The organism is Solibacillus sp. FSL W8-0372 (assembly GCF_037969735.1).
GTDB lineage: Bacteria > Bacillota > Bacilli > Bacillales_A > Planococcaceae > Solibacillus > Solibacillus faecavium.
In genome coordinates this window covers 212,501-270,171 of sequence record NZ_CP150204.1, presented here as the reverse complement: position 1 = coordinate 270,171, position 57,671 = coordinate 212,501, and the positions used below count along the sequence as shown (strand labels likewise).

Annotated in this window: 47 protein-coding genes, 14 tRNA genes, 2 rRNA genes and 2 riboswitches (2 of these 65 running past the window's edge); of the genes, 22 read left to right on the top strand and 41 right to left on the bottom strand. The window is 38.7% G+C overall.

Annotated elements, in window-relative coordinates; translation table 11 throughout:
- The 6 genes from MKY13_RS01355 to MKY13_RS01330 form a co-directional block, all read left to right on the top strand.
- Window positions 1-1,086: the 3' portion of an MFS transporter gene (locus MKY13_RS01355; protein WP_339214852.1), read on the top strand. Its footprint begins 78 nt before the window's first position; the window shows 1,086 of its 1,164 coding nt (coding positions 79-1,164); the start codon falls outside the window, past its left edge; it ends in the stop codon at window positions 1,084-1,086.
- 65 nt (window positions 1,087-1,151) lie between these two features.
- Window positions 1,152-2,348 (top strand): ornithine--oxo-acid transaminase, encoded by a 1,197-nt coding sequence (locus MKY13_RS01350; RefSeq protein ID WP_339214850.1) that lies wholly within the window; start codon window positions 1,152-1,154, stop codon window positions 2,346-2,348.
- A gap of 282 nt (window positions 2,349-2,630) precedes the next feature.
- Window positions 2,631-3,191, top strand: coding sequence for a DUF1273 domain-containing protein (locus MKY13_RS01345; RefSeq protein WP_339214848.1), 561 nt, complete (start codon window positions 2,631-2,633; stop codon window positions 3,189-3,191).
- 108 nt (window positions 3,192-3,299) lie between these two features.
- On the top strand, window positions 3,300-3,611 hold the full coding sequence (locus MKY13_RS01340; protein ID WP_339214846.1) for a hypothetical protein: 312 nt from the start codon (window positions 3,300-3,302) through the stop codon (window positions 3,609-3,611).
- Between the two features lie 371 nt (window positions 3,612-3,982).
- Complete coding sequence (gene fumC, locus MKY13_RS01335; RefSeq protein WP_339214844.1) at window positions 3,983-5,374, top strand: class II fumarate hydratase; 1,392 nt, start codon at window positions 3,983-3,985, stop codon at window positions 5,372-5,374.
- Between the two features lie 87 nt (window positions 5,375-5,461).
- Complete coding sequence (locus MKY13_RS01330; protein WP_191701300.1) at window positions 5,462-5,686, top strand: hypothetical protein; 225 nt, start codon at window positions 5,462-5,464, stop codon at window positions 5,684-5,686.
- 47 nt (window positions 5,687-5,733) lie between these two features.
- Here MKY13_RS01330 and MKY13_RS01325 read toward each other — a convergent pair whose 3' ends face one another.
- The 9 genes from MKY13_RS01325 to MKY13_RS01285 form a co-directional block, all read right to left on the bottom strand.
- Complete coding sequence (locus MKY13_RS01325; RefSeq protein WP_339214841.1) at window positions 5,734-6,489, bottom strand: prepilin peptidase; 756 nt, start codon at window positions 6,487-6,489, stop codon at window positions 5,734-5,736.
- A 91-nt stretch (window positions 6,490-6,580) separates the two neighbouring features.
- On the bottom strand, window positions 6,581-7,324 hold the full coding sequence (locus MKY13_RS01320; RefSeq protein WP_339214839.1) for a potassium transporter: 744 nt from the start codon (window positions 7,322-7,324) through the stop codon (window positions 6,581-6,583).
- Window positions 7,324-7,914, bottom strand: a complete 591-nt coding sequence (locus MKY13_RS01315) for a PilN domain-containing protein (protein ID WP_339214837.1) — start codon at window positions 7,912-7,914, stop codon at window positions 7,324-7,326. The genes MKY13_RS01320 and MKY13_RS01315 overlap by 1 nt, the downstream gene beginning before the upstream one ends.
- Window positions 7,911-8,888: a pilus assembly protein PilM gene (pilM, locus tag MKY13_RS01310; protein ID WP_339214835.1), complete on the bottom strand. Its 978-nt coding sequence runs from the start codon at window positions 8,886-8,888 to the stop codon at window positions 7,911-7,913. The genes MKY13_RS01315 and pilM overlap by 4 nt, the downstream gene beginning before the upstream one ends.
- A gap of 130 nt (window positions 8,889-9,018) precedes the next feature.
- Window positions 9,019-9,504 (bottom strand): prepilin-type N-terminal cleavage/methylation domain-containing protein, encoded by a 486-nt coding sequence (locus MKY13_RS01305; RefSeq protein ID WP_339214833.1) that lies wholly within the window; start codon window positions 9,502-9,504, stop codon window positions 9,019-9,021.
- 98 nt (window positions 9,505-9,602) lie between these two features.
- Window positions 9,603-10,811 carry a type II secretion system F family protein gene (locus MKY13_RS01300; protein WP_339214832.1) on the bottom strand — a complete coding sequence of 403 codons (1,209 nt, stop codon included), beginning with the start codon at window positions 10,809-10,811 and terminating at the stop codon, window positions 9,603-9,605.
- Entirely contained in the window at window positions 10,808-11,851 is a 1,044-nt protein-coding gene (locus tag MKY13_RS01295) for a type IV pilus twitching motility protein PilT (RefSeq protein WP_339214830.1), read from the bottom strand. Before MKY13_RS01295 ends, MKY13_RS01300 begins: the two co-directional genes overlap by 4 nt.
- 14 nt (window positions 11,852-11,865) lie before the next feature.
- On the bottom strand, window positions 11,866-13,530 hold the full coding sequence (locus tag MKY13_RS01290; RefSeq protein ID WP_339214828.1) for an ATPase, T2SS/T4P/T4SS family: 1,665 nt from the start codon (window positions 13,528-13,530) through the stop codon (window positions 11,866-11,868).
- Window positions 13,531-13,547: 17 nt separating this feature from the next.
- On the bottom strand, window positions 13,548-14,906 hold the full coding sequence (locus tag MKY13_RS01285; RefSeq protein ID WP_339214826.1) for a VanW family protein: 1,359 nt from the start codon (window positions 14,904-14,906) through the stop codon (window positions 13,548-13,550).
- Between the two features lie 384 nt (window positions 14,907-15,290).
- Between MKY13_RS01285 and MKY13_RS01280 the strand changes: the two genes are divergently transcribed.
- The 3 genes from MKY13_RS01280 to MKY13_RS01270 are packed head-to-tail and all read left to right on the top strand — an operon-like array spanning window position 15,291 to window position 18,555.
- Entirely contained in the window at window positions 15,291-15,704 is a 414-nt protein-coding gene (locus MKY13_RS01280) for a prepilin-type N-terminal cleavage/methylation domain-containing protein (RefSeq protein ID WP_339214824.1), read from the top strand.
- On the top strand, window positions 15,688-16,272 hold the full coding sequence (locus MKY13_RS01275) for a prepilin-type N-terminal cleavage/methylation domain-containing protein (protein WP_339214823.1): 585 nt from the start codon (window positions 15,688-15,690) through the stop codon (window positions 16,270-16,272). Before MKY13_RS01280 ends, MKY13_RS01275 begins: the two co-directional genes overlap by 17 nt.
- A gap of 12 nt (window positions 16,273-16,284) precedes the next feature.
- Entirely contained in the window at window positions 16,285-18,555 is a 2,271-nt protein-coding gene (locus tag MKY13_RS01270; RefSeq protein WP_339214821.1) for a hypothetical protein, read from the top strand.
- Between the two features lie 275 nt (window positions 18,556-18,830).
- Here the strand turns inward: MKY13_RS01270 and MKY13_RS01265 are convergent, their stop codons facing one another.
- The 4 genes from MKY13_RS01265 to MKY13_RS01250 all read right to left on the bottom strand — a co-directional run bounded on the left by MKY13_RS01265 (window position 18,831) and on the right by MKY13_RS01250 (window position 23,597).
- Window positions 18,831-20,126, bottom strand: a complete 1,296-nt coding sequence (locus MKY13_RS01265) for a nucleobase:cation symporter-2 family protein (protein WP_339214818.1) — start codon at window positions 20,124-20,126, stop codon at window positions 18,831-18,833.
- Between the two features lie 74 nt (window positions 20,127-20,200).
- Window positions 20,201-20,773 carry a xanthine phosphoribosyltransferase gene (locus MKY13_RS01260; RefSeq protein WP_191701313.1) on the bottom strand — a complete coding sequence of 191 codons (573 nt, stop codon included), beginning with the start codon at window positions 20,771-20,773 and terminating at the stop codon, window positions 20,201-20,203.
- A 134-nt stretch (window positions 20,774-20,907) separates the two neighbouring features.
- A riboswitch (purine riboswitch) is annotated at window positions 20,908-21,009 on the bottom strand.
- A 122-nt stretch (window positions 21,010-21,131) separates the two neighbouring features.
- Window positions 21,132-21,863: an RNA 2'-phosphotransferase gene (locus tag MKY13_RS01255; protein ID WP_339214816.1), complete on the bottom strand. Its 732-nt coding sequence runs from the start codon at window positions 21,861-21,863 to the stop codon at window positions 21,132-21,134.
- Window positions 21,864-22,139: 276 nt separating this feature from the next.
- Window positions 22,140-23,597, bottom strand: a complete 1,458-nt coding sequence (locus MKY13_RS01250; protein WP_339214814.1) for an amino acid permease — start codon at window positions 23,595-23,597, stop codon at window positions 22,140-22,142.
- Window positions 23,598-23,691: 94 nt separating this feature from the next.
- A riboswitch (Lysine riboswitch) is annotated at window positions 23,692-23,872 on the bottom strand.
- Window positions 23,873-24,019: 147 nt separating this feature from the next.
- Between MKY13_RS01250 and MKY13_RS01245 the strand changes: the two genes are divergently transcribed.
- Entirely contained in the window at window positions 24,020-25,219 is a 1,200-nt protein-coding gene (locus tag MKY13_RS01245) for an MFS transporter (protein WP_339214812.1), read from the top strand.
- 62 nt (window positions 25,220-25,281) lie between these two features.
- Window positions 25,282-25,836, top strand: coding sequence for a restriction endonuclease (locus tag MKY13_RS01240; protein ID WP_339214810.1), 555 nt, complete (start codon window positions 25,282-25,284; stop codon window positions 25,834-25,836).
- Window positions 25,837-25,897: 61 nt separating this feature from the next.
- Here MKY13_RS01240 and MKY13_RS01235 read toward each other — a convergent pair whose 3' ends face one another.
- From MKY13_RS01235 to MKY13_RS01225, 3 genes are all read right to left on the bottom strand, one after another.
- On the bottom strand, window positions 25,898-26,953 hold the full coding sequence (locus MKY13_RS01235; RefSeq protein WP_339214808.1) for a nitric oxide synthase oxygenase: 1,056 nt from the start codon (window positions 26,951-26,953) through the stop codon (window positions 25,898-25,900).
- A gap of 155 nt (window positions 26,954-27,108) precedes the next feature.
- Window positions 27,109-28,308: an RtcB family protein gene (locus tag MKY13_RS01230; protein ID WP_339214806.1), complete on the bottom strand. Its 1,200-nt coding sequence runs from the start codon at window positions 28,306-28,308 to the stop codon at window positions 27,109-27,111.
- Window positions 28,305-28,568: a hypothetical protein gene (locus MKY13_RS01225; RefSeq protein WP_339214804.1), complete on the bottom strand. Its 264-nt coding sequence runs from the start codon at window positions 28,566-28,568 to the stop codon at window positions 28,305-28,307. Before MKY13_RS01225 ends, MKY13_RS01230 begins: the two co-directional genes overlap by 4 nt.
- A gap of 313 nt (window positions 28,569-28,881) precedes the next feature.
- On the opposite strand from MKY13_RS01225, the gene MKY13_RS01220 reads away from it, so the two are divergent.
- From MKY13_RS01220 to MKY13_RS01185, 8 genes are all read left to right on the top strand, one after another.
- Window positions 28,882-29,139: a LysR family transcriptional regulator gene (locus tag MKY13_RS01220; RefSeq protein WP_339214802.1), complete on the top strand. Its 258-nt coding sequence runs from the start codon at window positions 28,882-28,884 to the stop codon at window positions 29,137-29,139.
- A 184-nt stretch (window positions 29,140-29,323) separates the two neighbouring features.
- Window positions 29,324-30,649: an LLM class flavin-dependent oxidoreductase gene (locus tag MKY13_RS01215; RefSeq protein WP_339214801.1), complete on the top strand. Its 1,326-nt coding sequence runs from the start codon at window positions 29,324-29,326 to the stop codon at window positions 30,647-30,649.
- A gap of 18 nt (window positions 30,650-30,667) precedes the next feature.
- Entirely contained in the window at window positions 30,668-31,420 is a 753-nt protein-coding gene (locus MKY13_RS01210; protein ID WP_339214799.1) for an amino acid ABC transporter ATP-binding protein, read from the top strand.
- A 12-nt stretch (window positions 31,421-31,432) separates the two neighbouring features.
- On the top strand, window positions 31,433-32,434 hold the full coding sequence (locus MKY13_RS01205; protein WP_339214797.1) for an LLM class flavin-dependent oxidoreductase: 1,002 nt from the start codon (window positions 31,433-31,435) through the stop codon (window positions 32,432-32,434).
- Window positions 32,435-32,450: 16 nt separating this feature from the next.
- Window positions 32,451-32,714, top strand: coding sequence for a glutaredoxin family protein (locus tag MKY13_RS01200; protein ID WP_339214795.1), 264 nt, complete (start codon window positions 32,451-32,453; stop codon window positions 32,712-32,714).
- A complete protein-coding gene (locus MKY13_RS01195; RefSeq protein ID WP_339214793.1) occupies window positions 32,714-33,523 on the top strand; it encodes a transporter substrate-binding domain-containing protein in 810 nt (269 codons plus the stop codon). Before MKY13_RS01200 ends, MKY13_RS01195 begins: the two co-directional genes overlap by 1 nt.
- Before the next feature lie 17 nt (window positions 33,524-33,540).
- The gene (locus MKY13_RS01190) at window positions 33,541-34,239 is read left to right on the top strand and encodes an amino acid ABC transporter permease (protein WP_339214791.1); all 699 of its coding nucleotides are present in this window, start codon (window positions 33,541-33,543) and stop codon (window positions 34,237-34,239) included.
- A 10-nt stretch (window positions 34,240-34,249) separates the two neighbouring features.
- Window positions 34,250-34,954: an amino acid ABC transporter permease gene (locus MKY13_RS01185; RefSeq protein ID WP_339214789.1), complete on the top strand. Its 705-nt coding sequence runs from the start codon at window positions 34,250-34,252 to the stop codon at window positions 34,952-34,954.
- 220 nt (window positions 34,955-35,174) lie between these two features.
- Here the strand turns inward: MKY13_RS01185 and MKY13_RS01180 are convergent, their stop codons facing one another.
- Genes MKY13_RS01180 through MKY13_RS01165 form a run of 4 tightly spaced genes read right to left on the bottom strand, consistent with a single transcriptional unit; the run spans window position 35,175 to window position 40,442 of the window.
- Window positions 35,175-36,143, bottom strand: coding sequence for an agmatinase family protein (locus MKY13_RS01180; RefSeq protein ID WP_339214787.1), 969 nt, complete (start codon window positions 36,141-36,143; stop codon window positions 35,175-35,177).
- Window positions 36,140-37,369, bottom strand: a complete 1,230-nt coding sequence (hutI, locus tag MKY13_RS01175) for an imidazolonepropionase (protein WP_339216822.1) — start codon at window positions 37,367-37,369, stop codon at window positions 36,140-36,142. The genes MKY13_RS01180 and hutI overlap by 4 nt, the downstream gene beginning before the upstream one ends.
- Window positions 37,370-37,414: 45 nt before the next feature.
- Window positions 37,415-39,076: a urocanate hydratase gene (gene hutU, locus MKY13_RS01170; protein WP_339214785.1), complete on the bottom strand. Its 1,662-nt coding sequence runs from the start codon at window positions 39,074-39,076 to the stop codon at window positions 37,415-37,417.
- A 31-nt stretch (window positions 39,077-39,107) separates the two neighbouring features.
- Window positions 39,108-40,442, bottom strand: a complete 1,335-nt coding sequence (locus tag MKY13_RS01165; protein WP_339214783.1) for a YjiH family protein — start codon at window positions 40,440-40,442, stop codon at window positions 39,108-39,110.
- A gap of 157 nt (window positions 40,443-40,599) precedes the next feature.
- Between MKY13_RS01165 and MKY13_RS01160 the strand changes: the two genes are divergently transcribed.
- Window positions 40,600-42,075, top strand: a complete 1,476-nt coding sequence (locus MKY13_RS01160; protein WP_339214781.1) for a response regulator transcription factor — start codon at window positions 40,600-40,602, stop codon at window positions 42,073-42,075.
- Window positions 42,076-42,342: 267 nt separating this feature from the next.
- Here the strand turns inward: MKY13_RS01160 and MKY13_RS01155 are convergent, their stop codons facing one another.
- Window positions 42,343-44,190: an SLC13 family permease gene (locus MKY13_RS01155; RefSeq protein WP_191701335.1), complete on the bottom strand. Its 1,848-nt coding sequence runs from the start codon at window positions 44,188-44,190 to the stop codon at window positions 42,343-42,345.
- Between the two features lie 332 nt (window positions 44,191-44,522).
- Here MKY13_RS01155 and MKY13_RS01150 point away from each other — a divergent pair, with 332 nt between their 5' ends.
- The gene (locus MKY13_RS01150; protein WP_191701325.1) at window positions 44,523-46,010 is read left to right on the top strand and encodes a catalase; all 1,488 of its coding nucleotides are present in this window, start codon (window positions 44,523-44,525) and stop codon (window positions 46,008-46,010) included.
- Window positions 46,011-46,090: 80 nt separating this feature from the next.
- Here MKY13_RS01150 and MKY13_RS01145 read toward each other — a convergent pair whose 3' ends face one another.
- The 3 genes from MKY13_RS01145 to MKY13_RS01135 all read right to left on the bottom strand — a co-directional run bounded on the left by MKY13_RS01145 (window position 46,091) and on the right by MKY13_RS01135 (window position 52,108).
- Window positions 46,091-46,312 (bottom strand): hypothetical protein, encoded by a 222-nt coding sequence (locus tag MKY13_RS01145; RefSeq protein WP_191701326.1) that lies wholly within the window; start codon window positions 46,310-46,312, stop codon window positions 46,091-46,093.
- Between the two features lie 28 nt (window positions 46,313-46,340).
- The gene (locus MKY13_RS01140; RefSeq protein WP_191701327.1) at window positions 46,341-47,270 is read right to left on the bottom strand and encodes an AEC family transporter; all 930 of its coding nucleotides are present in this window, start codon (window positions 47,268-47,270) and stop codon (window positions 46,341-46,343) included.
- A gap of 134 nt (window positions 47,271-47,404) precedes the next feature.
- Window positions 47,405-52,108, bottom strand: a complete 4,704-nt coding sequence (locus tag MKY13_RS01135; RefSeq protein ID WP_339214777.1) for an S-layer homology domain-containing protein — start codon at window positions 52,106-52,108, stop codon at window positions 47,405-47,407.
- 242 nt (window positions 52,109-52,350) lie between these two features.
- On the opposite strand from MKY13_RS01135, the gene MKY13_RS01130 reads away from it, so the two are divergent.
- Complete coding sequence (locus tag MKY13_RS01130; RefSeq protein WP_339214775.1) at window positions 52,351-53,418, top strand: S-layer homology domain-containing protein; 1,068 nt, start codon at window positions 52,351-52,353, stop codon at window positions 53,416-53,418.
- A 44-nt stretch (window positions 53,419-53,462) separates the two neighbouring features.
- Here MKY13_RS01130 and MKY13_RS01125 read toward each other — a convergent pair whose 3' ends face one another.
- From MKY13_RS01125 to MKY13_RS01045, 17 genes are all read right to left on the bottom strand, one after another.
- Window positions 53,463-54,449, bottom strand: a complete 987-nt coding sequence (locus tag MKY13_RS01125; RefSeq protein WP_339214773.1) for an MBL fold metallo-hydrolase — start codon at window positions 54,447-54,449, stop codon at window positions 53,463-53,465.
- A gap of 388 nt (window positions 54,450-54,837) precedes the next feature.
- Window positions 54,838-54,909, bottom strand: a tRNA-Glu gene (locus tag MKY13_RS01120).
- Window positions 54,910-54,911: 2 nt separating this feature from the next.
- Window positions 54,912-54,987: transfer RNA gene (locus MKY13_RS01115), tRNA-Asn, on the bottom strand.
- A gap of 9 nt (window positions 54,988-54,996) precedes the next feature.
- Window positions 54,997-55,073: transfer RNA gene (locus tag MKY13_RS01110), tRNA-Ile, on the bottom strand.
- Window positions 55,074-55,079: 6 nt separating this feature from the next.
- Window positions 55,080-55,155: transfer RNA gene (locus tag MKY13_RS01105), tRNA-Phe, on the bottom strand.
- Window positions 55,156-55,166: 11 nt separating this feature from the next.
- Window positions 55,167-55,242, bottom strand: a tRNA-Asp gene (locus tag MKY13_RS01100).
- Between the two features lie 28 nt (window positions 55,243-55,270).
- Window positions 55,271-55,363: transfer RNA gene (locus MKY13_RS01095), tRNA-Ser, on the bottom strand.
- Window positions 55,364-55,385: 22 nt separating this feature from the next.
- Window positions 55,386-55,461 (bottom strand) — tRNA-Ala (locus MKY13_RS01090).
- Between the two features lie 7 nt (window positions 55,462-55,468).
- Window positions 55,469-55,545, bottom strand: a tRNA-Pro gene (locus tag MKY13_RS01085).
- Between the two features lie 23 nt (window positions 55,546-55,568).
- A tRNA-Arg gene (locus MKY13_RS01080) sits at window positions 55,569-55,645 on the bottom strand.
- A gap of 29 nt (window positions 55,646-55,674) precedes the next feature.
- Window positions 55,675-55,763 (bottom strand) — tRNA-Leu (locus tag MKY13_RS01075).
- Window positions 55,764-55,768: 5 nt separating this feature from the next.
- Window positions 55,769-55,843, bottom strand: a tRNA-Gly gene (locus tag MKY13_RS01070).
- 52 nt (window positions 55,844-55,895) lie between these two features.
- A tRNA-Lys gene (locus MKY13_RS01065) sits at window positions 55,896-55,971 on the bottom strand.
- Between the two features lie 6 nt (window positions 55,972-55,977).
- Window positions 55,978-56,053: transfer RNA gene (locus MKY13_RS01060), tRNA-Thr, on the bottom strand.
- 9 nt (window positions 56,054-56,062) lie between these two features.
- Window positions 56,063-56,138, bottom strand: a tRNA-Val gene (locus MKY13_RS01055).
- Window positions 56,139-56,149: 11 nt separating this feature from the next.
- Window positions 56,150-56,265 (bottom strand): 5S ribosomal RNA (rrf, locus tag MKY13_RS01050).
- Between the two features lie 82 nt (window positions 56,266-56,347).
- Window positions 56,348-57,671: ribosomal RNA gene (locus MKY13_RS01045) — 23S ribosomal RNA — on the bottom strand; it runs 1,605 nt beyond the window's last position.

Sequence of the window (57,671 nt, the reverse complement as noted above, 5' to 3'; positions counted from 1 at the left end):
CCAGTACTTCCAACATTAATGAATGAATTGCAAATAAGCGGAACCGTTGTCGGATATTTAACTGCAGCATTTGCTATTGCACAACTTATTGTTTCACCCCTCGCTGGTAAAGCGGTTGATAAATACGGACGTAAAATAATGATCGTCCTAGGTCTATTTATTTTCGGTATTTCGGAATTTTTATTCGGGTTAGGTAAAACAATCGAAGTATTATTTATATCCCGTGTATTAGGCGGTATTAGTGCGGCATTTATTATGCCTGCTGTTACAGCTTTTATCGCAGATATTACTACGATGGAAACTCGCCCGAAAGCACTTGGCTATATGAGTGCAGCGATTAGTACAGGATTTATTATCGGCCCTGGTATTGGCGGATTTTTAGCGGATTTCGGTACACGTGTGCCGTTCTACTTTGCGGGAGCGCTCGGTACAACTGCGGCCATTCTGTCGATTATTTTACTGCGCGAACCAGAGCGCAATGAAGAAAATAATGAAAATGTGCCAAATCAAACATCTGGATTTAAACGTGTTTTGGAGCCGATGTACTTAATTGCCTTTATATTAATTTTTGTCGCATCATTTGGACTTGCGGCATTTGAATCGTTCTTTAGCCTGTTCGTTGATCACAAATTTGGCTTTACCCCTACAGATATCGCCATCATCATTACAGGTGGCGCAATTGTTGGAGCGGTGGCACAAGTAGCTTTGTTTGACCGTTTAGCCCAAAAATGGGGCGAAATTAAACTCATTCGCTATAGCTTAATTTTATCGGGCGTTTTAGTATTTTTAATGACGGTTGTCAGCTCATACTTTGCGATTTTACTTGTTACTTGTATCGTATTTGTCGGATTTGATTTATTCCGCCCTGCTGTAACAAGCTATTTATCAAAAATTGCTGGCAATGAGCAAGGTTTCGTTGGTGGGATGAACTCGATGTTTACGAGTTTGGCGAATATTTTCGGCCCTATTTTAGGCGGCATGTTATTTGATATTGATGTTAACTATCCATATTACTTTGCAACGGTTGTCATCTTCTTCGGTATTCTGTTAACATTAATTTGGAAGAAACCTGCATCGTATATGTAGATTTTTCGTCTTATGTAATTGATTTCTCTGTTATAAAAGTAAATTTGCTTAAGGAGGATTTCATCATGACAACAAAATCAGAACAACTTATTTCAACTACTGAAAAATTCGGAGCACACAATTATCACCCGCTGCCAATCGTCATCGAAAAAGCAGAAGGCGCTTGGGTGACAGACCCTGAAGGCAATCGCTACCTAGATATGCTTTCGGCGTATTCAGCGTTAAACCAAGGACATCGCCACCCTAAAATTATTCAAGCCTTAAAGGATCAGGCAGATGCGGTAACACTAACTTCCCGTGCTTTCCATAGTGCGACATTAGGGGAATGGTACGAGAAAGTGTGCAAGCTCACAGATAAGAATATGGTACTCCCTATGAATACTGGTGCTGAGGCGGTTGAAACAGCGATTAAAATGGCTCGTCGTTGGGGTTATGAAGTAAAAGAGATCCCTGTAAATCAAGCCAAAATTATTGGTTGTGACGGCAATTTCCACGGCCGTACGATGGGTGCTGTATCGTTATCATCTGAAGCGGAATATAAACGCGGTTTCGGTCCTATGCTAGAAGGTTTTACTTTAGTTCCATACGGCGATATTGAAGCTTTAGAAGCTGCCATTACTCCCGATACAGTAGCATTTATTATAGAACCGATACAAGGTGAAGCTGGCATTATCATCCCGACAGAAGGCTATTTAAAAGCTGCCTATGAATTATGCAAAGCAAACAATGTTCTGTTTATTGCAGATGAAATTCAAACTGGCTTATCACGTACAGGAAAACTTTTTGCCTGCGAATGGGAAAACGTTATTCCAGATGTATATATTTTAGGTAAAGCGCTGGGCGGCGGTGTTTATCCGATTTCTGCAGTCGTTGCTAATGATGATATTCTTGGCGTATTCAATCCAGGCTCGCACGGCTCGACATTCGGTGGAAATCCATTAGCATGTGCGGTTTCCATAGCTGCAATTGATGTTCTGTTGGATGAAAAATTGACAGAGCGTTCACTTGAGTTGGGCAATTACTTTAAAAAGCAACTACAGACGATCGACAATGCTGTGATAAAGGAAGTGCGCGGTCGTGGACTTTTCATTGGCTTGGAGCTTCATGAATCGGCTCGTCCGTATTGCGAAAAGCTTGCAGAACGTAAAGTACTATGCAAAGAAACTCATGACACAGTGATCCGCTTTGCCCCACCTTTAATTATTTCAAAAGAGGATTTAGACTGGGCCATCGAGCAAATTAAAGCAGTTTTTAGTGAATAAATAAATTTTAAGAGGCTGGGACATAAGTAGAAATTTCTTTGTATAAGGAAAATACTCTTATTAAGAAATGATGAATATTATATGAATTGATTGTAGTGAAGGGGCGACTCCTGAGGGAACAGCACGACGCCTGAGACTACAGGCTCAGGCCGTGCCCCCGGAAAGCGTCCCCGTAACGGAAATCAATTCTGGCAGAAGCAGAAAAATATCTATTTTTTCTTTGAAAAAATAGATATTTTTCGTTTTGTCCCAGGCTCCATTTTTTATCTTAAGGAGCGATTTATGATGAAATCCATTTATATTACCGGCTACCGTCCGCATGAGCTTGGTATTTTTAACGATAAGCATCCAGGTGTCCCTATTATTAAATCAGCACTGCAAAACCAATTACGTATCCTTATAGAGGATGGATTGGAGTGGGTTGTGATTAGTGGACAGCCAGGTGTTGAAACATGGGCGGCAGAAGTTGTACTAGAGCTAAAAAATGAATATTCCACACTCAAATACTCCATTATAACGCCCTTCTTAGAACAAGAGAAAAACTGGAATGAGCATAAACAAGCGGCCTATATGAATATAGTAAATAATGCCGACTTCGTAACAAGTGTGACGAAGCGTCCATACGAAGCACCATGGCAGTTTATTGAAAAAGATAAATTCATCATTGCTAATACGGATGCGACATTGCTAGTTTATGATGAGGAAAACGAAGGCTCCCCTAAATATGTGCTCCGACTCATTGAAAAGTATAAGGAACAGCATGATGAATATGAATTGTTCATGATCAATGCGTACGATTTACAAATGGTAGCAGAGGAAATGCAGCAAGGAGATAATTGGTAAAGATTCTGTTAATTTTTCCAATTAAGTAAATATTCAGATTATAAATCACCTTTTTGCGGTATAATATATTAAATGAACTTATATATCGAATAACAAGGAGGCCACATTATGAATCAATTATCGATGATTAACGAAACAACACCAGTAAATATTCCGCACCATACGTATAAGCGCGAATGTCGCTATACGAGAGGTATTAATATTCCCCTTGCAGATATAGAGAAGATATTAAGTGAATTAGATAATGAGGCACACATCTATTTTGAATTCCATAATATTGCGAAAGAAATTAAGCAAGGGACGTTATTGAACGGCTATGCGGGCCTCGCAAGTACTATATCAGACTATTATAAGCGTGAAAAAAATATGGAAATTCCAGAATTAACGAACGGTCGGGATTTTTATGTAAAAATTGTTTAACTATTTATAAGGAGCTGACTTATAAGTGTATAACACAAATAGCGACGTCTAAAGCATCGATGCAGGTTGATGCCTTGGACGTTGTTTTACATATTTTATTTGAATTAAATAATTTTTCTAAAAATTAACGATGCAATCTATTGACTTTCTAATTGATAAAGATTATCATTATCATTGTAAGGCAGACAAATTAGTTGTAGCATATTTTCGATACTGTTCCCCCCAGTTCAGATTCGAAACTCATTAATCACTTTACTCATATTTTGAAAAGATCTTTATCTTTTCTCCTGAAAGAATGGCAAATCCCCTCACACGATTTGCCATTTTTTCATCTAAATTTGGGTATACATATATTAAAGGAGATGATTTAATTGGAATTCCGTATTGAAAAAGACACTTTAGGTGAAATCCGTGTACCGGCAGATAAAATTTGGGGTGCACAAACACAGCGTAGTAAAGAAAACTTCCAAATTGGGACTGAGAGAATGCCCATCGAAGTTATCCGCGCGATGACGATCTTAAAGAAGGCAGCCGCACTCGCAAATAATAAATTAGGCAAGCTGTCTGATGTAAAAACAAAAGCAATTGTCGAAGCAGCAGACGAAATTCTGACAGGTAAATGGGATGACCACTTCCCTCTTGTTGTTTGGCAGACAGGTAGCGGTACACAGACGAACATGAATGTAAACGAAACAATCGCCTACCTAGCAAACGAAAAGTTAGCTGCAAGTGGTTCTGAAGAAAAAATTCATCCGAACGATGATGTAAATAAATCGCAAAGTTCAAATGATACATTCCCTACTGCACTGCATATTGCTGCAGTTGAAATTGTTGAAAGTTATTTAATGCCGAGACTTAAACTTCTACAGGCAACTTTAAAAGAAAAAGCAATCGCATTCAACGACATTATTAAAATTGGCCGTACCCACTTACAGGATGCCACACCTTTAACACTTGGGCAGGAAATCGGTGGCTGGCACCATATGCTGATAAAATGTGAAAAAATGATTATGGTTAATACACAATTTATGAAGGAGTTGGCAATTGGAGGCACAGCGGTAGGAACAGGGATAAATGCTCACCCGGAATTTGGGGCACATGCTGCAGCTCAAATCAGCAAGTTAACAGGTATTCATTTTACATCCGCTGAAAACAAATTCCATGCACTGACAAGCCATGATGAAATCGTAACAGCTCACGGTGCGCTAAAAGCATTGGCTGCAGATTTAATGAAAATCGCAAATGATGTTCGCTGGCTGGCAAGTGGTCCACGTTCTGGTATCGGTGAAATTACGATTCCGGAAAACGAACCAGGTTCTTCGATCATGCCAGGTAAAGTAAACCCAACGCAAAGTGAAGCGATGACAATGGTCGTGACTCAAGTTGTCGGTAATGATGCAACAATTGCCTTTGCCGCATCACAAGGTAATTTTGAGCTGAATGTATTTAAACCGGTTATTATTTATAACTTCCTACAGTCAGCGCGCTTATTGGCAGATTCAATGAAATCATTTAACGATAACTGTGCAATTGGCATCGAGCCGAACATGGAAGTATTGGAATCAAACTTGAAAAATTCTTTAATGCTTGTCACGGCATTAAACCCGTATATCGGTTATGAAAATGCAGCTAAAATTGCGAAAACGGCTCATAAAGAAGGTACAACCTTAAAAGAAGCCGCGATTGCGACGGGTCTTTTAACTGAGGAAGAATTTGACCGTTATGTTGATCCAAAAACGATGATTTACCCAAATGCTGAATAATTTTTAAATATCCAACTCAACCTTCCAACATGTCTAGTCAATTACTCTTTACAGGTAATAAACTAATGTTGAGGAGGTTGATTTTTATTGAAAAAATTCGAGTTTATAAAGGATGGTTATGAAATAGTCATCAATATTCTCGTGAATATACAGAACGAAAATACTAAATATGTTGAAGCAGATGCCTATTATAAAGACTTTGGCAAATACCGCATATTAGTTTTAGCAGATTCCGTGGAAAAAGCAGTAGAAGTGGCAACATATGAACTACTGACGAATCACCCATTTGAGAAAGTTATTATAGATTATTAAGTCATAATTAAAGGGATGCTTCGTATCAGAGCACCCCTTCTTTTAATTTATAGCAGCAAATTTAAATACATATCAATAATTTGCTCTCCGTAAAAATACACAATGATTGCGGCAAGTGCAATGGATGGTCCAAATGGAACCGGTGTTTTACGCCCTTTACCCTGCACTTTTAAAATAATAAGCCCTACAATCGATCCAATAACGGACGCTAAAAATAACGTTAACAGCGTATTATAAGTTCCTAGCACAAGACCGATTAGTAAAAATAGCTTAATATCTCCGCCACCCATACCGCCTTTTGAGATGATGGCGATTAATAATAACAGCGAAAAACCAAGCACCGCCCCAACAATACTATCCCACCACGGATCCAGCGGGGAAAGGATTCTTCCTACAATTAATAAAGGCAGGAAAAAAAGTAAAATTTTATCCGGAATGAGCATGTACGCAATATCGGAAACATTAATAATAACCAATAAGGAAATGAATAGGAGCGCTACTGCGAGCTCCCATGTAATACCAAGTTGCCATGTAGCAAATGCGAATAATAGACCTGTTATTAGCTCCGTAAATGCATAAATTGGTGATACTTTTACCCCACAAGTTCTACATTTCCCTCGCAAAAATAAATAGGAAAAAACAGGTATGAGTTCAAAAGCGCGTAAACGTCGATTACAATTCACACAATGAGATGGCGGTGTTACAATCGATTCCTTTTTCGGTACACGTAAACCGACTACATTATAAAAAGAACCGAACACTAGCCCGAATATTCCTGCGAAAATTGTATACATTATTTCCATGTTCAACGCTCCTTACTAGTCCTTGCTATATATTAAATGGTTGATTTCCATTCCGGGTCGGAAGCTTTCCGCGGGCATTGTATTAAACACCTTACTCATAGTAGAATGTTGTGATTTGTATATTGGCTGTTACGATTTCTGATGCTTCTTCTGTAAATTGTTCTTCTTCACCTGGAAGGGCAAAGTCAATAATATCGATTCGCATCACACGGTCTTTCATTTCTATTTCTTTTATAAACTGTAGCAAGCTTACATCATTTGGTGACGACACATTAATATTAAATGTAACTAACTTTAATGAAGGCGGTAATGATTCCACAGCTATGGTTGAAACCGGTAATTCTTCTGGTACATCTGTTTCTTCCGTTGAATCATTAGCTTCCATTTCAGTAGACTCTGTTTGTTCCACTGGTTCCGATCCATCTTCTGTTGCTTGCCCTTCTTCTGTTTCAGAGCTAGCCATTGGATCCTGTAAGCCTGAGCTCGATACGAGAGCATCATAGTTGTTAAAGTCGATACTTTGAATACGTGAGCCTGTTAAGTATTCAATTTCCTCAATTGAAAGAATCAGCGCATCGATTTCTCGGTTAGCCGGCACTTTTTTTCTTAATGTAAATTCATTTGTACTAGTTTGAGCTAGCTGTGAATGGTGAGTTGCAATCGTTTGTTCTAATGTAGAAATTTCCGTTTTTATATTCGTCATTTCATTTTGGAGCGCCTGTTCTTCATCCTGCTTGGGCTTAACGACATAGTAGTAAACGGCAAATAACAGCGCCATCGCTAAAGCAATCACTAATAAAAGCGTCCCATTTTTACTGCTTGAGAAGGAATTCACTACTCGTCACCTCCTGCAGCTACATATAATTGATCGATTAATAACATAATCTCTACGCTATACCGTGGTACTTCACTAAATTGTTGCTCTGCACTTAATTCTTCTCCAACAGGATTAACATCAAAATTTTGAATTGTGCCTAGTTGAACATCATTGAAATAAGGGCTTTTTTCAAGATTACTCACATATGTTGATATTGCATTTAATGTTTCAAAATCTACCGTAACTTGTACCCCTATTTCAGAAAATACATAAGAACGCAAATATGTATTTAAAGGTAATAAATTTCGTGTTTCTGTAATAACCGGAGAAACTGGAAATGATACTCTTTTCACAAAAGCGACTGATTCTTCTAATGATCCCTGGTTCATCGTTTCAAATGAGGCAACTTCCGCACTCAATTGATCGCGCGTTAAAATTAATGAATCCCGCTCTGGTATGGAGCTGGCAATTTCACTTTTCGCACTGAAAAATGTCCAAGCCATAAGTCCAAGCGTTACCAATGATAAAATTCCGACTAAATAGAATGCAAAATTTAAACTAGCCTCGCCCCTTTCTATTTTGGGCATGAGGTTAATATCTGGAATCATTCGTTAACCTCCTTTAGAGCAAGGCCCAACAAGGTCGCATGCTTTGCTTTGCAATTGGGAAATTGAGCTTCAATAACAGCATCATCTACAATGCTTATCGGTGTCGGTAAATTGTCTCGTAATAGTGCTTCGATAAGATGTAATAATGGGTGATCCCCCATCACAATAATTTCATCGACAACTTTTTCCCCTTTGTGGAGCGAGAATTTAAAGAAGTTCATCATGCGGTCAATTTCCATTACTTGGTCTGTTGTTGCTCTACGGAAATCATCCAAGTCTCCTGTATAACGAAACTCAACCTCTCCCGCATCAAAAGCTTCGTGCTGCCATTTATCCCAATCAGCATCAATTGTTTGGAAGCGTAAAAACTCAACTTCTCCATTTGAATAAATGCAAATCGACAGCTCGTTAATCGACCAATCCGTCACTAAGTATGTACGATTCGTTTCAATAAATTCAATTTCCTCGAGCAAGCGTAAATTACATAAAGCCCGAATATCGGCTACTTGAGGATTTAAATGATTGTCTAATAAAAGACCAACCATCTTTCCAACTTCATCAGGAGGCGCAGCAAACAATACCGCTTTCCCATCGCCTTCCACTGAATCGTGAACATCAATAAGTGGTTCTTGGAACGGTAAATGAATAGAGTTCCCAAGCTCCATTTGCACGAATTCTTTTAACTTCTTGCCGCTTACATCAGCAGGGTGCTCGAATGTCTTTAATAATACAGAAGTGTCCGGTACAAGAAAGCGGACATTCTGTTTTTTTCCACCCCAGTCCGGGACATTTTCTTTTATCAAATCATATATCGCCATCTCGTCCATAATCGAGCCTTCTTGTACGGCATTCCTCGGTAATGGAGTTTCATAAATAACGGGTTGATCAAGTGATGCCCCTTTGGAGACAAGCGCCCGGATCACGTAGTCATTTACGAGGATAGATACATGCGATTTTCTTTTCATTTTGAACATATAGGGACCCTCCCCTTAATACTTTGCCTCTATTGCAGGGCAAGCTCAACTTCAAAGCTATTATACTAGCGAAATCATCACCCAATGGAACACCCAAACGCTGTTGGGTTGGGTGTTCTTTGGGGGGTGATTATGGTGTTGTTGTTGTTGTACCTACTGCATAGTTAGCATCTATAGTACTACCCTTTTTAGTATCTTTATTAATATTATCAATAGTTGATAGAGTAGAGCCTGTTGCCGTCCCAGAGAAGGTTACACTGAAAGCACCAATAACATTTGGCACAGTTGCAGTTAGTGCTCTCGGATTTGTAGGTGTTACCGTTGATTGAGCTACATTAGGGATTTTACCTGAAGAATCTAAGTATTTACCAGAAATTAATTCAGGAACCGTTACAGCAGTAGTTTTGCCTGGGTTATCAGTATAGTATAGATTTGCTGCGTTAATAACATTAATTGCATCTGCTTTCACCGCATTATAACGTGAATTTTCAATAATATTGCCAATCGCTGGAATAGCAATCGCTGCGACAATCCCTAAGATAACGATTACCGCTAAAAGCTCAACTAAAGATAAACCTTTTTCATTTTTAATACGTTTTTTTAATATGTTAAACATATTAAATCCTCCTTTAGATTCTATTATATATTTTGTTTATTTTTGCACTGACGCTTTGTCTCCGCTTAGATGCCCCCTTGCAAAACGTCTATTTCCTTTTACATATTTTCGTAAAGACTAAACATCGGTAAGAAAATTGCTGCTACGATAATACCAACTGCACCCGCTAATACGACAATCATTAAAGGTTCAATAAGAGACTTCAATGTATCTACCGTTCTCTCAACCTCCTCTTCATAAAAGTCTGCAATTTTCTCAAGCATATAATCAAGTGAGCCTGTGGACTCTCCAATTCTCGTCATGCTCGTCACCATCGGCGGGAATATCCAGCTTTTTTCAAAGGGTTCTGTTAATGTACTTCCTTTTTCAAGGCTTGCTCGTGCATCTAATACTACTTTTCCTACAACCGGATTACCGGAAACTTTTTGGGAAATTGTTAATGCCTGTAAAATAGGTACCGCACTACTAAATAATGAAGATAAATTACGTGTTAATCTAGCTATTGCTGTTTTTTGTAAGAGTGGTCCGAATATTGGCATCTTTAGTAGCATATAATGTACAGTGTAATGAAATTGCTCATTTTTCCTGTATAGGTGTTGGAAGACAACCACACCTATGACAACAGCACCAATTGGTAACCACCAATATTGTCTTAACCATTCTCCTAACGCTACTGTTAATACAGTTAGCATAGGAAGCTCTGCATCCATCGACTCAAACGATTCGACAAATGTAGGTACAATAAAAATCAACATGAAAAATACGACAACAACGATTAATACTAATAACATTGCAGGGTAAGTTAATGTAGACTGTACTTTTTTAATTAACCGAAACGACTTTTCATATGAATTTGCTAATCGTTCTAATGTGTCATCGATATTCCCCGTCGCTTCACCTGATTTCATCATATTGACGAATAGCTCAGGAAAAACTTTTGGATGCTTTTGAACTGCATCCGAAAAAGGGATACCTGCACGTACATCTTCTTCGACCTTCTCCAAAGCTTTTTTCAAAGGCTTACTTGTCGCTTGCTTTGCCAAAATGTTCGTTGCCTCAACAAGTGAAACACCTGCACGGATTAATGTCGCAAACTGACGGCAGTAAATTACAAAATCCTGCGTTTTAATTTTTCCGCTTCCAAGGTTAATATCCATGTGCAATAAACTTTTCGACTCTTCTATTTCACGAGGATTAATCCCCTTTTCTCGAAGCTTCGTAATTGCTATTGCCTTATTTGCCGCGTCAATCGTTCCTTTTTGTGTGACTCCCATCTTTGTTCGCCCTACATATTTAAATACGGTCAACTGTAATCACCTACATTCAAGTAAGGACGTACTTCTTCCAACGAAACTTTACCGGAAGAAACCAGTGCCTGTATTGATGTTTCCAATGTATGCATTCCTAGTGCTCGGCTTGTTTGCATGACACTTGGTATTTGATGTATTTTTTCATTTCGGATTAAGTTCGTTACAGCCGGAACACTGACTAAAATTTCAGTTGCTGCAACACGTCCTTCTTTATCTTTACGAATGAACAACCGCTGAGAAATAATACCCTGTAATACATTCGCTAATTGGATACGAATTTGCCCTTGCTGATGTGGTGGGAAAACATCGATAATTCGGTCAATTGTTGTCGGTGCACTTGATGTATGGAGCGTGCCGAACACTAAATGCCCTGTTTCCGCTGCAGTAATTGCTGTGGAAATTGTCTCTAAATCTCGCATCTCACCGACTAGGATAATATCCGGATCTTGGCGAAGTGATGCACGCAATCCGTTTGCAAAAGAACCTGTATCAACACCGATTTCACGTTGATTAACGATCGATTTTTTATGCGAATGTAAATACTCAATTGGATCTTCAAGTGTAATAATGTGCTTAGATTTTGTTTCATTAATATAATCAATCATCGCCGCTAATGTAGTAGACTTCCCTGAACCTGTTGGACCTGTTACTAAAATAAGTCCTTGGGGTTTTTCCGCTAAGTCATACAATACTTTTGGCATATTTAATGACTCGATTGTTGGGATTTTACTCGAAATTAAACGGGCGGCAATCGCTCCTGCGTTTCGTTGGTGAAACGTATTTACACGGAAACGACACGAACCTTCCAAAGAATAGTTAAAGTCTGTTTCGCCCTTCTCCTCAAATTCTGCCACTTTATAGTCTGGCAATATATCTCGTACCATTTCTGTAACCATTTCTTCAGTAACGATATTATCACCATATTGCTTCAATTGACCATTTACACGGTATACAGGAGGGATACCAATTGTTACATGTAAATCAGATGCTTTTTCGTCATATGCATGCTGCAATAAGTCTTGAATTTTCAGTGCCATCTTGCATCCCCTCCTTACTCAATCGTTGCAACACGTAATACTTCTTCAGTAGTCGTGACACCATTTATAACTTTCAACAGACCATCTTGCAATAATGTATAGTAGCCTGCTGTTTTCATATAATCTCCAATTTCATATCCGCTTGCACGATTTAAAATTAAATCCTTTAGCTCCCGATCAATCGGTAATAACTCATGAATGGCAAGTCGTCCACGGTAACCGGTATTTCCGCAAGCCGAACAGCCGCGACCTTTTCGCACCTTTTCAATGCTGAATCCATTATTTGCGAAGATTTCTTTTTCCCTACTCGTAGGCTCAACTTCGGTACTACAATCTCGACAAATTTGACGTACAAGCCGCTGCGCTAAAATTCCCACAAGAGAAGATGAAATCAAGAATGGCTCGATGCCCATATCCTGCAATCGGGAAACCGATTCGATTGCACTATTTGTATGCAATGTACTTAATACAAGGTGACCTGTCAGTGAGGCACGAATCGAAATCTGTGCTGTTTCTAAGTCTCGAATTTCCCCAATCATAATGATGTCCGGGTCTTGACGTAGAATCGAACGTAAACCAGCTGCAAATGTTAACCCGACTTCTTCCTTCACCTGAATTTGATTTACACCGTTTAGCTGATACTCGACCGGATCTTCAACTGTAATGATATTAACTTCCTCATCATTTAGATTCGAAAGTGCTGCATATAATGTAGATGATTTACCCGAACCGGTTGGACCTGTTATTAGTACAATTCCATTTGGTTGTTCAATCATCTTTTTAAACAATGCTTCATTTTTTTCAGTAAAACCTAAGTGTGCAATATCTGTTGCAGCATTGCTTACATCCAAAATACGCATAACGATTTTTTCGCCGTATACAGTCGGCAATGTAGAAAGTCGAATATCAATACTTTTAAACTCGATATTAACTTTAATTCGGCCATCTTGTGGAATACGGTTTTCCGTAATATTCAATCCACCTATAATTTTTACACGAGCCGTCATCATATTTTGCATATGTTTTGGGAGTGATCGTTCCGTCCTTAACACACCATCGACACGGTAGCGCACTTTAAATTCCGTTTCCTGTGGATCAAAGTGAATATCCGATGCACGTTGAGCTACTCCATTGGCAATAATCTGATTGACTAAACGAACAATCGGCGAATCTTCATCAGTAATCTCTTGCTGGACCTCAGTTGTATTTGCTGCCATTTCGGATAATGCTGCGTCCATCGAAGCCTGCAAATCATAGTATTTTGTGATTGTTCGGTATAAATCGTCTTTTGCTGCAATACTCGTTTCGATTTGACAGCCTGTCGCCATCCGAACTTCTTCAATCGCAAAATAATCCATTGGGTCAGACATCGCTATTAATAGCTTATTTCTATCGCGACGTACTGGCATAATATTGGCACGTTTTGCTAGCTCTCTCGGTACAAGCTGTAATAGTTCTGGATCTATCGCATACTTATTCAATGTAATATGAGGAATTCCTAACTGGAACTCTAGTACCTCAATTAACTGTTGTTCGGTAAGAACATTTTCCTTAATTAGAAAGTCTCCCAGCTTTTCATCACGGCTTTTATTTTGTAACGCGTAATTCAGCTGATGATCATTAATTACCCCAGCTTCTACCAATAAGTCCCCTAAACGTTTTCTCGCATTTGCCTTCATGCTGATTTCCTCCTGTTCTACGGAGTTATTAAATTTCCACCTTTATCGTAATAGCTGCCTGGTGGTAGATTATCTTCTGACCCATCTTGATTTTGTGATTCACTACTTGATTCATTGAAATTTGTGTTTTGTGGATTATTAATAGGTGGATTTCCTCCACTACCAACTTCATCCGGGAAGCCGTCACCATCTAAATCGATTGAATCATTTGGCTCGTTATTCACATCAACCGCTGAACCTTGTAATTCTGGTTGCTGAAACGATTTAACAATGACACGGTTTACCGGTGGATAATAATCACGGCTCACAAGTTGCTGCTCCCCAAATACTGTTCGATAAACCGAAACACGCAATCCCCCTACACCTTCTTGCAATTGCTCTGTTTGTCCAATTGCCAAGTCCTCCGAGTAGCGCGTAATCGTACGTGGTTGAATTTCCTCATCATTCGACACGGATACAGAAACCTCAGTTTCTTTAGCAGGTGTATATACTTCTGTCTGCAGCTTCCCTTCATCCATTGAAAGCTTTAAGACAACTGGTTTGGTTGATGTATTAATAAACTTTAAATCCTCATTAGCAAAAGCATCCACTTTAGCTTCTAAACCAGGTTTTAAATATGTAGGAATTTCATTTTGTGAATGACGTTCCAGGATTTCTCCATTAATATTGAGAGCCGCGTTATAAATAGTTGATGCGATAAAATTAATTGCCTCTCGGTTCGCTAAATTAATAGTTTCCCCTACCTTTTCTAGCATTGAAAATTGTATTTGCGAATCAATTACCGTGTCGTTCAATGCATCGACAAGTTCATTAATACCCATTGCAGATTCTGGCACAGTTTCGACTGAAAGCGATATCCTATCTGTTTCAAGTATTGATAAATCATTTACAACAGCTTCAACTTCGTCTGTTTTTAAATAAGAAGCATTCAATTCTACTCTTTCATAAGTAGAATCTGTATCCCATGTCGATATATTGCTAATTTCATTTTTAACAATTTCACTTGGAAGGATATTTAATGGTAGGTGAACAGTAGTCTCATCTGCCCAAATTGCATACCATGGTTTGCGGTAATTATCCTCAAAGCTATTAACTGTACTTTCAATATCAAATTGGAACGTGGAAGAGCTAACTTCAATGGAAGTCCCTCCATCTGAAACAATTAAATTTTGGGTATACCAATCATTTACCGCAATCTTTAATGCACCTTTTAATTCCTCACCCTTCAAACCATCCACATTCATTCCACCAATAGTAGAACCTCCTGAATTATCAGTTGTGGGTGTATTAGAACTTGCTATAAAATGTGGAACCCAAAAAGCTAGCAGTGTTGCTATTAACATTAAAAGTGCAATTGACCTAAAGACTATTTTCATATATTCACCCCACTAAATTCCTTTTATATCATACTTCTATAAATTTGAATTATTTCTAAACTATTAATTATTCTCTCTATAATAAATAAAATTTAGGTTATACTAAGTCCAAGTAACTAATTACCCGGCTAATTGTAACCGAAAATATTTAAGTTTTACCATATTTAAACTTTATGTTATTATCTATCATAATACACAATAGATTACTTTTTGACTATATAATTTATAATATTACAAAAAAATTTTTATTTTTAATCTATATTACCCACCAACATTCGATAAAATCGGGGATATTTCGCTATATTTCTACATTTTTCGTGAAACACATTCTATTTTTGGTGGTAATATGTAATATAATGGAAAAATTTATAAGGAGGGATTAATTTGAATGTCCTACAAAAAGAAAACGGTTTTTCTTTAATAGAGGTAGTAGCATCTATTGTAATTATTACTATAATTCTTCTTACTTTTTCTCAGTTATTCATTCAATCAAATAAAACAGCTGCATATAACAATGAAAAACTCGTATTAATTAATCTTGCAGACGGACAGCTTGAACGAATACAAGCCCTTTCTTTCAGCAACATTACTGAATTAAGAGGATATATTTCATCAACGAACAACATACCTATTCAGCTCAATAATAAGGAATATATGGTAAAAATTGAAGAAACAAATTATAAAGTTAACGGTAACCAAAAACAAAGTTTTAGTGATTATAATTTAGTTCATCTCTCAGTATCTGTATCAATAAATAATTCGAAAAGTGTGGCGGAAGGTTATGTCAAAATTAAGTAATAATAAAGGTATGACACTAGTAGAACTACTAGTCGTCTTAGTTCTTTCATCAGTTATTATAATTGCTACAACTAGTTTAATAATTTCTGCTTCAAAAAATAATAATCGAATAATTCAAGAAACTAAAATTAGAGATGAAGCGGATTACTTAATGAGCTTAATCATGAGAGAGTTTTATACAATTAAAAAAAGCAATATCGTAGAGGATATGGAAAAAGATCCACTTAAATCCTATATAAAATACACAGTAGATTATGATAACAAATTTGAAGGGACTCCTAACACATGTGATCCAGCAGGTATAACCCCCCGTAAGTGTATAGTATTGTCAGGTTTTATAAGGGAGGGTAACCAAGTTTTAATGTACATTAAAGGGAAATCAGTCAATACAATGGATCCTTCTCTAAAAATCACAGAGAACTCTGCTATTAATATACCAACAGTATCTGGAACACTAAAAAATAGTTCTCCCTCATATCAAATCAAGCTAGAACTAGAAAATACCAGAAAAGAAACAGCTAACAATAAAATATCCTTTGAAAACGAAATTACAATTATTAATAATTAGGAGGAAAAAACGATGCAAATTAATAATGAAAAAGGTTATACATTATTGTTTACTTTTGCTGCTATTATTATATTTTCTATTCTAGGTCTATCACTATTCCTTTTAACATCTAATGGCCTTTCTCGAAATGAGGTCAGACAAAATACATCTCAGTCTTATGATTTAGCAGAAAAAGGAGTTAATTACTTCAGCGAAATGCTTAATGCAGAATTAGATAGAAAAACAGAAGAAATAAAGAAAATCACTAACTCAAATACAAAGATAAATACAGTAAAAAATCAGTTTAATACTTTTGCCAATACTTATGCTTGTAAAGGTTTAAATTCAATTGATTCACCTAGCACAAATTATCCAGTTGATAAATTCAAAATAATTACAAGTGATCTTGGTACAACAAAAATATGTATCTCAAAAATCGAAGCAGGTCCTTCTAATGAATATTCACGTTTAATAACTTTTAAGAGCATAGGTATAGTAAAAGGAATGACAAAAGAAACCGTTTTAAATGCACAATCAGAAGTAGGTTACAGTTATGTACCTGAATCTTTAAATTATGCCGTATCAACGAATGATGGCGGAAATTTATATATGTTTGGTGGTATACAAGTTGAAGGAAATATTAAAGCCTCTAAAGATATTTATGTTTCCAATAAAGCATTTTGGTCCAGTACGAATAACCCTAAATGGGTTCAGTCGGTCTTACCTCGTGTAAAATCTGTTGATAATTTTACACAACCTAAAGTATTTTCCCGAAATATTTACCGTATTTCTGATACGTCTTCAAATCCGTTAACGCCTAGTTCTGCAATCACTAAGGATAATCCATCTATACCAAAAACTAAAATTATAGATAATAACATTCATACAGCTTTCCATAATCTTACTGATGAGCCAACACCTTTTTTAGCTGGACCTAAAGAAGATGGTTCTATTATAAATGTTTCGAACATTGTTAGTACAATTTCTAGCGTCCCAAATAATGGTAAATATAAAAATATACAAATAAAAAAACATAATGGTGATTTTATTGGTGCAACAAAGACCAATAAAGATTCCTTCACAAGTAAACATACAACGCCCTCCAATAATGCAACCTATGTTTCAGGGAAAATGAGCGTTGGTCGGTATGCTTTAAGTGGAAATTATAGCAATGATACGAGTAAATATTATGACTTTGAATTAAACGGAAACTATTATGTAGAAAAGGACTTGGTTATTAGTGGAGCTAAACTTAAAGGAAATGCAGTTATTTATGTTAAAGGCTCAGTTGATATTGAATTCAGCACAATAAATGCCGGTAAAAATGAAAAGAATAATACTATTTTCATTTTTGCAGAAAAACCAATTGAAATTCATAATATATCTGTAAATTCTTCACCTGGCATTGAGAGTAATCCTGAATCAACAGGAGATGGAAGTGTTATTAATGGCTTTTTCTATACAAATAGCAACTTTTTAATGTATGGAGTTGGTTCGAATACACGTATAACAGGTGGAATATCTGCTAAACATACCACATTTACAGCTTTACGCGGACATGGTGTGGATGAGTTAAGGAAAAATCGTTCCGATAATACACCGCCAACTGATTCTTCGTGTATAGGGAATCAATGCTCATGTGAAAAAAATAGTGAAGAAGATCGAGAAGGGTCTTATCTAAATCAATTTGAGATGCTAGATAAAACTGCATTAAATGAAAAATTAGACGAGTTAAAATTAGAAAGAAGTGGTAGGTCGCCAACTTATGATGAAACTAATTTAAATAATTTAATTTCACTTCTTAATAACCCCTATGGTGGTAAGTCTAGAAGTGCTTCTAACACCGATATCCAAAAAAATAGGTGGGTGAAAAAATATTTTATACTCTTCTTTCCCTATTGGGAACTCGAGACTATTAACATTGGCCATGTAACAAGAAAAGATACTATAAAGGAAATCTCATTTAATACAAGTTCGCTTTTAAAAACTGTATCACAAATTAGAAATGCTAATTCATCTAATAAAGATTTAAATATTTATTTAAGTCTGATTCAAATCATTTACGGTAACGGAGTTGAAGATTCTAAAGACCAATGCCTAACAGACCGTGAACAAAATGATAAGGGTAACCCAAACAACAATCAAAATAGTTCTAACGTTGGTGGCTATAATTACACTTCTAGGCTAACCATTATATACGATAATGAATTAATTAAGCGGTATACCGAGACAAACGCAATAGAAGTAGATAATGCAGAAATAACTGTAATTCCAACCAATATAAAAGATTTAACAATTCAGTAGTTCAATATTAGATAATCAAACGCCTAATTACTCAGTGTGACTAGGCGTTTTACAATAAGATTTGAATATGCCGTCCTGAAAATAAAAATAATGGAGCTCATATACGAAGCTATATCTTTGATTAACAAGGTAGCTAGAGAATATTTTTTATGTAAAGCTACTAACTTATAATTTCTACGCAAAAAAATCACCCACCTTAACTAAATAAATAGTCAAAGTAGGCGACAACGTTCTAATTCTAATGAGAATGTGGGGTACTCATCAAAACCATTTATTTAATTTACTTCCCCTACATGCATCGGATCCCGACGCTTCGGCCCAATCATATTAAACAACACATTCAAGAAGATCGCCGTAACCGACCCCGCAACAATCCCGTTCGATGTCAAGATCGACATCCAAGAAGGCAAGTTCTCAAAAATTCCTGGTACTGTAGCAACACCAATCCCTAAACCAACTCCAAGTGCTGCGACCATTGCGTTTTCCATTGACTTTTGGATTTCCGGTGCAAGCATTTTCACACCTTGTGTAATTACCATACCGAACATCGCCAACATCGCGGCACCAAGTACTGGTGTCGGGATGATTGTTGTTAATGCCGCAAGTTTTGGAAGGAAACCAAGTGCTACAAGCATACCGCCTGTAATGTAAATGACTTTGCGGTCGCGTACGCCTGACATTTGGATTAGTCCTACGTTTTGTGAGAATGTTGTGTACGGGAAGGCATTGAAAATACCACCGATAATCGATGCTAGGCCTTCTGCACGGTACCCTTTTGATAAATCTTTTGAAGTTAAATCTTTTTTAGTAATATCACTTAAAGCATAGTACACACCTGTTGATTCTACTAATGACACCATTGCTACTAATGTCATTGTTAAAATAGCAGAAGCATTGAATGTCGGTGTTGCTAAGTAAAATGGCTGCATAATGTGTAACCAAGAAGCATCGGCAACTGGTGCGAAATCGACTTTGCCCATGAAAATACCGATAATTGTTCCTGACACCATTCCTAGTAAAATCGCAATGGCACGAACGAAACCAACTGTGAATCTATAAATCACTAAAATGATTAGTAACGTAATAAATGCTAAGGCTACGTTTGAACCTGAGGCAAAGTCAGCTGCCCCTTGTCCGCCACCCATATTATTAATCGCTACCGGGATTAAGCTGATTCCGATAATCGTTACAACTGAACCTGTTACAACTGGCGGGAAAAACGGAATTAATTTACCGAAAAGACCACCGATTAATACGATGATAATACCTGAGGCGATAATCGCTCCGTATACATCCCCTAAGCCGCCGCCTGAACCAATTGCGATAATTGGACTTACTGCTGTAAATGTACATCCAAGTACAACGGGTAATCCAATTCCGATAACCTTCCCTTTCCAAACTTGCAGAAGTGTTGCCACACCGCACATGAAAATATCGATTGCTACTAAATATGTCATTTGTGCCGGACTGAAACCTAATGCCCCACCGATAATTAACGGTACTAAAATTGCTCCTGCATACATAGCCAGCAGATGCTGAATACCAAGCATCGTTGCTTTTGTGTTATTCATAAAAAGTTTTCCTCCAATTATAGATGCACTCTTAATATGTTAATTACATGATTTGAACTGTAGTATTTTAATGCTTAATCGTAGAATTCTACTTTGCCATTTGCCAGCGACTTAATATTTGCTAAAGATTCAATGCGTAATCCTTGTTCACGTAATGCTTTACCACCCTGTTGGAAGCCTTTTTCGATTACAATACCTGCACCAATAATTGTTGCTCCTGCTTGATTTACAATATCAATTAACCCTTTTAGCGCTTCGCCATTTGCTAAAAAATCGTCAATAATAACGACATTGTCATCAGCTGTTATGAACTTCTGTGATACCGAGATTTCGTTTGTCTCGTTTTTTGTAAAAGAATGTACTTTTGATGTGTACAAATTATCCGTTAACGTAAGTGATTTACGTTTACGAGCAAATACTACCGGAGCACCAAGCGTTAAACCTAAAAATGTCGCTGGAGCAATTCCTGATGATTCAATTGTTAGTACTTTCGTGATGATTTGATCAGAATAACGTTTGGCAAATTCATCACCAATTTCTTTCATTAAAAACGGGTCAATTTGGTGGTTTAGAAATGAATCTACTTTAAGTACTACGTCTGAAAGAACTTCGCCTTCTTTTTCAATTTTTTCTTTTAAAAGTTTCATATACAATTCCCCCTCTATTTTTGGATAAAAAAAATCGGCAGACCTGCTCCCTACAATGAGTGGAGCAAGACTTCCGAATACAGTTCAAAAGTAATAACAAATGAGGTGCACAAATAAAATATTGGACGGGTCATTCGTTAACATGCTTCACTCATAGTCGATTCATTTACGGTAAATCGGTAGAAACTTGCAAGCCTTATCCTTGCGATTATATGAGTAAAGTTATTAAGTTTAATATTGAATGTCCCAATTATAATCATGTAAATCTTATATTGCAATAATCTCATAAAAGTAAAACTATTCTTATTTTTCGGAAATTTGAACAAAAAAGCGATAATATCGAAGTGAATGTTCGGCTTTAGGCTTTTACCAATAAATTCTTAGCTAAATTTCCTTTAAATTGTTCGAAATTTTTCCCCTTAGACCCAAAATAGCTCATACTACGAGTGACAAAAACGAGGGCCTTCTTTCCGTTCCCATAAGTCACTTCAGCAATTGCACCCATTTCCTCCAGAACTTGCACCTTCATCTCATCTTCATTGAAAATAACAATATTGTCTGCATATAGCGTTTTAAATTGATTGAACGTAGCTGACCCTTGCAAAATAATGATTTCCGGCTGAAACTCTTCTATTACTTCTTTGAAAACTGTTTGCCCGCGTTCAAAATTAGCGGCATCTTCTTTTTTTGTACTTTTTGCATGATCCATAGATTCTATTTGATACGTATTTAAAGAAGTATAAATAAGCGATTCGTTATATTGCTTTTTTAGCCATGCCTCAAATTGTAAAGAACCTTTAAATTCACGAGGGGCTCCCTTTATTTCACTCAAATAAAGCTCTTTTAAAAGTTCTCTATTTAATAATGACTCTGCAAAAGTCTGCTCACTTCTATCTTCTACTTTAAAAAAGGGTACGGCATTTGTGCTGACTAGGAAAATTCGTGATTTGTAGGGATTTCCATTTGTTAAAAACGGACGAAATGCTACAGTTTTTCCATCTTCGCCCATTAACCATTGATGCATTTTCTTATATAAACCTGTTGAGATAGGCATTCCTAACACTTCCTTATAAGTATAGAGATTTTTCATTTCTTCTATAATACCATTCCTTCCTTTTAAAGTATAAAAGGAAGGCTAAAGGGCATTTCATAATTGAGAGCAAAGTTATTTTATTCACTACATTTGTGATAATAGACACTCAAATACATATATTCGCCCCCTTCATGGTTATTTTAGACACTTGGCTTTACTTAATAGACACTCTCCTTTAGATATTAGCCACTTTGCAAGACTTAATGTCCCAATTCAGTTTCACTCCACAAAAAAAACGCAATGAAAGCTGATGCTCACATTACGTTTTAATTACTATTTATTTGATAAGTCACAGTCCATTAAAGGGACAATTTTTGTTTTATGTTTTACTTTATAGAAAATCCATAATGAAGCAAATAACGGTAAGCCGATATATGAAACGACTACTCCGTACCAGTCAATTGTCCCGCCCATAAAGGCCATATAGTTTTGACCAAGTACGACAATCATACATAGGGCAAACGCAAATAGCGGACCGAATGGGAAGAATTTCGATACATACGGTAAATCGCTCAATGACTTCCCTTGTGCGACATATGCACGACGGAAGCGGTAATGACTGATTGCAATACCGAGCCAAGCGATAAAGCCGGACATCCCTGAAGCGTTTAATAACCAAATATATACGACACCATCGCCAAAGAATGAAGCTAAAAATGCGAGCGATCCTACTGCCAATGTAGCAAGAAGTGCATACATTGGAATGCCGCGCGTCGTTACTTTCATAAACAGTTTCGGTGCTTTTCCGTCTACTGCTAATTGATAAAGCATACGACTTGCTGCATAAAGACCTGAGTTCCCTGCAGAAAGCATTGCTGTTAAAATAATCGCATTCATAACAGATGCTGCAAATGCGACACCTAAGTTTTCAAATACTAATGTAAATGGGCTTGTTGCAATATCTTCTGATAAAAGGCGTGAATCTGTATACGGAATAAGTAGTCCGATTGCACCGATCGCGAAAATGTAAAACAGCAAAATACGCCAGAATACTGAACGTACAGCTTTTGGAATGTTTTTGCCTGGATCATCTGTTTCCCCAGCTGTTACCCCTAGCATTTCCGTCCCTTGGAATGAGAAACCAGCTGCCAGGAAAATACCGAATAGTGCAAGGAAACCGCCATTAAACGGAGCATCTCCTGCAAAGAAATTCGTGAAGCCGACCGGATCATTCCCGCCTAAAATGCCGAAAATCATTAAAAAGCTGACAATGATAAATACAATAACTGTTGCGACTTTAATCATCGCAAACCAATATTCTGCTTCACCAAACGCTTTTACAGATAATAAGTTAAATGTTAATACGACCGCGATAAATAAAAGCGTCCATACAAGTGACGAGCTGTCCGGAAACCAGTATTTCATAATTAATGAAACAGCCGCAATTTCCGCTGCAATTGTAATTGCCCAGTTGTACCAATAGTTCCAACCAAGCGCAAATCCTAATGCTGGGTCTACAAATTTCGTTGCATACGTACTAAACGAACCGGATGTCGGCATATAAGCTGCCATTTCACCTAATGACGTCATTAGGAAATACACCATAACCCCGATTAATGCATATGCGAGCAATGCCCCGCCAGGACCTGCCTGTGCAATGGCACCACCTGATGCTAAAAATAGCCCTGTACCAATCGTTCCGCCTAACGAAATCATTGTAACATGGCGGCTTTTTAATCCTCTTTTTAACTCGTTTTTATTACCGAGCTGATCTATTTTAATTTCACTCACGATTATAAAACTCCCTTTTTGTTTTGTTTGGTGAAGTGTAAAAAGAAAAACCACCACAAGTTTTTGTGATGGTTATAATTACACCTCATCAAACTTGAAAGATAGCTCAACACATGCTTACACATGTGACAGTTCTGTTCCTTATCGGAGACAGCCCCAGCGTTATATTTAAGAAGAAAAATAACACTTCGGCAATCATTCCTTTCATAAAGCTTCACAGATTCTTCTCAATCTCCGCTATACTAATTTTAATGATTGCGACCTCTACCCCATACATTTACATGAGGTAATTACTTTAATTGAAATAATGATTATTAGTCTAACATAATATTTTTTTGATAGCAACGCGTTACTATTTTTCTGTTTTTTAAGATTATTCTAACTATTTAATTGGCGTTGTTGCAGGAAAAGGAGCCTTATTGATGAATGAACAAAAAATAAACCAAAATAGCAAAAAAATACTATCGAATAAACCACTTCTCTTTTTTATGGTAGCTGTATTCCTATTCGCTACTACTTTACGTACACCGATTACTGTAGTAGGTCCTATTATTTCCTTTATCCGGGATGGCCTCGGCATTTCAAACGTGTTGGCAGGATTTTTAACAACTATTCCATTAGTCGCGTTTGCTATTGTTTCACCATTTGCACCGCGCATCGCACGTAAATGGGGAATGGAATGGACTTTATTTTATTCAGTTATTTTACTTTGTACCGGAGTCTTACTACGTTCAGTAGGTGAAACAGCACTTCTAATTGGAGGAACAATTCTTATAGGGATTGCCATCGCTTTTGGGAATGTTCTTATTCCGAGTTACTTCAAATGGAAATTCCCGCTGCATATCGGCTTGTTAACTGGGGTGTATTCCGTATCGATGAATATTTCTTCCGGACTTGCTGCCGGCTTTAGTTTTCCGATTGCCACAAATGCAGGCTGGCAAATAGCTTTAGGCTTTTCGATTGTTTTAGGTGTTCTGACATTAGCTATATGGATACCGATTTTGCGAACGCCTAAAGTGGACTTGCATATGTCCGCATCACAGACAATGAAAACCCAAATGTGGAAATCACCGCTCGCCTGGGCTGTTGCAGGCGCAATGGGCTTCCAGTCATTCTTATTCTACTGCTCCTCTGCATGGTTGCCGGAAATTTTTATAAGCCAAGGTTTGGATGCTACCGCGGCTGGTTGGATGGTGTCTGTTATGCAATTTGCGCAAATTCCGATGACGTTTGTTATTCCAATTATCGCAGGGAAGCTCATTTCACAGCGTCCGATCGTCATTTTCTTTACGATTTGTTATTTAATTGGCTTTACGGGTGTTTTGATGGAATGGACAAGCCTCGCGATATTATGGATGATCTTTTTAGGTTTTGCAGGCGGTGCTTCATTCGGTTTAGTATTGATGCTGTTTTCACTGCGTACAGAAACTGCATACGATGCAGCGGAGCTCTCCGGCTTTGCGCAATCAATCGGCTATTTAGTTGCAGCAGTCGGACCTGTTCTATTCGGTTATGTACATGATTTGACGAATAGTTGGTTCATGCCGCTACTGTTATTTATTTTAATTTCAGTTTTATTATTCTTTGCTTCATTTATAAGCGCAAAGAATCAAACAGTCTAACCAAACATACGTACCCTTTTATGCTATAATAAAAGTGAGTAAATAAAAGGAGTACTGAACTATTGCGTAAAAAACGAAAACGAAATAAAAAACGGCTGCCGATTATACCGTTATTTTTCATTGCATTAGCTGCTGCAGTTGGTTTTAATGTAACCAAAACTTTAGAAGGTATGGGTATAGGAATTATCACTTATTTTGTACTCTATATTGGTTTTATAATTTGGCTGAAAACACGAAAAATAAGAAAGTTACGGAAGTCCGGTATTCGGGAAGTCGACCAAATGAGCGGTGAAGATTTTGAAAAATTTTTAGGTGAACTATTTAAACGCCGCGGCTTTAAAGTGCGCTATACCGCAACGAGTGGTGATTACGGGGCGGATCTCATTTTGAAGGATGGGAAAGACATCATTGCTGTGCAGGCAAAACGCTATTCCAGTACGGTCGGTGTAAAGGCTGTCCAGGAGATTATCGGTGCGGTGAAAATGTATGAGGCAACAGAAGCATGGGTTGTAACGAACAGCCATTTTACCCGGCAGGCCGAAAAACTTGCAGATATTAATGATGTTTATTTAATCGATCGTGATGAATTAATTCAAATCATCTTAAATAAAAGATAAAAGGGTTTTGTTCAGAGTTAATTTGATTTTGAACATAACCCTTTTTTGTGGTGCCTCCCCGTTAATATGGTTGCAATTGATAAAAGTAATTTGGCTTTTTGATTGTATTAGCAATCGGCTCGTGATAAATGTCCGTTGTTGCCGGTGATAATGGTGGGATAAGCCATACCCAGTTTCCTGTTACATCACGGCCGTTTGTTTTTTCTTGCTGGCTGAAAAGTTGAAACTGCTGTGCTGCTGTATGGTGATCAACTATACTCACTCCGGCATTTTTATAAGAATGAAGTACCGCGACATTTAATTCCACGAGTGCACGGTCTTTCCAAAGAGTAGCATTTAGTGATGTATCCAACCCCATTGCCTCAGTAATTTTTGGCAGGAAATTATATCGGTACTTATCGGCCAAATTGCGAGCACCGATTTCTGTCCCCATATACCAGCCATTGAACGGTGCAGCTTGGTAGTCTTCTCCTGCAATGTTAAAACGCATGCTTGAAATGATTGGGACTGCATACCACTGCATGTTTAATTTTGAAAAATCATAGTCGGGATGCGTAATGGGCACTTCAAGCACGATCTCTTTAGGCAAATCATAGTAAATCGGCTCACGGTTATCTACTTGAAGGACAAGCGGCAATACATCATAATTTGCCCGCGTACCTTGCCATCCAAGACCTTCGCAGATTTTCGTGAATTCTACAGACGTGGAATCCCCAATAATCCCTTCCTCTGTTTCATACCCTGCATAGCGAATGAGCTGATGATTCCAAATCCGTACACGGTTCGGGTCAAATAAAGTAATGGCTGGCCGAATTTTGCCGTTGTTTGTGGCAAATACAATATGGTTCACAAGTGCTTCGTATATTTCATCCTCATTTAGCAATTGACGCTGATCAAAAACGGTTAAGCTATTCCAAAATAGCCGACCGATACATTTATTGCTGTTGCGCCATGCAACTCGCGCACCATAAGTAAGTTCCTCGGTAGTTAAAACAAACGCCGGATGCTTTGCTTCTTCTATACGTAACTTCAGCCAGTCATCCGATTGCTTCGTTTCTTGTTTATATAAAGTGAGAAATTCAATTCTTTCTTGTAATTCCTTCGTTGTCGTTATCATCGTTTCATCTCCCTATTCCTTCATTTTGGCGCTTAAAATCAGGAAACTCAACGAAACAACAGCTGATTAAAACATGTATTTTTCATACATGACTAAAAGTGTTCATAAACAGAGGAAATAAAAAGATATGCACATTTTTATGCATACCTTGTCTCTTACTTCTTCCATTTGTCGCTCGCCTTGAAATTATAAACGGGGGTCACATGCTTTTGAATTGATACGGTTTCACCGATTTGCTCCACGATTTCCTGCATTGGTTTGTATGCCATTGGTGCTTCATCCAATGTTTCCTCACTGACAGAGGTTGTCCAAATACCTTTCATCGTTTCCTTGAAATTATCCATTGATAGATTTTTCATCGCCGCTGTTCTTGAATAAATACGACCTGCTCCATGTGGGGCGGATTCATTCCAATCAGCATTGCCTTTACCGATACAAATTAACGAACCATCTCGCATATTCATTGGGATGACAAGCTTTTCATCCTTTGCAGCACGCACAGCCCCTTTACGCAAAATCATTGCATCGGTATCTATATAATTGTGTACAGAATCAAACTGCTCTGCAAACTCCCACTTCATATGATTAGCAATCGTTTTTGCAATTTGAATACGGTTTTCGTGTGCAAAACGCTGTGCCAATTTCATGTCGGCAATGTAATCATCGAATTGATCCCCAACCAAATAAGCTAAATCTTTTGGGACAAAGGGGTTTTCCTTCTTATACGCCTCTATCATTTTTTGAATTTCTTTTTCCTGTCCTACTTCTTTTAAAGCTTTAATTTTTTCTGTTAAATCTTCACGCTGTAACGATTCAAATGCGCGCTTTTGATGCCATTTTGCTACTTTCGCCCCGACATAACGAGAACCTGTGTGAATTAGTAAATAATAGATACCTTCATCATCTTTTGCCAGCTCAATAAAGTGATTGCCACCGCCTAATGTGCCAAGGGATCGGTTCGTATAGTCATTTTGTAAGCCGCGTGCGGTAAAATTTTCGTTTGCAAAAAGCTCGTGACTTTCTGGCGTATCATCATGAATTTCATTGCCACTTGGAACGAAACGTCTAATCGTTGCATCGAGCTTGTTAAAGTCCACTGCTCCTGAACCAATTTCAGAAACAAGTACACCACATCCAACATCTACCCCGACCAAATTCGGTACAACATGTTCCTTCAGCTGTATCGTTGTACCGATCACACAACCTTTACCTGCATGATAATCAGGCATAATGCGTACTTTCGTTCCTTCCATAAACGATTGATTGACAAGCTCATTAATTTGTAGGATCGCTGTTTCCTGTGGTGTATTCGTATATATTTTTGCGTTCGTAAATTTCCCGGTCACTTCGATCAATTCTGTTCACGCCTTTCCTTTTTTAACATCAGTAGAGCAAATAATATAAGTGTAAGTAGCATATAAATTCCGATTAACATGAGCGGTGACCTCTGTACAATGAAACCGAATGCGACTTCAGATTGTAATACGAAATCATCCGGCGCAAATTGAGGCCGATATAAAAAAGTTTGAATGATACCAAAAATCAGTTGAGCTAGCGTATAAAGAATAAATAGAAGAAGCGCACCTAGTGATGCGAACATAAATTTACGTTTCAAGACCTCACCCCCTTTTTATGAAACAATTGGTAGTATTTACGTGCTGAGAGAGGAATAAGTTTCGTTAAACTTTAATGGCAAGGAAAATTTTACCTGTTTATTTTATTCGAAGTAATTGAGCGATATTAGAAGGTTCGGATCACATTTTAGCAGTTCTAGCACTGATATTAGAAAGTTCCAGAGGGTTTTTAGCAACTATGAAGCATATATTAGAAAGCATAGCTGATCCCAGCATAAAGTTTGGAATACTCAATTATACCCTTGCCAATAAACCCACTATTCTTATAGACTTTATAAAAAGGGGCGGGTAAATTTGAATATTGATCATATTGAGTCTTTTATATACGTAGTGGAGTACAAAAGTGTCCATAAAGCTGCGAATGTATTGTTTCTTTCACAACCTACTATTTCAGCACGTATCAAATCACTTGAAGAAAGTCTAAATGTGAAATTGTTTATTCGTTCTGGACGTAGTTTAAGCTTATCAAAAGAAGGAAAGCACTTTTTACCTTATGCCCGAGAAATTGTTTCACTTTACCGTAAAAGCCAAATTGAAATTCAGAAGCTTTAACTTTTAAACATCATTTCTTAAATGGTGTTTTTTTATTGGCCTCAAAATCCCTCCATCCCTCTGTATGTTCCTATTTACTGATAGGATTTTTCTATCAGTACCCCCTTGTATTAATTGTCTGAATAATGTTACGATTCATTCATCAAATACAAGTAATTCAATAGGAATTAAAGGAGATGGCGTCATGGTGAAGAAACAAGTACATTTCGGTGCAATGATACATGGTGTAGGAGGCCATATTTCAAGCTGGCGGCATCCTGAAGTAAATCCAAAGCAAAGTGTTGACCTACAATTTTATACTCAACAAGCTCAAATTGCAGAAAAAGGAAAGTTTGATGTTGTCTTTATTGCAGATGGGCTATTCATAAATGATAAATCAATTCCACATTTCTTAAATCGTTTTGAACCGGTAACTATTTTATCGGCGCTTGCTGCAGTTACAAATCATGTTGGTTTAGTTGGAACAATTTCAACGTCTTATAGTGAACCTTTCAATGTAGCCCGACAGCTTGCATCACTTGATTTAATTAGTAATGGTCGTGCTGGCTGGAATGTAGTTACTACCCCACTTGAAAGTACGGCATTAAATTTCAATAAAAAAATTGAAGATCATCCATCACATCCTGAGCGCTATGAGATTGCCAAAGAATATTTGGATGTTGTAAAAGGGCTCTGGGATTCTTGGGAAGATGATGCTTTTATTGCAGATATTGAGAAGGATTTGTTTTTCGATAAAGATAAACTTCATGTGCTTGATTATAAAGGAAAATACTTCAACGTTCGTGGTCCATTAAATATTCAGCGTTCAATCCAAGGTCAACCTGTTATTTTCCAAGCAGGTTCATCTCCTGCAGGAATTGAGCTTGCAGCACGTGATGCCGATGCAGTATTTTCAGCGCCAAAATCACTTGAAGAAAGTCAGCAATTCAAACAAAAACTATTAGAAGCTTCTTTAAAGGCAGAGCGTACTTCGGAGCTGAAACTGTTCCCGGGCATCTCCCCGATTATTGGAGATACTGCCATAGAGGCGGAAAAGCGTTATTGGGAAGTTGCCGAGCTTGTATCCGATGAAAAAGCACTTGCCTATTTAGGTCGCTATTTTGATCATCACGACTTCAGTAAATATGATATTGATGCCCCGTTCCCTGAACTTGGTGACCTAGGACGAAACAGTTTCCAGGCGTTTACGGATCGCATTAAGCAATACGCAAAAGAAGAACAACTAACATTGCGTGAAGTCGCGCTTCGTGAGGCAACACCGCGCTCGAATTTCATTGGTACACCTGAGCATATTGCAGATGAGATCATTCGCTGGATTGATGCAGATGCAGCAGATGGCTTTATTATTACAACGGTTGCACCACATACATTGGAGGATTTTGTGGAAAAAGTTGTACCTATTCTTCAGGAAAAAGGTTATTACCGTGAAGACTATCCTGCTTCGACTTTACGTGAGAACTTAGGGTTACCAATTAAAGAAAACCGTTATTCGAAGCAGCTTATTAAATAACTAAGGAGGAGCCACCAAATGATCAAGCTAGAAAATATTCATAAAAGCTTTGGCAAAATGGACGTTTTAAAAGGGATTGACCTTGAAGTAAACAAAGGGGATATTATTTCAATTCTAGGTCCAAGTGGCTCAGGAAAAACAACGTTACTTCGCTGTATCAACTTTTTAGAAAAAGCAAATGAAGGAACAATCGTCATTGATAATTTATCTCTCAATGTAAAAACTGCATCGAAAAAGGACATTATTGCATTGCGAAAAAAGACAGCGATGGTTTTCCAGAGCTACAACTTATTTCAGCATAAAACGGTTTTGCAAAATATAACGGAAGGCTTGCTTGTTGTTCAAAAGAAGCCTGTGAAGGAAGCAAAAGAAATCGCACTGGAATTATTAAAAAAAGTAGGTCTTGAACATAAAGCCGATGCTTATCCAAGCGAATTATCAGGGGGGCAACAACAGCGTGTCGGTATTGCGAGAGCATTGGCGTTAAATCCTGAAGTTATATTATTCGATGAGCCGACATCTGCGTTAGATCCAGAGTTAGTCGGTGAAGTTTTAGATGTGATTCGAAAAATTTCAAAATCCGGTATTACGATGATTATCGTGACGCATGAAATGAATTTTGCTCGTGAAGTATCAAATCGCATTGTGTTTATGGATGGTGGGGTCGTTTTAGAAGAAGCAGAACCACACATTATTTTTAATACACCAAAGCATGATCGGACAAAACAATTTTTAAAACGGTTAACGCCAGAGCTTACATTTGATATTTAAGGAGAGAAAAAAATGGGTTATCAACTATCTATTTTAGATCAGGCTCCTGTTATAGAAGACGCTTCAAACGCGCTAACCCTTCAACGAACAGTAGAGCTTGCTCAGCTTGCAGAACAGCTTGGGTATAAACGATTTTGGGTTTCTGAACATCATCATTCACATGAAGTGGCGAGTTCCTCTCCAGAAGTGCTCGTCAGCTATATTCTTGCTAAAACAAATAAAATTCGGGTAGGTTCTGGTGGTGTAATGCTTTCCCACTATAGCCCTTATAAAGTGGCCGAGAACTTTCAAGTTTTAACGAACTTGGCGGGAGATCGCGTGGACCTCGGTGTTGGGAAAGCACCAGGTGGACTTCCTTTAGCTACGGCAGCTTTACAATATGGCGTATCTGAAGCAAGTAACGATTTCAATGAACGTCTACGCTTACTAAAAGGCTTTATTGAAAACAACCTTCCTGAGAATGATCCTTTTGCAAAGCTGGAAGTAACACCAACTAGTGAAGTCGCGCCAGAGATCATTTTACTAGGCGGTAGTGTTTCAAGTGCCGAGTACGCTGGTCGATTAGGCTTCACATACGTATTTGCGCAATTTATTAATAGCGATAAACAAGTGCTCATTAACGCAATTGCCGCCTATAAAGAGCATGCTCCAAACGGGAAATTCGGCGTCGCATTTGCTGTTATTGCAGCGAAGGATGAGGCAACTGCATACGCTTATGCAGAAGGTCACGAAATTTATAAAGTTCATTTAGCAAGTGGCCGTACACTCACACTTCATACAAAAGAAGCTGCAGAAGAATTCGGACAGCAATCCGGGGAATCGTATGAGGTCAAACGGTATGAAGCAAATATTTTAAGTGGTACACCCGAACAAATTAAAGAAACACTCGATCAATATTATGCATTAGGTGTAACGGAATTCATTTTCCATACACCGATTAAAAATCACGAAGCCCGTCGCACATCTTATGAGCTACTTAGTCCAAAACATTTGCTTGCGGCAGTAACGGTATAAACAGGAGGAAAAAGAAATGACACAAGTAATTGTTTGGTCTAAAGATGGTTGTTCTTATTGTGATGAAGTAAAAACGTATTTACAGCAAAAGCAAATTGACTATCGCGTAGTCGATGTAACAAATAATGATTCCTACCGCGATATTTTAGATATTAAATATGGAATTCGCTATGTACCGGTTGTTGAAATCGGTCAGGATAATTCATATGTAGGGGTTACAGAGCTTGGAATTGAGCATTTAGAAAAAGCATTAAAAGCATATGAAGAGGTGAAAGCATAATGAAAAAACGATTACTATCAGCCATTTTATTGGCCGGAGCATTACTATCAGCATGTGGCAGTGATTCGGATGTGGCTTCAACGAATGCAAATAACAATGATGATGCGAAGAAGGTTGTTATTGGTACTGGGTCTCAGTTTATTAATATTTGTTTTTATGATGAGGATGGCAATTTAACAGGATATGATATCGAGTTATTAAAGGAAATCGATCAGCGCCTGCCACAATATGAATTTGATTTTGAAGTAATGGATTTCTCGAATTTACTCCTTAGTTTAGAGACGAAGAAAATTGATGTAATCGCACATAATATGGCCAAAAACCCTGAGCGTGAGGAAAAGTTCCTATTCAATTCACAGCCCTATAATGCAGTACCTACTCATGTCGTTGTTAATGAAAAAAATACTGACATTCAATCAATTGATGATTTAAATGGGAAAACAGTTGGTCTTGCACCAACAAGTAATGCGGCACTCTTTGTTGAAGATTACGTAGAGAAAAATAACATGGATACTAAGCTAACGTATATTACTTCAACTCCGGATATATTAAATCAATTAAAAACAGATCGTATTCAGGCAATTTTCCAGTTCCCATTCTCAGTGGAAATCTTTAACCGTGAATCGGATGCACAATTAAAATTAGTTGGTGAGCCGTTAATTTTCTCGGAAATCTTCTTCATGCTAAATAAGCAAGATGAACAATTAGCTGCAGATATCGATGAAGTATTAGTCGAGTTGATTGACGATGGAACTGTTAAGGAATTAAGTGAAAAATGGCTTGGTGCTGATTTCTCAGTGGAACTATAAAAAGGAGGTAATGATGAATGTCGGACTTTTTCGATATCGGCTATGTATTTGAAGCCATTCCAAAACTGCTAAGCTTTTTACACATAACAATCGAAATATTAGTGCTATCGATTTTCTTTGGGCTTATTCTGGGCATCATCATTGCCGTTCCACGCCTTTATAAAATCCCTGTTCTTAAACAAATCGCTACACTTTATATTTCATTTATTCGTGGAACACCAATTTTAATTCAACTATTTTTAATCTTTTATGGATTACCAGTTCTCGTCGGCATGATTGGAATTGATATTACACGAATGGATGCTTTCATCTTTGTCGTTATTACATACACACTCAGCAATGCAGCGGCTTTTGCAGAAATATTCCGGGCAGCAATTCAATCCGTTGATTATGGGCAAGCGGAGGCGGCTCAATCCATTGGAATGACAGGTTGGCAAACTTTCTCGCGTATTGTGTTTCCTCAAGCATTACGCGTCGCTTTCCCGAATATCGCGAGTACTTCTATTAGCTCGTTAAAAGATACGTCCCTCGCCTTTTCAATCGGCGTTATGGATATGATGGGACGAGGCGATACACTCATTACAGCTACGATGAATGCACTCGAAGTATATGTAGCACTCGCTATTATTTATTATGTTATTGTGTTGCTGCTTGAGTATGGCTATAAATTTATTGAACGTTATTTAAATCGCTATCTTGTAAAAGAGGCTATATAGGGGGAATACGATGCAGCTGGATTTCAATTTTATTATGTATGCGCTAAAAGAATTGAGCAAAGTCATTCCTTTTACGTTATTTTTAGCCTTCACCCCGATCATTTTAGGGTTTGTAATTGGCCTAATCGTTGCCTTTATTCGAATGAGTGATTTAAAAATTTTAAAAGCATGTGCAAACTTTTATGTCTCCTTTTACCGTGGGACTCCAGTGATTATGCATATTTTCATTATTTATTTCGGATTTACAAATTTGGCCCAGGAAGTGCTCAACATTTCCCTAAATGGCATCCCTCTCTATGTTTTCGTTCTAATCGCACTCACTTTAAACGCAGGTGCCTTTTTATCGGAAATTATTCGTAGCGGTATTTTAAGTGTTTCAAAAGGTCAGGTTGAAGCGGCCCAATCGATTGGCATGACGATGAGCCAAGTATTTAGACGCATCATTTTCCCGCAAGCGCTTGTTGCGGCGATTCCTAATTTAACGAATATTAGCACTGCCTTTTTACATGCCACATCGATTGCTTTTTTAATTTCCGTGACTGAAATCACAGGTACAGCCAATATTATTGCAGCGAGTAATTTGAAATTTTTAGAAGCTTTTATCGCGGCCGCGGTTATTTATTGGGTGATTTCCATTTTAATTGAAATTGTTTCTGCAAGAATAGAGAAGAAAGTGACAAAACATATTCGAAGTGGCGTTATACACAATACATGAAATGAAGCGTTCCTATTTTGGGCGCTTTTTTTATTTAGAAGAAATTCAGCGATATTAGAAGTTGCAGAGAATTTTTTAGAAGTTGGAGCGCCTATATTAGCAGGTTTAAGAGGCTTTTTAGAAACTCCGCTGACTTTCTAGAAAACCAAAACTGCTTCGGCTCAACCGAGACAAAATAACCGAATTCCCGCTCAACTATGAGAGGAAACTCGGTCAATTTTCATTTCAAATGCACAAATCTCGATACCATCATCGTTAAAAACGCATACGCTCCAGCTTTGACTGTCTGTAACTCACTTGTATCCCGATGTGGATCTAAACAGACGAAGTCCATACCGTGGACGATCTCGTATTTCCCTACTTCGTGCAGCAAATCAAATAGCTCATCTGTGCGCATACCACCTGGTGTTGAAGCAGGAACTCCAGGTGCATACGCAATATCGAGTACGTCCATATCGACTGTCACGTAGACAAGATCTACTTTTTCAGCAAGCTGCTGCATGACATCGGCTATGACCGCAGCCGCGCCTTGACGCCGGAAATCCTTCAATGTAATTCTGTTTACACCGTAATGATCAGCAGCACGGATGAGGCTTGGGGCATTGTAAAAGCCGTGTAATCCTATATTGTAAACATCCTCACCACGCACAACACCCCCATCAAGCAGCTGGCGGATCGGTGTACCATTTGTAGGGCCATCCGAATCCGTTGCACGCAAGTCAAGATGTGTATCAAATTGCAAAATGCCAACACGTTTCCCCGAAACTTTTGCAAATGCTCGGACAATCGGTGCTGTAATCGAGTGATCGCCACCGATTTGTACGTAAAAGCTATTAGGATTTCCTTTCAGTACATACGTCATTGCCTGTTCAATATTTTCATGACACTGCAAAATATTTGTCCCGTGCAATTTTACATCGCCTAGATCGGCAACACGGAGCGCTCGGAAATCAACGTTTTCATCAATGGAATACGTCGTAAAATAATTCCAGCTTTTACGGAAATACTCCGGATACTCCGAAGCTGCTGAAGCACTAATCGAAGAACGGGATAAAGGAACACCAGTTATGACTACATCAAAGTCATCTGAACATACCCCATAGCTTGGTTCGATCCAGTCCTTGACCTTCATATCTTCATGCTCGATACGGTTCCAAGTAGTCGCTGGGCTTACTAATAACGAATTCACAACAGGCTGCCACCTTTCACCACGACTTTTCCTGCTTTAATAACGGTATCCGTATGATTCATACCATAGAAATATTGAAGCTGCTTATAGTTCGGTACGTCTAAAATCAGGACATCCGCCTGTTTTCCTTTTTCAAGCGTCCCTACACTATCTGCTCGATTAATGGCATGGGCTGCGTTAATAGTCGTCGCGCAGAGCACTTCTTCCATCGTCATTCCCATATTCATGCATGCCAGGTTCTGAATAAATGGCAGACTAATGGTCGGCGACGAACCTGGGTTAAAGTCTGTGGAAATTGCTACCGGGACTCCGCTGTCTACCATTAGGCGCCCTCTTGCATAAGGTGCACGTAAGAAAAAGGCTGTTCCCGGCAATAGTACTGCGATTGTTCCTGCCTTTGCCATTGCTTCAATTCCTTCATCAGATGCAACAAGTAAATGTTCCGCTGAAATGGCGCCTACTTCTGCAGCAAGCTCGGCTCCTTCATATGGTTCGATTTCATCTGCGTGAATTTTTGGTGTCAGTCCATATGCTTTACCTGCCTCTAAAATCAGACGAGACTGTGCTGGCGTGAATACACCTTTCTCGCAAAATACATCATTAAATTCAGCAAGTCCAAGCTCCGCCACTTTTGGAATCATTTGCTCAATAATAATTTTTACAAATTCATCCTCTTTGCCTTTATATTCTTTTGGAACGGCATGTGCACCCATAAATGTTGAAATAACATCTACTTCATGCTCTTCCTGTAATTTTTTTACTACATACAGCTGCTTCAGTTCAGTTTCCAAGTCTAGACCGTAGCCTGATTTTGCTTCCACAGTCGTAATACCATAACGTAAAAAATCATTTAAATGCTGATACGTTTTCTCATATAGTTCATCAAAGGCTGCTTCCCGCGTTTTTGTTGTTGTGTAATGAATACCGCCCCCTGCATTCATAATGTCCATATAGGACTTGCCGGCAAGGCGCATATTGAGTTCATGCTCCCTAGTTCCGCCATGCACTAAATGCGTATGGCAATCAACAAAGCCGGGCATGACAATTTTGCCGCGCGCATCAATGACATCTGCGTTATTCACTAAATGCGGAAACTCATTTTTAATCTCTTCAAGAGGGGCAATCATCGCAATACGATTGTCCTCAATTAGAATGCTCACTTCTTTTTTTAAGCCCAGTTCACTCATCTGCTCACGGCGGCGAGGCAGTTTTACCTCGCTCGCCATCGTTAATACTTCATTTGCATTGTTTATTAAAATAGCCAAAGTTCATCATCCTTTAAGCATCGGCATGTTAATACCTTTTTCTTTTGCTGTGCGAATTGCAATGTCATAACCTGCATCGGCGTGACGTACAACACCCATTCCCGGGTCTGAAATAAGCACGCGGTTAATTTTATCTGCTGCCAACTGTGTTCCGTCTGCTACTAATACTTGACCTGAATGCTGTGAATAGCCCATACCTACGCCTCCGCCATGATGTAAGCTTACCCAGCTTGCACCACCTGCTGTATTGACTAAGGCATTTAGCAATGGCCAGTCGGATACTGCATCTGATCCGTCCTTCATACCTTCTGTTTCGCGGTTCGGCGATGCAACAGAGCCTGAATCTAAATGGTCACGGCCAAATACGATTGGTGCTTTTAATTCACCGTTAGCCACCATTTCGTTAACACGTAATGCAAAGCGGTGGCGATCTCCATAGCCTAACCAGCAAATTCGTGCCGGTAAGCCCTGCCACTTCACCATTTTTTGCGCCATATCAATCCAGTTTACTAATGCTGTGTCTTCTGCAAACATTTCCTTTGCCAAAGCATCTGTTTTATAAATATCCTCCGGGTCACCTGAAAGTGCTGCCCATCGGAATGGTCCTTTTCCTTCGCAGAATAACGGGCGAATATAGGCTGGTACAAATCCTGGGAAATCAAATGCATTTTCTACACCCATTTCCTTTGCATAGGCACGGATATTATTACCGTAGTCGAATGTCTCAGCACCCGCTTGTTGGAATTCAAGCATTGTCCGTACATGCTCTGCCATTGTTTCTTTTGCACGGCGCTCATATGTTTTGACGTCTGATTTACGTAACTGCAGCGCTTCAGCTAAAGTCATGCCATTTGGAACATAGCCATTCACTGGGTCATGCGCAGACGTTTGATCTGTTACAAAATCCGGAATGATGCCACGATTTAGTAATTCACGGTTCACGTCCGCACAGTTTCCTACTAATCCGATTGATGCAGGCTCGTTTGCAGCAGTTAATTTGTTCACCAGCTCCATTGCTTCATCCACTGACTCCACAAGGTAATCACAGTAGCCTTCGTTTATTTTTCGCTCGATACGTGCACGGTCTACCTCAACAACTAAAATAACCGCACCCGCCATTTTTCCTGCTAGTGGCTGGGCACCACTCATGCCGCCCATACCTCCAGTTAATATCCACTTACCACGAAGGTCAGCTGTTCCAAACTTCTTTTTTCCCGCTTCAACGAAACTTAAATACGTTCCCTGTAAAATCCCCTGTGCCCCGATATAAATCCATGAACCGGCTGTCATCTGCCCGTACATCATTAAATTGCGTTCTTCTAATTCATAAAAGTGGTCCCAATTTGCCCATCCAGGCACTAAGTTGGAATTCGCAATTAGTACACGCGGTGCATTTTCATGTGTTTTGAAAACGGCAACTGGTTTACCTGACTGTACAATCATCGTCTCGTCATTTTCCAGTTCTTTTAAAGTCGCAATTAGTTTATCGTAGCTTTCCCAATCACGCGCAGCCTTTCCGATGCCTCCGTATACTACAAGCTCATCCGGATTTTCTGCTACTTCAGGATCTAAATTGTTCATAAGCATGCGCATTGCCGCTTCTTGTGTCCACCCTTTACATGAAAGTTCCGAGCCACGTGGTGCGCGAATATTTGTTTTGAATACCATAAAAAATCGCTCCCTTTATTTTTAATATTATTTAGAAGAAGAAAAATGCTATTGGTGTTACTAAAATTAGTGTTAATACAACTCGCTCAAACCAAATAATGATCATTTGGCGAATTGTTAGCGGAATGTCTGTTGATAAAATAACTGGAATTACCGCTGAGAAGAATAAAATCGCCGAAATCGATACAACTGCTACAATAAATTTCGTTATCATTGCAGCTTCTGTAACAATCATTGCCGGTAAAAACATTTCAGCAATTGATAATGACAATGCTTTAGCCGTCAGCATCGGATCCGGAATTTGCAGTAAATACGTAAATGGTGCAAAGATGTATGCCAGCCAGTCAAATAACGGTGTATAAATCGCCAGTACCATACCTAATAAACCGATTGATAAAATCGAAGGTATGACGCCCATTGCCATGATAAAACCTTCTTTTAAATGGAGATAGAGGTTTTTAAGTAAAGATGGATTCTGCTTTGCTGCTTCAACCGCTTCGGTCCACGCCACTTGAAGACGATCCTTCTTTACGATTTTTTCAGGCTGAGGTGTAGACCCCTCGTAATACTCATCTTTAATTTTATTTAGTGGATAAATCCGCGCTGTAATAGCTGTTACAACGAACGTCACGACTAATGTCACCCAGAAAAATAAGTTCCAGTATTCCATTAAATCCAATGTTTTTGCCACTATGATCATAAATGTAGCCGATACCGTTGAGAACCCTGTTGCAATAATAGCCGATTCCCTCGCTGTATACTTTCCTTCTTTATAAACACGGTTCGTCAAAATTAAGCCAACTGAATAGCTACCAACAAACGAAGCTACCGCATCAACCGCTGATCGACCAGGTGTTTTAAAAACGGGCTTCATGATTGGTTGCATGAGCACCCCTATAAATTCAAGCAAGCCATAGCAAACGAGTAATGCTAAAAAAATTGATCCAATCGGAATGACTAACCCAACTGGCTTAATTAGTTTTTCTAATAAAAATGGACCGATATCCGGATTAAATAACCATGCCGGACCAAACCCAAAAATAAGCATGACACCTGCAACTAACCCGCCTATTTTAAAAATCGATAACACCATATTCACTTTTGATGTTTTCCATTTTTTCGTTACAAACGGATAAAACGCACCGAGCACTAAAAGAATCAATACATATCCATTCACCAGTGCAGGAGCATATGCAATAAATGCGCTAACTACGTGGTCGACCAATATCGATGATTTCCCATTCCATTCAAATGACACGAAAAAGCTAAAAATACCGATTAGACTGCAAATAATCATTTTAGTAAAAATGCCTAATTCAAACCCATTTGATTTTGGTATTTCCTGTTCTTGTTGATACTTTGTCATTTCACCACCCCTTTGTTATACAAACTATAAATCTCTTTATATTCTGAATAAATAGAATAAAAAACTACATTATAGTAAAATTTAAATAAAATAAAATTAATTTAACTTAAAAATAGAAATTTTATAAGAAATAGAATTTAAGTGAGGTGATTCTTCAATGAAAATTTTAATTGTAGAACGGGATTTGGAAGAAATTAAAGGAATTGAATGGTATTTAAAAAACTATTTTATGAGCGATGTAGAAGTAATCCGAATGATGGATAGCAGTAAAATAATGGCGGATTTTCAGCGTATCCAGCCGGATGTACTTTTAATGGAAATGGAGCTAGCTTCATTTTCTGTCGAACAGTTTTTGCGTAAACAGTCGATTCCTATTATCGGTGTCACAGCTGAGCCTATTTTTCAGCAAGCAATGAAAGCCATCCGCTTAAAGGCCCTTGATCTCTTTGTGAAGCCAATTCCATTGGAGCAGCTAAAGTCTACCCTTCTGCAAGTTTCTTTACCAAGGCAAACTGCAGTTACGGACAGTCCCCTTCCAATCGAGACACCATTGTATTCGGATTTATATTTAAATAAGCCGGATATTTTCCCGTTAAAAGGGCGAGGGTTCTTTTTAATCGAGTGTGCCGACTATGACCACAATTTAATGCTTTACGAGTGGCTGATTGAATTGCCTATTTTTCAGAATCTTACTGCCCTTCCTTTACAAAAGCGGGTTATTTGCATTGCTGAAACGGATGATTTTGCTATGCTATTGAAGCAACTTAGAATTATGAGCCAGGAGTGGGAGAAATTCAGTGGAGATACGCTGAATATTGCTGTTTATGATGGTGACGAAACAACCCTTTTAACAATGTACCAGGCATGTAAAAAAACATTAACCCAGCGTTTTTATAAAGGGTACTCCCATATTTTCAGAAGCACGCAAACGCTTTATGTGAAAAGGCTTGAACCGCTTCTGACACCAGAAGAGCAGCATCTGTGGATTACCAGTCTTGAAAATGGGGATTTAAAAGCAATCAAAGCTTTTTTATATAAACTCACACATCCCTCATCCTATTATCACCAGGATGATGTCCGTATTCATTTAACGAGTATTTTAGCGCAAATTCGCCGATTTATGATGAAATACCATCTTCAACAGCAAGCAAAATTGGAAGAACAATATCGTGCATTGTTCCATTTTATTTTAGAACACCCGATTTTATATGCAATTGTGCAGGAATTTATTTTGTTTACGCAGCTATTAATCGAGGCACGAAAAAATATGCAGCAGCAACAGATTGCAGATTATACGGAAATCGCCGTTGAAATGATCGAACGCGATTATAGAAACCCTGAACTCACATTACAAGTTGTTGCAAATGAGTTAAATATAAGTGCCAACTACTTAAGCAATATATTCTCAAAAAAGCGAGGTATCCCGTTTCGAAAGTTTATGCAGCAGCACCGAATCCAACAGGCTGAGAAATTATTAATAGAGACTAACGTGGAGATCGGGACAGTTGCAGAAATGGTCGGCTTCACGGACAGTAATTACTTCACAAAAGTATTTCGTGAATACTATCAGTTAACCCCCTACCGCTATCGGGTACAGGTGAGGAAAACGGGTGGGTCAAAACACGACATATGAAATTATTAAAACGTTAAAAAAATACCTGTGCCCTCGGTTCAAGAGATCTAGGTATTTTTTTCTCTATTTTAAACGGATGTTGTAGAGCGAGTCAGCTAATATCCCTACCAGAAAATAAACGGGAAGAAATTTTTTCGATAAAAGCAATTCGCTCAAATTCAGCTCTCCTTTCCTTTAAAATTAATTTCTTATATTAATTAAAAAGCACCCAATTGTTATGTTGCCATCAATTGGGTGCCATGTGTTGTTATACGGGCTGATTTCCTCCTAAAATGGAAACAGCAACGGTACCGCAATCATCATGATGATAAACATGATGACCTGTAACGGAACACCGATTTTGACGAAATCCATGAATTTATAGCCACCCGCTGTTAATACAAGCGAGTTTGTCGGAGATGCAATCGGTGTCGCAAACGCCATACTAGCAGCAGTTGCTACCCCAATCATAAATGTATACGGGTTCGCATCCATAGCAAGTGCTGCAGTGATGGCAATCGGCGAAAACAGTACCGCTGTTGCTGTATTACTAACAAATTGTCCGAAAACAACTGTCAGTAAATAAATCCCCATCAATACACCATATGGTCCGAAATCACCTAGCACACTGATAATTCCTTCTGCAAGAATCGTCATTCCGCCTGTTTTCTCAAGTGCTGTCGCCATCGGAAGCATTGCCGCTACGAGCACAATACTTTCGAAGTTCATTTTACTGTAAGCATCATCCATATTACGCAGACAACCTGTAATAATCATAAGAACGGCCCCGATTAATACAGCAATTACCGCGTCAAACACTTCAAACACCATCAATCCGATCATCAGCAGCATGATGATACCGGCAATCGGTGCCTTTCCGTTTGCGGCAATTGCTCCTGCCTGCTCACGTGGCTGCCCAACTATAACAACATCATGCGTTTCGCGGGATAGGAGTTCAATTTCATCCCAAGTCCCCTGCACTAAAATCGCATCCCCGAACCGCAGCTTTTGATCCGCCATATTGTTAAGTAAGTAGTCACCCTTCCGATTAATACCTAAAATATTTAAATTATACTTTTCACGGAAACCGATTTTACTTACTGTTTCCCCGATTAAACGAGATTGCGGCGTCAATAAAACTTCGGCTACTCCTATTTTTTTTGAAACGAGATCTTCAGCATTGTCTTCGATAGGCTGGATAGTTAATGCAAAATCATGAGCAAAACGTCCAACATCATCCGCCATACCTTGTACATATAGCTCATCGCCAGCATGTATTACGCTTGTCGGACCCGCTAGCTCTTGATAAGTCATCGGGCGTAAATTAATGCCTTCTTGTACAGCACCCCGCTTAATTTTCATAATGTAAATATGGTACGTTGCAGGGAGCTTTAAATCGATTAGTTTTTGTTCCAAAATTGTCGACTGTTCGCTTACTACGACCCGGAATAATTTATCATGTAGATCATATTCATGAGCAATTTTCTGTGGAGATAATTTATACCCTGCACTTGATTGCGAACGGTTATTTTCATTTGGCAGCAATCTATTGCGAACGAGAACTAAATAAACAATAACGGTAATTGTCGCGATAATGCCAATTGGTGTAATTGTGAAGAAGCCTAGCTTTTCAAATCCGTGGTCCACAAGTGTTTGGGAAGCTATTAAATTGGTCGGCGAAGCAATGAGCGTCATTAGCCCTGACATACTTGCTATATAGGAAAGCGGCATTAAAAACTTCGATGGACTCACCTTGATGCTAATCGCAATCGATACGACAATTGGTAGCATGAGTGCCACTGTACCTGTATTACTCATAAATGCTCCTACAATTGCTACAATGATAAGCAACAATATAAAGAGACGAAGTTCACTATCACCGGACCATTTCAAAAGAAGGTTCCCCGCCATTCCTGCAAGACCCGTTCTTAAAATCCCTGCCCCTACAACAAATAGTCCTGCAATCATAATTACTACAGAATTTGAAAACCCTGCAAGTGCTTCAGCCGGAGTTAAAATATTTAAAATAACAAATGACAATAGCGCCATCATTGCTACTAGATCCGCACGAATTCTATTTGTTGTAAATAAAAGGATTGTAACTGCCAAAATAATAAATGTTAACGTGAGTTGCATGACCTTTTCCTTTCCAATTGTACTATCACCCATTATATAAGAAAAAAACTAACAACCACCCTCAATTTTGTCATTAAAGTGAAATCACGCCAATATTGACGAGAATTATGATGCAATTTTTGTCATTTTTTTCTATAAGTACGTTATAATTTAAGTATAGATTTATAGTGTGAATTTTCAAATAAAGTGGGTCTGCACCTTCTTATAGATAATTAATATTTTAATATAAAGATTCCTTAAAAAGAATTATTATAATCTAGTAGAAATTATGATTTACATTTGTTATATTATAAAAGAAGCAGTTTTCAAATTCATTTTAGGGGGAACTACACATGACAAACGAACGTTTAACAACAATTACTGGTGCTCCAGTAGTATCTAACGATGATTCACAAACAGCTGGTCGTCGTGGTCCAATTTTATTACAAGACGTATTTCTAATTGAGAAATTAGCAAACTTTAACCGTGAAGTAATTCCTGAGCGTCGTATGCACGCAAAAGGTTCTGGTGCATTCGGTACATTCACTGTAACTCATGACATCACAAAATATACAAAAGCAAAAATTTTCTCTGAAGTTGGTAAGAAAACAGAAATGTTCGCACGTTTCTCAACTGTAGCAGGTGAGCGTGGTGCGGCTGATGCTGAACGTGATATTCGCGGTTTTGCATTAAAATTCTACACTGAAGAAGGTAACTGGGATATGGTTGGTAACAACACGCCTGTATTCTTCTTCCGTGATCCATTACATTTCCCGGATTTAAACCACGTTGTTAAGCGTGATCCAAAAACAAACATGCACAACGGTAACTCTAACTGGGATTTCTGGACTTCATTACCAGAAGCATTACACCAAGTAACAATCGTAATGTCTGACCGTGGTATTCCAAACGGTTACCGCAAAATGCACGGATTCGGTTCTCATACTTACTCAATGATTAACGAAGCTGGTGAACGCGTATACGTGAAATTCCACTTCCGTTCTCAACAAGGTATCGAAAACTTAACAGGTGCAGAAGCTGCTGAAATTATCGGTAAAGACCGTGAATCTTCACAACGTGATCTATTCGAGTCAATCGAAAAAGGCGATTTCCCGAAATGGAAAATGTACATCCAAGTGATGACTGAAGAGCAAGCACGTAACTCTAAGGACAACCCTTTCGACTTAACAAAAGTTTGGTACAAATCTGAGTACCCACTTATTGAAGTTGGAGAATTCGAATTAAACCGTAACCCTGAAAACTACTTCGCTGATGTTGAGCAAGCAGCATTCGCTCCATCAAACGTAGTACCTGGTATTTCATTCTCACCAGACCGTATGTTACAAGCGCGTTTATTCGCATACCAAGATGCAACTCGTTACCGTTTAGGCGTTAACCATCACCAAATTCCAGTAAACACACCAAAATGTCCATTCATGGTTTACCACCGCGATGGCGTAGGTCGTGCTGATGGAAACCGTGGTGCAGCTATTACTTACTATCCAAATAGCTATGGTGCATTACAAGGTCAATCACAATACAAAGATCCTGCATTAGCTCTTGATGGTCCAGCTGACATCTACGACTTCCGTGAAGATGACAACAACTACTTCGAGCAACCAGGTAAGTTATTCCGTCTTCAAACACCTGAACAGCAACAACGTCTATTCGAAACAACTGCTGCTGAAATGAACGGTGTTGAAGAATTCATCAAACGTCGTCACATTTTACACTGCTACTTAGCTGATCCAGCTTACGGTGAAGGTGTAGCGAAGGCAATGGGTCTTTCTTTAGACGGTATGGACCTTTCAAACCCATACGTTCAGACTGTTAATTCTTAAGCTATTCCAAGAGCGTTATTGATATCCAAACTATAATCGCTTACAGCCGCAAGTATCCCCTCAGATACTTGCGGTTTTTTTTATACTGCTTTAGTTATTAGAAGTTTTTTTGATTTATTAGAAGCTTTGAGGGTGATTTTAGCACTTCCGACGGGGATATTAGCACCTAAGGCATTCATTTTAGAAGACTTGAATGATATATTAGAAAGTTCCAATTTTATTAGCACTTCTTTCATTTTATTAGAACATTCAGGCCATATTTTAGAACATCCATCCCTTGCACAACGCATAAAAAAATCCATGAAAAGAAATCTCTTTCCATGGACAATGTTATACAAATAAAATTGTTGATATATAAATAACAACGGTTACCGTTAAACAGCTAATAATGGTTGAAAATAAAACTGTCTGCGCCGCTGTTGCCGATTCAATATCATACTCCAGTGCTAAGCTGGAACTGTTTCGGGATGTCGGAAATGCACTGGCGATAAAGAGTGACTGTGCAACAACACCGTCTAAGCCTAATGTAAAAATAATGAGCAATGCTACGGCTGGACCGATGACCAACCTTGTAAAGCAGCTGACAAAAATTGTTTTATTGAACATTGTACGCATTTCAATCGTCGAAAGCTGTGCACCTAGTGTGATGAGGGCCACTGCTACAAAGCCGTCTGCAATATGTTCGAGCGGGATGCTAAACGTCTCTGGGATTGGTACACTAAAATAATTCAATGCAGCACCTAGTATAAGTGCATGTACTATGGGCATTTTCAAAAAGTCCCGTACAATTGCCAAGCCTGACTTCGTGGAAGAGATTAGATTATACAGTCCGTAAGTGTACGTCGTCATATTTTGAAAAATAACAAGAATAACTTGTATTGCTACACCGATTGGCTGTGTCGCAAAAATCATCTGGGCAACCGGAATACCGTAGTTGCCTGAGTTAATAAGAACCACACTGTTTTTGAAAACAGCTGACTCCTTTTTATCAAGTTTTAATAGCTTTGCCAGTAGCTGACTAAGCAGCATTTGTGAACCTATAAATAAAATAATAAAAATCGTAATTTGCCCGAGGACACTCATTTCAATAGAAGTTTCATATATATTGATAAAAACTGCTGCGGGCATGAAGCAATATGTAATAAGGTGCGATAATGCCTTTAAGTTAAATTGAAATTTGCGCTGTAAGATAGCGCCGATAACGAGCAATACTAAAATAGGTGCCACAATCTTGAAGAAAATCATTGATAAATAGACCATGAGAGCACTCCTTCTGCGTCTAGTTACTTTAGTATTTTATTATAGCTTATTTTTATGAAGATAGGTCAAGACGCAATTAAACTCCTATAAAAAACGTCCCTAATTTAACTGAATAAATTAGAGACGTTTCTTTTTTATAAGTAATCAATCGCGCTTAATGCTTTATAAAATAGCTCGGCAAATTCACCGCGTGAAAGTGTTTGCGTTGGATTGAATGCACCCGTTCCATCCACTACACCGAACAGCTCTAAAATAGCAATGCTTTGACGTGCTTCCAATGTTAAGTTTGCTATATCACGATAGTTTGATGTTAGTTCATTATACACCTTTGATAAATCTTGATTTAAATAGCGGTACATGTTTGCGATGATTATTGCAGCTTCCTGCTTTGTTACCGTCGCAGTTGGGCTAAAGCGTGAAGAGGTTGCTCCGCTCATGATTCCTGCCTCTAATAAGCCTTGTGCATGTTTTAAGTGCTGTGCATTTTCTAAATCCATATATTTTGATTTTGAGTTACTCGATAAGTCTATTGCTGAAGCAATCATTGTCATAACATCCAGTTTGTTTACTTGTTTGTAGCTTTGTACAAGACGGTTTGTCGTATTGAATGTAATACCGCGCTTGGCCAATTCACGAATTGCATTTCCTTGGGTATTGTTTTGAATGTCTGTGTAACGAATATCACCTGTAGTCACCTTAAAAGTGCCGCCTGACGTTGTACGAATGATAAAGTTTGAGCCATCCACTTTAAATGATGCAGGAGATGAACCAGTTGTTGTAACGCGCTCAATAATTTGAGACGTATTCCCCTTTAATGTACTCATCGGAACATGAATTTCTACATAGCTGGAGAAGTTTTTTACGTTATTGCCTTCTGTAAATTGAATGTTTAATTGGTTATTTACAATATTTAAAGCTACCCCCATTGCCGCAGTAGCAGATTGAATTTCAGATGTCGGTATAACGATATCAACATCCCCAGCTTTTAAGCGCATATTGCGATCAGCTATATTTTTCACTTGTGTTGATGTAATTTGCGTTGTATAGCGCCCATTTTGATATGTCATTGTCTCATATTGTGACCAACTCGCCGTCTTTGGAACCGACGTTGCAACGGAACTTGGTATTTGTGTCGAATCATCCGGAATGTAGAGTGGGTCATGTTTTGGCTTTTCGACCACAATCGCACCTGGCTTAACTGCATTCACATAATCTGGATAATATGTGTATACAAGTTCAATATATTGCGGGTCATTCCACATCGTTTCAAGGCGTACAAGTTTTTCTAGCGTTGTGACATGTCTTTTCGCCTCTGCAGATAAATTATTATAAAGCGAACGCGCCTTTGCAATTTCCGCCGTCGACGAGTTGCGAGTAACTGTATCCATATGTAAATCAAACGCATTGGCATCCAGCTTAGCCTGCTTCACAACTGTATTTTGATAAATTACATAGTTTTCTGCATCGATTAATATATGCAAGTTTGTGACAAGTGACTTTGCAAGATCACTTAGCGCATTGTACGCCATACGAATACTTTTAATTTGTGCTTCTGTATATTTTGATTTGTCGATACGGTTGATGCGGTCCATTACAGTTTTTGCTTCTTTTTCGGCTTGTTCTGTTTGGGTTGCAAGTAAGGACTCGAAATAAACTAAGTTTTGTAAAATAAGCTCATATACTAACTTCTTAGCTTCTTCAGTTAACGCTTCGTAAGCAGCCCGGGCAGCTTTAATCTCTGCAGAAGTCGATTCATTATTTAGAACCTGAATCATTTCAATTACTTTTTCGGCGGCGGCTTTGTTTGTAAGTTCTACTTCTAAATCCTCTAAAGTGGATAAAAGGATATCAAGCTTGCCGTAATTATTAATTTTGCTTTGTTGCTCCTGTGAAAGATGATTATAAGCTTCCCGAACCTTTTCAATGTCATCTTTAGTGGATTGGCTATTTAAAGCTTCAATTGCTTTGTTCACATCATCAATGGCTTTTTGGAAAGCTGCTTCGTCTTTTGATACCTTTTCCCATAAAGCAATTAAGGCTTCTTTGTTATTTACAAGGTTCTTAGCCTCTGCTGTCAGTGCTTGATAATCCTGATAAACAGCTTGCACTTCCATATAGGAAGACTGTTCAGTTAATTCATTAATTTTATTAATAACTGTCTGGGCATCTGCAGCATACCCCTCTTCCATTATTCGTGCTTCTTGTTCAACTAAATTTTTTAGTTGTTCGGTAAAGAACTTCTCAATTCGGATATCTAATTCTAGTAATTCCGTATATCGTTGTCTTATTTCTTGAATAGCTACCGTCATAGATTCGTTATGAAGATCTGCCATCTCCTTTAATAGTGGTTGACCGAGCGTTGTAGCTAAATCTTTTAATTTACGGTATTCAAATAATTTCTCTCTAACCTCTGCCGATAATAAAGCAAGTACTTGTTCAACTGTAATATTTAATTGTGTAGCCACTACACTAACTGAATCTGCAGAAGTTATTTGACTGATCAAACTGTCTAATGAACCCATATTAGCAAGGTCAAGATTTGTTATTGACGATATTAATGATTTTAATGTTGCGTCTTCAGAAAGCCCGTTTAAACGGTTTATAAGCGTTGTTAATTTATTTATATTTTCTACTGAAATAACGGCTTTTTGAGATTGCTTCATTTCATCATAGATTTTTTGTGCTTCTCGTACCTTTTTAACCAAATCTTCAGTTACCGGCTCGGAAGTCGTAAGATCATCCATTAATTGATTAAAGCGCTCGATTTGATTATTCATAGATTGCATTAAAGCTAATTTATCTCTAACTATATTTCCATCTGCGCTGCTCATGAGGTGTTTTTGACTGATTAAAAGCTCATCGTACTGGATTTGAATATCCTTCATACTTGTTAGAAAGTCTGTGGCACTTTCATCTATTATTTTTACTGCATGAATGAAATCCTGTGCTTCTCGACGAAGTTCCTCTGTGCGTTGACGGTACGTTTCAATATCGCCTAATCCGATTTCATTACGAATCGACGGCAAATAACTATTATATTTCTTTAAAAAATCCTCAACAAATACAATAAAATCCGGAATTTGTTCAAAAGGATCTCCATTTTTGACGCTTTCCACTTTCTCATCTAAGTCTTTTTTCAGTTGACGGGCCGCCTCTACTTTTTTCACTGCCTCTTGCAGTATAGGGTAGTTATAAACAGCCGTTTTATTATCAAGTCTGTTATATGCACTTAAGGCATCATCCACGTCTTTTACGTAATCTGCATCCATTTCATCCAAAGCATTAATAATATTTACAATAGCAGAAGTACTTACATCACCAGCTATAACTTCCTCAATTTTTTTCAATTCCATGTAATTTGATACTAATGATTGCTGTGTTTTTGTTAACTCCATATAATGTTGGCGGGCAACCATTACAGCATTTTTAAACGAAGGTGTTGTTTGATTTGCTGTATCTACCAATTTTTGAATTTCATTAATAACTTTATTGGCTTTCTCTTCGTTTAAATCATTCATACGTGCCAATGGTAAGAAGCCAGGAGTGCCCTCTACTGGGGTATAAGTTAAAATATTTGTGCCTAACTTAATCGACTGCAACTGTTCCTTCAACACTAATTCAGGTTCTTTTGATGAACCAAGATCATAACGATATAGATACTTTCCTTGACTATCATTTATAAAGTAAAGGTATTTTCCTACAGTTTCAATATTTGCAGAATCACCAGAAGTTTGCTCGTAATATACGATGCGACCTGTCCCTGTTGTAGCATCTATCCGATCAATAGCTAATGGCGTTGCTGTAAGTGAAGCTAAATCTAATTGATAAATTTCACCAGATGCATGCGCATTAGGATAATAAATATGTGTACTTGATTGTGCTTGGTTATCAATTGTTTTGAAGTGATTGTATGTATTAGACGCAATTGTTAACCCGTCTGCTCCATTTGCAATACGACGCTCATTGGGTGTGTATGTTAAAAAATAGCGATATTGAATAAGCTTGTCACTTTTTATTGCTGTATCGTTACTTCCTGCATCTAGGTGATACCATTGGGTACCGATTTTCACCACATTCCATGAACGGTATTCACCATTTACAATTCCATATACATACTTAACATCAATGGAAGGCACCTGCTTTAATAACGTGTACATCCATAAAGCATATGCATGGGAAGATAAACCGCTTGTCGGAATTAAATGATGATTTCCCTCTACATAATTTGTATTATGGACTACGTAATCATGAATAATTTTAATTTTAGCAACGTCATTTGATGTTGCCTCTACCTTCGTTTTAATATCATCATATTTAGCTTTTGCAGCATTCAGATTCTTTGGTAGATTATTTGTAATAGTATCGTAATAGTTTAAAGAGAACTCTAATTTAACAGAAGTTATTACATCATCTGCCTTCGTTTCGGTCGCTTTCACTTGCATATTATTAAAGAGACCATATATTTCTGTTACATCAAATGTCGCTGTATCATTGGATGTTGTAGTCACAGTTTTTTGAGTATTTAAACTGTCCGTCAACTCCGCCATTACCTGCTCTATTGAAATTTTATATGATGTAATTTCTTGACCTGTATACATTACTGTAAAACCTTTATTAAATTTAGACATTTCAATAAGAATTTGTTTTTTTAAATCTTCTTCATTATTGATTAAGAATAATTCGGTACTTGACTGAGTTAAAGTAGCTGAGCTACCAGTAAAAATATTTTGTATGTCAAACGTTTGTGTAATCGTTACTTCTTCCGCTTGTACTTCCCCTGCCACAACAACACTCGCTGGAATGGCAACCAACGCTGCTAGTATTTTTTTCGATTTCATATATGACACTTCTCCTTCTCGCCTCTATTTATGTATAAAAATCTATTACTTTTTATATCGGTTCATATACCATATTTTAGAACAAAAATAGGTAACATATCATAAAATATAGGATATTTACTATTGTGTAGCTAGATTCCATAAATAGTCATGCCATACCTTTTTCATAATTTATCAATTTGCACGAACTGAAGAGACATGCTACAGTCAAATTAATCCAATTTCTAAGGAGGGTACCTTTTATGAAGCTTTTTTTAAATGCATTTTTTTTGATGGCTGGGATTATTATTTGCTTTGCGTTCCCATCACAAACTGAAGCAAAGCAAGTGTTTAAAGATGTTCCAACTGACCATTACGCGTATGATGCAATTAAATGGGCGTATGACTTTAATATAGTAAACGGCTATGCAAACGGTACCTTCCGTCCAAATCAGCCTGTCACTGAGCAGCAGTTTGCAAGTATTTTAGTTAGTTATTTTGATTTAGAGCCCGTGTCAGATGAGCTTCAAAAATATACGCCTAACGAAATTCCGTCTGATGGAAATTACAATACACTTGCTGCCTATGGGGTACCGTTAAATGGTTATTTCCAAAATATTATTCGAGGTGCTGCAGTAAAGCGTGGAACTGTTGCACAGGCAATTGCTTATGTAGCAGATGGCCAAACAACATTAAATAATTCTATACAATTTCTGCTCAACCATGATATTTCGAATGGGCAAAACCCCAAGTATGAACAAATCAACTTGCAACGTTTTTTCGGAGCATCGAATAATTTAACACGTGCTCAACTCGTTTCCCTATTCTACAAAATGCAAAGTAAAAACTTTTTTTATCGTTCACAATTAGCAGAAGAGCGCTATGCTAATATAGGGTCAACTCCCCTCTATAAAATGGCTAATGAAGCAAGGGACATGCTCGACCGTTCGTTACAAAGTGGACGAAACTGGTCTCCTGTAACAAATAAAAAACCGAAGAAAACGTGGGATGGAGAATATACGTACTTTTATACGTATGGAAAAGGTGATTTAAATTCCCTAGGACGTGTGCTCACAATTTCAAATAGTACGAAGGAGAATTTTAACGTAACCTACTATACATTTAATGGCTGGTCCTCTGGAACGATTGAAGGTACGGCAACTCTCACATCTGAAACGAAAGCAAGAATGACCAAAACAGGTGAGGGAGAACGGTGCGTTATTGAATTTGAACTCGGATTGAATAACTCCATTAAAACAACAGAGTTTTATTGTGAAGCAGGTCGTGAACGAGGTACAGATTATAACGGCACTCTTACAATGGAAAAATAAAATGGGAGCAGCCTGAAATTCCTTTCTGGCGCTCCCATTTAGTATCAATCATTCTTTAATTGAAAAATCCATTGCTCCTCTTGCCAATGACGTTCAATTATTCCACGCTCCTGTGCAAGCAATGTTAAGCCTATTACTTCAGAGATAATAAAGATAAAGTGCTTTGCAAAACGGGGACCGTAAATTGCTTCCCCAATAGCCTGTGCCGTTTGATGACCTTCACTTATTTTCTTTACGAGCTTTTGCAGTTTATATTCCGTCTTACTTAAACTCTTCTCAATGACATCATCTAAATTTTGAAAAACGGCTTCGTGCCCAGCAAAAACATACTGAATAGAAGAGTGCCTTACTTTTTCAATTGATTCAATATATTGCATTAACGGATTTATTATAATTCCTGCTTCGTCATGATCAATTAACGCATTTGTCATCCCGGAAGCCAATAAGAAATCCCCCGCAAATAGCCAACCGTTTTCTTTATCCAATAACCCAATAGAATCAGGTGAATGCCCTGGAACAGCTATTACGTGCAGCCCTCCAATTTGCTGTCCCTCTTCTAGTTGAAGAATAGCTGACTGCAAAATTACTTTTTCTTTATTGCGAAGGGTGTTTTCCATTTTAGTCAACCGTTCAACTGCAAAATCCGTTACCCCATACTGTTTATATAATTCTTGGTAAAAAGTAAGCTTCTGCTGTAAATATTCTCCTTCACATTTTAAACGTGTAATGGCAATTTGACTGGCATATATAGGAATCGAGTATTCCTTTGTAAGCTTATTAACCAGTCCTGTATGGTCTTCATGAAAATGAGTAAGTATAATCCGTTTAATTTGTTTCATTTCAATCCTATAGTCACTTAATTTCTGGTAAAAAAACTGTTCAAATTCTTCCCCTTTAATGCCTGCATCTATGAGTGTATATTCGTTTCTATTCTGATATATATAACAGTTAATGCTACCCAAACTACTATAATTCACTGGAAATATAATGGGATATACTGTTTTTCCACTAGCTTCTATAATTCCATCCATATGTATCTTCTCCCTACTTAAATGTGTTAGTAACTTATTAGTGCCCGCTGTTTCTATCAGGTTTGTTAAAAGCTAAATAAGAGAAAAATTTCCGGTTATTTCTAGAATGGATCTCATTTGAGGAAGAAATAAAGGCGATTTTTGCTGTTATACAAGGTTTTTTATTTGGGTAAACCGAAATCCTCCGTTTATTTAGGCTGTTTTTTACGTCCAATTTGGATTAAGCGCAATTTTCCCGTCTATTTTGTGCTTTTTATAATGAAATTTCTTTTAAAATATAAATCCATTCTATAGTATAAACGCATTTTTACACTACTTGAAAACCTATCCTTTTTATGAATGCAAAAAACACATTGCAAAATTGCAATGTGTTTTTATCGTGCATATATGACCCGTACGGGATTCGAACCCGTGTTACCGCCGTGAAAGGGCGGTGTCTTAACCACTTGACCAACGGGCCTATGGCTCCGAAGGCAGGACTCGAACCTGCGACCTGCCGGTTAACAGCCGGATGCTCTACCAACTGAGCTACTTCGGAATAATACTATGGTGGGCCTAAATGGACTCGAACCATCGACCTCACGCTTATCAGGCGTGCGCTCTAACCAGCTGAGCTATAGGCCCATAGTATGGTGGGTTTGGACGGAATCGAACCGCCGACACTTAGAGCTTCAATCTAATGCTCTACCAACTGAGCTACAAACCCATAAAAAAAAATGGCGGTCCCGACCGGGATCGAACCGGCGATCTCCTGCGTGACAGGCAGGCATGTTAACCGCTACACCACGGGACCAACATCATTAAGTAAAAAAATATTAAAATGGAGGAGGTAGAGGGATTCGAACCCCCGCGCGGTGTTACCCGCCTGTCGGTTTTCAAGACCGATCCCTTCAGCCAGACTTGGGTATACCTCCAAAGGAAAATTATAAAAATAAATGGTGGAGCCTAGCGGGATCGAACCGCTGACCTCCTGCGTGCAAGGCAGGCGCTCTCCCAGCTGAGCTAAGGCCCCATAAGAATGGTCGGAATGACAGGATTCGAACCTACGACCCCTTGGTCCCAAACCAAGTGCTCTACCAAGCTGAGCTACATTCCGAATATGTCATTAAATAATATATATGGCGCGCCCGGCAGGAGTCGAACCCACAACCTTCTGATCCGTAGTCAGACGCTCTATCCAATTGAGCTACGGGCGCGCATTATTTACTTTATTAAAAAATAGAGATGGTGCCGAGGGCCGGAATCGAACCGGCACGGTGATCACTCACCGCAGGATTTTAAGTCCTGTGCGTCTGCCAGTTCCGCCACCCCGGCATTTTTGGAGCGGAAGACGAGGTTCGAACTCGCGACCCCCACCTTGGCAAGGTGGTGTTCTACCACTGAACTACTTCCGCAAAATGCATAAGATATTTTAATTCTGACAGTATATGTAATTTATTTAAAAACTGGTGAGCCATGAAGGACTCGAACCTTCGACCCTCTGATTAAAAGTCAGATGCTCTACCAACTGAGCTAATGGCTCTCTAAATGGTGCCGGCGAAAGGAGTCGAACCCTCGACCTACTGATTACAAGTCAGTTGCTCTACCAACTGAGCTACACCGGCATTTAGAAATGGTGGAGGATGACGGGCTCGAACCGCCGACCCTCTGCTTGTAAGGCAGATGCTCTCCCAGCTGAGCTAATCCTCCATTTTATTCTAGCGAAGCGACGTCCTACTCTCACAGGGGGAAGCCCCCAACTACCATCGGCGCTAAAGAGCTTAACTTCCGTGTTCGGTATGGGAACGGGTGTGACCTCTTTGCCATCATCACTTCACTATAAGGCTTCTTACGAAACCTGTAGAAAGAATCATTCTTTCAAAACTGGATAAACGTTTCATTGAATTGTGCAATAAAATGTGGTTAAGTCCTCGACCGATTAGTATTCGTCAGCTACATGCGTCACCGCACTTCCACCTCGAACCTATCTACCTGATCGTCTTTCAGGGGTCTTACTTACTTGCGTAATGGGAAATCTCATCTTGAGGGGGGCTTCATGCTTAGATGCTTTCAGCACTTATCCCGTCCACACATAGCTACCCAGCGATGCCTTTGGCAAGACAACTGGTACACCAGCGGTGTGTCCATCCCGGTCCTCTCGTACTAAGGACAGCTCCTCTCAAATTTCCTACGCCCACGACGGATAGGGACCGAACTGTCTCACGACGTTCTGAACCCAGCTCGCGTACCGCTTTAATGGGCGAACAGCCCAACCCTTGGGACCGACTACAGCCCCAGGATGCGATGAGCCGACATCGAGGTGCCAAACCTCCCCGTCGATGTGGACTCTTGGGGGAGATAAGCCTGTTATCCCCGGGGTAGCTTTTATCCGTTGAGCGATGGCCCTTCCATGCGGAACCACCGGATCACTAAGCCCGTCTTTCGACCCTGCTCGACTTGTAGGTCTCGCAGTCAAGCTCCCTTATGCCTTTACACTCTTCGAATGATTTCCAACCATTCTGAGGGAACCTTTGGGCGCCTCCGTTACTCTTTAGGAGGCGACCGCCCCAGTCAAACTGTCCGCCTGACACTGTCTCCTACCCCGCTAAGGGGCATGGGTTAGAAGTTCAATACAACCAGGGTAGTATCCCACCGACGCCTCCTCCGAAGCTGGCGCTCCGGGATCTCTGGCTCCTACCTATCCTGTACAAGTTGTACCAAAATTCAATATCAGGCTACAGTAAAGCTCCACGGGGTCTTTCCGTCCTGTCGCGGGTAACCTGCATCTTCACAGGTACTATAATTTCACCGAGTCTCTCGTTGAGACAGTGCCCAGATCGTTACGCCTTTCGTGCGGGTCGGAACTTACCCGACAAGGAATTTCGCTACCTTAGGACCGTTATAGTTACGGCCGCCGTTTACTGGGGCTTCAATTCACAGCTTCGCTTGCGCTAACCGCTCCTCTTAACCTTCCAGCACCGGGCAGGCGTCAGCCCCTATACGTCACCTTACGGTTTTGCAGAGACCTGTGTTTTTGCTAAACAGTCGCCTGGGCCTATTCACTGCGGCTTCTCTAGGCTATGCACCCAAAGAAGCACCCCTTCTCCCGAAGTTACGGGGTCATTTTGCCGAGTTCCTTAACGAGAGTTCTCTCGCACACCTTAGGATTCTCTCCTCGACTACCTGTGTCGGTTTGCGGTACGGGCACCTCTCACCTCGATAGAGGCTTTTCTTGGCAGTGTG

Coding starts and splice junctions, on each gene's coding strand:
- MKY13_RS01350 (WP_339214850.1), top strand. CDS start 1,152: ATGACAACAAAATCAGAACAACTTATTTCAACTACTGAAAAATTCGGA.
- MKY13_RS01345 (WP_339214848.1), top strand. CDS start 2,631: ATGATGAAATCCATTTATATTACCGGCTACCGTCCGCATGAGCTTGGT.
- MKY13_RS01340 (WP_339214846.1), top strand. CDS start 3,300: ATGAATCAATTATCGATGATTAACGAAACAACACCAGTAAATATTCCG.
- MKY13_RS01325 (WP_339214841.1), bottom strand. CDS start 6,489: ATGGAAATAATGTATACAATTTTCGCAGGAATATTCGGGCTAGTGTTC.
- MKY13_RS01315 (WP_339214837.1), bottom strand. CDS start 7,914: ATGATTCCAGATATTAACCTCATGCCCAAAATAGAAAGGGGCGAGGCT.
- pilM (WP_339214835.1), bottom strand. CDS start 8,888: ATGTTCAAAATGAAAAGAAAATCGCATGTATCTATCCTCGTAAATGAC.
- MKY13_RS01305 (WP_339214833.1), bottom strand. CDS start 9,504: ATGTTTAACATATTAAAAAAACGTATTAAAAATGAAAAAGGTTTATCT.
- MKY13_RS01295 (WP_339214830.1), bottom strand. CDS start 11,851: ATGGCACTGAAAATTCAAGACTTATTGCAGCATGCATATGACGAAAAA.
- MKY13_RS01290 (WP_339214828.1), bottom strand. CDS start 13,530: ATGAAGGCAAATGCGAGAAAACGTTTAGGGGACTTATTGGTAGAAGCT.
- MKY13_RS01285 (WP_339214826.1), bottom strand. CDS start 14,906: ATGAAAATAGTCTTTAGGTCAATTGCACTTTTAATGTTAATAGCAACA.
- MKY13_RS01275 (WP_339214823.1), top strand. CDS start 15,688: ATGTCAAAATTAAGTAATAATAAAGGTATGACACTAGTAGAACTACTA.
- MKY13_RS01270 (WP_339214821.1), top strand. CDS start 16,285: ATGCAAATTAATAATGAAAAAGGTTATACATTATTGTTTACTTTTGCT.
- MKY13_RS01265 (WP_339214818.1), bottom strand. CDS start 20,126: ATGAATAACACAAAAGCAACGATGCTTGGTATTCAGCATCTGCTGGCT.
- MKY13_RS01260 (WP_191701313.1), bottom strand. CDS start 20,773: ATGAAACTTTTAAAAGAAAAAATTGAAAAAGAAGGCGAAGTTCTTTCA.
- MKY13_RS01255 (WP_339214816.1), bottom strand. CDS start 21,863: ATGAAAAATCTCTATACTTATAAGGAAGTGTTAGGAATGCCTATCTCA.
- MKY13_RS01245 (WP_339214812.1), top strand. CDS start 24,020: ATGAATGAACAAAAAATAAACCAAAATAGCAAAAAAATACTATCGAAT.
- MKY13_RS01235 (WP_339214808.1), bottom strand. CDS start 26,953: ATGATAACGACAACGAAGGAATTACAAGAAAGAATTGAATTTCTCACT.
- MKY13_RS01215 (WP_339214801.1), top strand. CDS start 29,324: ATGGTGAAGAAACAAGTACATTTCGGTGCAATGATACATGGTGTAGGA.
- MKY13_RS01210 (WP_339214799.1), top strand. CDS start 30,668: ATGATCAAGCTAGAAAATATTCATAAAAGCTTTGGCAAAATGGACGTT.
- MKY13_RS01205 (WP_339214797.1), top strand. CDS start 31,433: ATGGGTTATCAACTATCTATTTTAGATCAGGCTCCTGTTATAGAAGAC.
- MKY13_RS01200 (WP_339214795.1), top strand. CDS start 32,451: ATGACACAAGTAATTGTTTGGTCTAAAGATGGTTGTTCTTATTGTGAT.
- MKY13_RS01195 (WP_339214793.1), top strand. CDS start 32,714: ATGAAAAAACGATTACTATCAGCCATTTTATTGGCCGGAGCATTACTA.
- MKY13_RS01190 (WP_339214791.1), top strand. CDS start 33,541: ATGTCGGACTTTTTCGATATCGGCTATGTATTTGAAGCCATTCCAAAA.
- MKY13_RS01185 (WP_339214789.1), top strand. CDS start 34,250: ATGCAGCTGGATTTCAATTTTATTATGTATGCGCTAAAAGAATTGAGC.
- hutI (WP_339216822.1), bottom strand. CDS start 37,369: ATGGCGAGCGAGGTAAAACTGCCTCGCCGCCGTGAGCAGATGAGTGAA.
- hutU (WP_339214785.1), bottom strand. CDS start 39,076: ATGGTATTCAAAACAAATATTCGCGCACCACGTGGCTCGGAACTTTCA.
- MKY13_RS01165 (WP_339214783.1), bottom strand. CDS start 40,442: ATGACAAAGTATCAACAAGAACAGGAAATACCAAAATCAAATGGGTTT.
- MKY13_RS01160 (WP_339214781.1), top strand. CDS start 40,600: ATGAAAATTTTAATTGTAGAACGGGATTTGGAAGAAATTAAAGGAATT.
- MKY13_RS01155 (WP_191701335.1), bottom strand. CDS start 44,190: ATGCAACTCACGTTAACATTTATTATTTTGGCAGTTACAATCCTTTTA.
- MKY13_RS01150 (WP_191701325.1), top strand. CDS start 44,523: ATGACAAACGAACGTTTAACAACAATTACTGGTGCTCCAGTAGTATCT.
- MKY13_RS01145 (WP_191701326.1), bottom strand. CDS start 46,312: ATGGATTTTTTTATGCGTTGTGCAAGGGATGGATGTTCTAAAATATGG.
- MKY13_RS01140 (WP_191701327.1), bottom strand. CDS start 47,270: ATGGTCTATTTATCAATGATTTTCTTCAAGATTGTGGCACCTATTTTA.
- MKY13_RS01135 (WP_339214777.1), bottom strand. CDS start 52,108: ATGAAATCGAAAAAAATACTAGCAGCGTTGGTTGCCATTCCAGCGAGT.
- MKY13_RS01130 (WP_339214775.1), top strand. CDS start 52,351: ATGAAGCTTTTTTTAAATGCATTTTTTTTGATGGCTGGGATTATTATT.
- MKY13_RS01125 (WP_339214773.1), bottom strand. CDS start 54,449: ATGGATGGAATTATAGAAGCTAGTGGAAAAACAGTATATCCCATTATA.